The 53,954-nt window shown below is 46.2% G+C and carries 51 protein-coding genes and 1 pseudogene; 36 read left to right on the top strand and 16 right to left on the bottom strand.

The window, feature by feature from the left end; genetic code table 11:
• Positions 1–673: 673 nt before the first annotated feature.
• Positions 674–1,723 carry a ribosome small subunit-dependent GTPase A gene (gene rsgA, locus REC12_RS13755; RefSeq protein ID WP_308895371.1) on the top strand — a complete coding sequence of 350 codons (1,050 nt, stop codon included), beginning with the start codon at positions 674–676 and terminating at the stop codon, positions 1,721–1,723.
• Positions 1,724–1,738: 15 nt separating this feature from the next.
• On the opposite strand, the gene REC12_RS13750 is transcribed toward rsgA, so the two are convergent.
• Both REC12_RS13750 and REC12_RS13745 read right to left on the bottom strand, forming a co-directional pair.
• Positions 1,739–2,383 (bottom strand): VC0807 family protein, encoded by a 645-nt coding sequence (locus tag REC12_RS13750; RefSeq protein WP_308895369.1) that lies wholly within the window; start codon positions 2,381–2,383, stop codon positions 1,739–1,741.
• A 9-nt stretch (positions 2,384–2,392) separates the two neighbouring features.
• Positions 2,393–2,941, bottom strand: a complete 549-nt coding sequence (locus REC12_RS13745; protein ID WP_308895367.1) for a PadR family transcriptional regulator — start codon at positions 2,939–2,941, stop codon at positions 2,393–2,395.
• Positions 2,942–3,331: 390 nt separating this feature from the next.
• Here REC12_RS13745 and REC12_RS13740 point away from each other — a divergent pair, with 390 nt between their 5' ends.
• Both REC12_RS13740 and REC12_RS13735 read left to right on the top strand, forming a co-directional pair.
• Positions 3,332–4,120: an EFR1 family ferrodoxin gene (locus REC12_RS13740; protein ID WP_308895364.1), complete on the top strand. Its 789-nt coding sequence runs from the start codon at positions 3,332–3,334 to the stop codon at positions 4,118–4,120.
• A 46-nt stretch (positions 4,121–4,166) separates the two neighbouring features.
• Complete coding sequence (locus REC12_RS13735; RefSeq protein ID WP_308895362.1) at positions 4,167–4,337, top strand: DUF2935 domain-containing protein; 171 nt, start codon at positions 4,167–4,169, stop codon at positions 4,335–4,337.
• Here REC12_RS13735 and REC12_RS13730 read toward each other — a convergent pair.
• The 4 genes from REC12_RS13730 to REC12_RS13715 all read right to left on the bottom strand — a co-directional run bounded on the left by REC12_RS13730 (position 4,331) and on the right by REC12_RS13715 (position 7,497).
• Positions 4,331–4,465, bottom strand: a complete 135-nt coding sequence (locus REC12_RS13730) for a hypothetical protein (protein ID WP_308895360.1) — start codon at positions 4,463–4,465, stop codon at positions 4,331–4,333. The genes REC12_RS13735 and REC12_RS13730 overlap by 7 nt on opposite strands.
• A 13-nt stretch (positions 4,466–4,478) precedes the next feature.
• The gene (locus tag REC12_RS13725; protein ID WP_308895359.1) at positions 4,479–4,823 is read right to left on the bottom strand and encodes a DsrE family protein; all 345 of its coding nucleotides are present in this window, start codon (positions 4,821–4,823) and stop codon (positions 4,479–4,481) included.
• A 104-nt stretch (positions 4,824–4,927) separates the two neighbouring features.
• Positions 4,928–6,103, bottom strand: coding sequence for a class I SAM-dependent methyltransferase (locus REC12_RS13720; RefSeq protein ID WP_308895357.1), 1,176 nt, complete (start codon positions 6,101–6,103; stop codon positions 4,928–4,930).
• Between the two features lie 293 nt (positions 6,104–6,396).
• On the bottom strand, positions 6,397–7,497 hold the full coding sequence (locus REC12_RS13715) for a TDT family transporter (RefSeq protein ID WP_308895353.1): 1,101 nt from the start codon (positions 7,495–7,497) through the stop codon (positions 6,397–6,399).
• A gap of 166 nt (positions 7,498–7,663) precedes the next feature.
• Here REC12_RS13715 and REC12_RS13710 point away from each other — a divergent pair, with 166 nt between their 5' ends.
• Positions 7,664–8,557 (top strand): LysR substrate-binding domain-containing protein, encoded by an 894-nt coding sequence (locus REC12_RS13710; protein ID WP_308895351.1) that lies wholly within the window; start codon positions 7,664–7,666, stop codon positions 8,555–8,557.
• Between the two features lie 185 nt (positions 8,558–8,742).
• On the opposite strand, the gene REC12_RS13705 is transcribed toward REC12_RS13710, so the two are convergent.
• A complete protein-coding gene (locus tag REC12_RS13705) occupies positions 8,743–9,342 on the bottom strand; it encodes a TetR/AcrR family transcriptional regulator (protein ID WP_308895349.1) in 600 nt (199 codons plus the stop codon).
• Positions 9,343–9,485: 143 nt separating this feature from the next.
• Between REC12_RS13705 and REC12_RS13700 the strand changes: the two genes are divergently transcribed.
• Together REC12_RS13700 and REC12_RS13695 are read left to right on the top strand one after the other, a co-directional pair.
• Positions 9,486–10,883: an MDR family MFS transporter gene (locus tag REC12_RS13700; protein ID WP_308895372.1), complete on the top strand. Its 1,398-nt coding sequence runs from the start codon at positions 9,486–9,488 to the stop codon at positions 10,881–10,883.
• A 321-nt stretch (positions 10,884–11,204) separates the two neighbouring features.
• Positions 11,205–11,765 (top strand): DNA-3-methyladenine glycosylase I, encoded by a 561-nt coding sequence (locus REC12_RS13695; protein ID WP_308895347.1) that lies wholly within the window; start codon positions 11,205–11,207, stop codon positions 11,763–11,765.
• Between the two features lie 96 nt (positions 11,766–11,861).
• Here the strand turns inward: REC12_RS13695 and REC12_RS13690 are convergent, their stop codons facing one another.
• Positions 11,862–11,993, bottom strand: a complete 132-nt coding sequence (locus tag REC12_RS13690; protein ID WP_308895344.1) for a hypothetical protein — start codon at positions 11,991–11,993, stop codon at positions 11,862–11,864.
• 218 nt (positions 11,994–12,211) lie between these two features.
• On the opposite strand from REC12_RS13690, the gene REC12_RS13685 reads away from it, so the two are divergent.
• Together REC12_RS13685 and REC12_RS13680 are read left to right on the top strand one after the other, a co-directional pair.
• Positions 12,212–12,778: a GNAT family N-acetyltransferase gene (locus REC12_RS13685; RefSeq protein ID WP_308895342.1), complete on the top strand. Its 567-nt coding sequence runs from the start codon at positions 12,212–12,214 to the stop codon at positions 12,776–12,778.
• A 55-nt stretch (positions 12,779–12,833) separates the two neighbouring features.
• Positions 12,834–13,040, top strand: a complete 207-nt coding sequence (locus tag REC12_RS13680) for a hypothetical protein (RefSeq protein WP_308895340.1) — start codon at positions 12,834–12,836, stop codon at positions 13,038–13,040.
• 28 nt (positions 13,041–13,068) lie between these two features.
• Here REC12_RS13680 and REC12_RS13675 read toward each other — a convergent pair whose 3' ends face one another.
• Positions 13,069–13,617, bottom strand: coding sequence for a TetR/AcrR family transcriptional regulator (locus REC12_RS13675; protein WP_308895339.1), 549 nt, complete (start codon positions 13,615–13,617; stop codon positions 13,069–13,071).
• 340 nt (positions 13,618–13,957) lie between these two features.
• Here REC12_RS13675 and REC12_RS13670 point away from each other — a divergent pair, with 340 nt between their 5' ends.
• Positions 13,958–14,542 carry a flavin reductase family protein gene (locus REC12_RS13670; RefSeq protein WP_308895337.1) on the top strand — a complete coding sequence of 195 codons (585 nt, stop codon included), beginning with the start codon at positions 13,958–13,960 and terminating at the stop codon, positions 14,540–14,542.
• 145 nt (positions 14,543–14,687) lie between these two features.
• On the opposite strand, the gene katG is transcribed toward REC12_RS13670, so the two are convergent.
• Complete coding sequence (gene katG / locus REC12_RS13665; RefSeq protein ID WP_308895335.1) at positions 14,688–16,883, bottom strand: catalase/peroxidase HPI; 2,196 nt, start codon at positions 16,881–16,883, stop codon at positions 14,688–14,690.
• Between the two features lie 1,076 nt (positions 16,884–17,959).
• Between katG and REC12_RS13660 the strand changes: the two genes are divergently transcribed.
• Both REC12_RS13660 and REC12_RS13655 read left to right on the top strand, forming a co-directional pair.
• Positions 17,960–21,049 (top strand): ATP-binding protein, encoded by a 3,090-nt coding sequence (locus tag REC12_RS13660; RefSeq protein WP_308895333.1) that lies wholly within the window; start codon positions 17,960–17,962, stop codon positions 21,047–21,049.
• The gene (locus tag REC12_RS13655) at positions 21,046–22,131 is read left to right on the top strand and encodes a response regulator (protein ID WP_308895331.1); all 1,086 of its coding nucleotides are present in this window, start codon (positions 21,046–21,048) and stop codon (positions 22,129–22,131) included. The genes REC12_RS13660 and REC12_RS13655 overlap by 4 nt, the downstream gene beginning before the upstream one ends.
• Positions 22,132–22,680: 549 nt before the next feature.
• On the opposite strand, the gene REC12_RS13650 is transcribed toward REC12_RS13655, so the two are convergent.
• The gene (locus REC12_RS13650; protein WP_308895329.1) at positions 22,681–23,079 is read right to left on the bottom strand and encodes a hypothetical protein; all 399 of its coding nucleotides are present in this window, start codon (positions 23,077–23,079) and stop codon (positions 22,681–22,683) included.
• A gap of 521 nt (positions 23,080–23,600) precedes the next feature.
• Between REC12_RS13650 and REC12_RS13645 the strand changes: the two genes are divergently transcribed.
• The 18 genes and pseudogenes from REC12_RS13645 (at position 23,601) to REC12_RS13560 (ending at position 42,342) form a co-directional block, all read left to right on the top strand.
• Positions 23,601–24,386 (top strand): MerR family transcriptional regulator, encoded by a 786-nt coding sequence (locus REC12_RS13645; protein ID WP_308895327.1) that lies wholly within the window; start codon positions 23,601–23,603, stop codon positions 24,384–24,386.
• Positions 24,387–24,483: 97 nt separating this feature from the next.
• Entirely contained in the window at positions 24,484–25,239 is a 756-nt protein-coding gene (locus REC12_RS13640) for an SDR family NAD(P)-dependent oxidoreductase (RefSeq protein WP_308895325.1), read from the top strand.
• Between the two features lie 154 nt (positions 25,240–25,393).
• Positions 25,394–28,054 carry an NYN domain-containing protein gene (locus tag REC12_RS13635; protein ID WP_308895323.1) on the top strand — a complete coding sequence of 887 codons (2,661 nt, stop codon included), beginning with the start codon at positions 25,394–25,396 and terminating at the stop codon, positions 28,052–28,054.
• Positions 28,055–28,569: 515 nt separating this feature from the next.
• Positions 28,570–29,238, top strand: coding sequence for a hypothetical protein (locus REC12_RS13630; RefSeq protein ID WP_308895322.1), 669 nt, complete (start codon positions 28,570–28,572; stop codon positions 29,236–29,238).
• 735 nt (positions 29,239–29,973) lie between these two features.
• Positions 29,974–30,573, top strand: a complete 600-nt coding sequence (locus tag REC12_RS13625) for an RNA polymerase sigma factor (RefSeq protein ID WP_308895321.1) — start codon at positions 29,974–29,976, stop codon at positions 30,571–30,573.
• Entirely contained in the window at positions 30,560–31,084 is a 525-nt protein-coding gene (locus REC12_RS13620) for a hypothetical protein (protein ID WP_308895318.1), read from the top strand. Before REC12_RS13625 ends, REC12_RS13620 begins: the two co-directional genes overlap by 14 nt.
• 14 nt (positions 31,085–31,098) lie before the next feature.
• Entirely contained in the window at positions 31,099–32,334 is a 1,236-nt protein-coding gene (gene secD / locus REC12_RS13615; RefSeq protein WP_308895317.1) for a protein translocase subunit SecD, read from the top strand.
• Positions 32,334–33,242, top strand: a complete 909-nt coding sequence (secF, locus tag REC12_RS13610) for a protein translocase subunit SecF (RefSeq protein ID WP_308895315.1) — start codon at positions 32,334–32,336, stop codon at positions 33,240–33,242. The genes secD and secF overlap by 1 nt, the downstream gene beginning before the upstream one ends.
• A gap of 523 nt (positions 33,243–33,765) precedes the next feature.
• Positions 33,766–34,104 carry a hypothetical protein gene (locus REC12_RS13605; protein ID WP_308895313.1) on the top strand — a complete coding sequence of 113 codons (339 nt, stop codon included), beginning with the start codon at positions 33,766–33,768 and terminating at the stop codon, positions 34,102–34,104.
• 441 nt (positions 34,105–34,545) lie between these two features.
• Positions 34,546–36,813, top strand: a complete 2,268-nt coding sequence (locus tag REC12_RS13600; RefSeq protein ID WP_308895311.1) for a HelD family protein — start codon at positions 34,546–34,548, stop codon at positions 36,811–36,813.
• Positions 36,814–36,837: 24 nt separating this feature from the next.
• Complete coding sequence (locus REC12_RS13595) at positions 36,838–37,074, top strand: acyl carrier protein (RefSeq protein ID WP_308895309.1); 237 nt, start codon at positions 36,838–36,840, stop codon at positions 37,072–37,074.
• A gap of 427 nt (positions 37,075–37,501) precedes the next feature.
• On the top strand, positions 37,502–37,954 hold the full coding sequence (locus REC12_RS13590; protein ID WP_308895307.1) for a hypothetical protein: 453 nt from the start codon (positions 37,502–37,504) through the stop codon (positions 37,952–37,954).
• A 265-nt stretch (positions 37,955–38,219) separates the two neighbouring features.
• Positions 38,220–39,116, top strand: coding sequence for a GNAT family N-acetyltransferase (locus tag REC12_RS13585; RefSeq protein ID WP_308895303.1), 897 nt, complete (start codon positions 38,220–38,222; stop codon positions 39,114–39,116).
• Positions 39,117–39,158: 42 nt separating this feature from the next.
• Positions 39,159–39,771: pseudogene (locus REC12_RS13580) on the top strand (DNA-3-methyladenine glycosylase).
• 24 nt (positions 39,772–39,795) lie between these two features.
• A complete protein-coding gene (locus tag REC12_RS13575; RefSeq protein WP_308895302.1) occupies positions 39,796–40,293 on the top strand; it encodes a VOC family protein in 498 nt (165 codons plus the stop codon).
• A 110-nt stretch (positions 40,294–40,403) separates the two neighbouring features.
• A complete protein-coding gene (locus REC12_RS13570; protein ID WP_308895301.1) occupies positions 40,404–40,682 on the top strand; it encodes a type II toxin-antitoxin system Phd/YefM family antitoxin in 279 nt (92 codons plus the stop codon).
• The gene (locus tag REC12_RS13565; RefSeq protein WP_308895300.1) at positions 40,672–40,998 is read left to right on the top strand and encodes a type II toxin-antitoxin system RelE/ParE family toxin; all 327 of its coding nucleotides are present in this window, start codon (positions 40,672–40,674) and stop codon (positions 40,996–40,998) included. Before REC12_RS13570 ends, REC12_RS13565 begins: the two co-directional genes overlap by 11 nt.
• 183 nt (positions 40,999–41,181) lie before the next feature.
• The gene (locus tag REC12_RS13560) at positions 41,182–42,342 is read left to right on the top strand and encodes an iron-containing alcohol dehydrogenase (RefSeq protein WP_308895298.1); all 1,161 of its coding nucleotides are present in this window, start codon (positions 41,182–41,184) and stop codon (positions 42,340–42,342) included.
• Between the two features lie 334 nt (positions 42,343–42,676).
• Here the strand turns inward: REC12_RS13560 and REC12_RS13555 are convergent, their stop codons facing one another.
• Positions 42,677–43,189 carry a hypothetical protein gene (locus REC12_RS13555; RefSeq protein WP_308895297.1) on the bottom strand — a complete coding sequence of 171 codons (513 nt, stop codon included), beginning with the start codon at positions 43,187–43,189 and terminating at the stop codon, positions 42,677–42,679.
• A gap of 241 nt (positions 43,190–43,430) precedes the next feature.
• Between REC12_RS13555 and REC12_RS13550 the strand changes: the two genes are divergently transcribed.
• The 4 genes from REC12_RS13550 (at position 43,431) to REC12_RS13535 (ending at position 46,639) form a co-directional block, all read left to right on the top strand.
• A complete protein-coding gene (locus REC12_RS13550) occupies positions 43,431–44,618 on the top strand; it encodes a sensor histidine kinase (protein ID WP_308895295.1) in 1,188 nt (395 codons plus the stop codon).
• Entirely contained in the window at positions 44,611–45,255 is a 645-nt protein-coding gene (locus REC12_RS13545; protein ID WP_308895293.1) for a response regulator, read from the top strand. The genes REC12_RS13550 and REC12_RS13545 overlap by 8 nt, the downstream gene beginning before the upstream one ends.
• A 215-nt stretch (positions 45,256–45,470) precedes the next feature.
• A complete protein-coding gene (locus REC12_RS13540) occupies positions 45,471–45,611 on the top strand; it encodes a helix-turn-helix domain-containing protein (RefSeq protein WP_308895291.1) in 141 nt (46 codons plus the stop codon).
• A gap of 320 nt (positions 45,612–45,931) precedes the next feature.
• Positions 45,932–46,639: an alpha/beta hydrolase gene (locus REC12_RS13535; protein ID WP_308895289.1), complete on the top strand. Its 708-nt coding sequence runs from the start codon at positions 45,932–45,934 to the stop codon at positions 46,637–46,639.
• Between the two features lie 23 nt (positions 46,640–46,662).
• On the opposite strand, the gene REC12_RS13530 is transcribed toward REC12_RS13535, so the two are convergent.
• Together REC12_RS13530 and REC12_RS13525 are read right to left on the bottom strand one after the other, a co-directional pair.
• The gene (locus REC12_RS13530) at positions 46,663–47,022 is read right to left on the bottom strand and encodes a cupin domain-containing protein (protein ID WP_308895288.1); all 360 of its coding nucleotides are present in this window, start codon (positions 47,020–47,022) and stop codon (positions 46,663–46,665) included.
• Positions 47,023–47,076: 54 nt separating this feature from the next.
• Positions 47,077–47,997 (bottom strand): DMT family transporter, encoded by a 921-nt coding sequence (locus tag REC12_RS13525; protein WP_308895287.1) that lies wholly within the window; start codon positions 47,995–47,997, stop codon positions 47,077–47,079.
• 161 nt (positions 47,998–48,158) lie between these two features.
• Here REC12_RS13525 and REC12_RS13520 point away from each other — a divergent pair, with 161 nt between their 5' ends.
• From REC12_RS13520 to REC12_RS13510, 3 genes are all read left to right on the top strand, one after another.
• A complete protein-coding gene (locus REC12_RS13520) occupies positions 48,159–48,719 on the top strand; it encodes a helix-turn-helix domain-containing protein (protein WP_308895286.1) in 561 nt (186 codons plus the stop codon).
• Positions 48,720–48,931: 212 nt separating this feature from the next.
• Positions 48,932–49,360, top strand: a complete 429-nt coding sequence (locus REC12_RS13515; RefSeq protein ID WP_308895285.1) for a bacteriohemerythrin — start codon at positions 48,932–48,934, stop codon at positions 49,358–49,360.
• Positions 49,350–49,799 (top strand): chemotaxis protein CheX, encoded by a 450-nt coding sequence (locus REC12_RS13510; RefSeq protein ID WP_308895283.1) that lies wholly within the window; start codon positions 49,350–49,352, stop codon positions 49,797–49,799. The genes REC12_RS13515 and REC12_RS13510 overlap by 11 nt, the downstream gene beginning before the upstream one ends.
• A 359-nt stretch (positions 49,800–50,158) precedes the next feature.
• On the opposite strand, the gene REC12_RS13505 is transcribed toward REC12_RS13510, so the two are convergent.
• Both REC12_RS13505 and REC12_RS13500 read right to left on the bottom strand, forming a co-directional pair.
• Positions 50,159–51,031 carry a DegV family protein gene (locus REC12_RS13505; protein ID WP_308895279.1) on the bottom strand — a complete coding sequence of 291 codons (873 nt, stop codon included), beginning with the start codon at positions 51,029–51,031 and terminating at the stop codon, positions 50,159–50,161.
• Positions 51,032–51,485: 454 nt separating this feature from the next.
• Complete coding sequence (locus tag REC12_RS13500; RefSeq protein WP_374214210.1) at positions 51,486–53,531, bottom strand: catalase; 2,046 nt, start codon at positions 53,529–53,531, stop codon at positions 51,486–51,488.
• Between the last annotated feature and the right edge of the window lie 423 nt (positions 53,532–53,954).

Genomic DNA, 53,954 nt, shown 5'->3' with positions numbered 1-53,954 from the left:
AAGACGGTATCCTACCTTAAATAAAATTCCCTGGCGAAAGGAGTTGTCGTTAATGTCTGTAAAAAATGCCGAGGTGGTTTTTATCTAACTGAATATTGCACGGGTACACGGTAATGCCTTAGAACAAGGCTTTGTTTGTGTTACCTGGGCAGCTTCTGTCGAGCAACCTGAATCGGGGATATAAAGTCATTTATTGGCACGCCTTGGTAGCGTGTTTTTTTAGTGCTTTCAGAATTTAGGGGATAAAGAAGACGTGATGCAGGTGGAGTTTTAACTCCATCTGAAGCCTAGTCGCCCTTATCCAGGGACTTAGCCGCTCTTAACTCACCGCTTGCCGAAGCGGGAGTCTTAGAGCGGATTAGTCAGCGGATAAACTTGGCAAACAAGATGCCTTCCTGGAGAGTTAAGGAAGGCCCCCTGAAGTAAACCCGAAAACCCGCAGGTGGTCGTTGCCTGCGGGCTTTTTATCGGCTTTTTTAGGTTGCGGAAGGCTAAGAATTGGAAAGCGGAGAGTGATGATGATGCTGAAAAAACAAAGCACTTTGGCCTGTATTCAAGGAATCCGCGGCAGTTGGGTGATCAACCCGCGAACCAGGATACAGGAAAATGAACTAAAGAATACCAAGAAACGCAGGCAGAAGGATAAAAAAGCAATAAAGGATGGATTAGTATCATGGATATAAAAAATTATGGCTGGGATGAACACTTTGCTAAGGAATGGCGGGAAAACTCCACTGAAGGGATGTATCCCGCGAGAATCATTGCCGACTATGGTCAAAAGCTGCGGGTGATGACTGAAACAGGGGAGCTTCTGATCAGCAGACCGCTGAAGAAGCTGGATGAGAGTGGGCAACTGGCGGTTGGGGATTGGCTGGCCTTGGAGCATTCTCCGGAAACTCAAGCAGCTTGTGTGCGTCTGGTTCTCGCCAGGAAAACGAAATTTTCCAGAGCCGCCGCCGGAATAGAAGTCAAAGAGCAAATTGTGGCCGCCAATATCGATACGGTGTTCCTTGTCCAGTCCCTGAACAGGGATTTTAACCTGAAAAGGCTGGAAAGATACCTGATTGCGGCCTGGGAAAGCGGCGCGCTGCCGGTTGTGGTGCTGACCAAGGCCGATGGCTGCGCCAATGTGGCCGAGCGGGTGGCAGACGCCCGTGTCGCGTCTCCCGGCGTAGAGGTTCAGGCCGTCAGTTGTGTCAGCGGAGAGGGGATTGCAGAGCTGAGGAAATACTTTGCAACAGGAAAAACGGTAGCCCTGCTCGGTTCGTCCGGCGTGGGCAAATCGACCCTGGTCAATACTCTGGCGGGCAAAGAGCTTTTAAAAACCCAGGCCGTCCGCGAGAATGACAGTCGGGGAAGGCATACCACCACCCACCGGGAACTTGTGCTTTTACCCGCAGGGGGCTTGATTCTGGATACCCCCGGCATGCGCTCCTTAGCCCTGTGGGAAGCGGACGCGGGCATGGAGGTTATGTTCGGGGATGTTGAGGAGCTGACAAAGCAGTGCCGTTTCTCGGATTGCCATCATGGCAATGAACCGGGATGTGCTGTCCGGGAAGCCCTTGCCGGCGGAAAACTGGAAAGGAACCGCTGGGAAAGCTGGTTGAAACTGCAAAAGGAGCGTGCCTTCCTGGAGGCTAAGCAAGAAGGCAAGCTGCGCTTTCAGGAGAAACAGTGGGGCAAGCAGATTGCCAAGTTCCAAAGGCATCTGGGAAAGCATTGAGGAACCTTGAGATGACTAATTGTTCCTTTTCCAGTACCAGCCCGGAAACCAGAAGGAAATCACTAACAGAAGAGGAGTAGATATATTGCCGTAGGTTGTACTGATGCTGAAATAAAGCTCGTTGGAAACAGAGAAAAGCAAGACAATCCTTAATAAGGCCTGGGTTATGCTTAATACACCCCAGGCAACTGTCAGTATGGTCCAAGCTGCTTTATACTTGGGCCTTTTCTTTAATTCCTCCGGAAAAGAGTCTTTGACTGTATATTCGGCGAAAACTTGGATCAAGGGCTTGCCCCAGAGGATGGAGCCCAGGAAAACCAGGGCCAGGATAGAGTCTGTGACAATAGGTGAGGCTAAATAAAACTTAGGGTCCCTGGATATTATGGTTCCGATTAAGCCGATTGCGGATATTCCCGCGGTTATGCCGGCAAATATATTGACCCTTTTACTGCTTAAAAATTGAATTAAGATGACGGCAATGGACCATAGCCCTGCCAGGATGGTGCCCGTAAGCACCCGGTTGAAATGACTGAAAGCGGAAAATAGTATGATAGGAATGATGACACTGAAGGCAAATTCCCAATTGAAGATAGTTTTGAGAATCAGGCCTTTGAGCATTGAATTATGGTTCTCCACCTTTAAATTATCCGCAGAATTCATCGCTACCCCTCATTTCTGAATCGCTTGGATCGTTTCCTCACACCATTTGAGCATGGCTTCCGCGTGATATTTGCCGAAGCTGATGGTGGACAGCCACAAAGGCAAGCCTTTATTGTCCTTTAGGGATTCATCCGCCTTTAACAAGTCCTCTGCTTTTTGATAGTCTTCCAGAAGACTCTCGTGCTTCTTCCGAGCCTCCGTAAGCTTTTCGATGATATTTTCCAAAGGAAGATCAGAAGAAAAAAACAATTTAAGCAAAAGCTCAATGCGGTGAGGGCTGTCTTCCACAGGCAGAATAAGCCATTGATGCAGTTCTTCCCGGCCTTTGTCCGTGATAGAATAAACACTCTTGGGCGGCCTTCCTTCATTCTGCTCGGCGGTTTTGCTGACCAGGCCTTCGGCTTCCAGATCCTTTAACACGGGATAAATATGAGCATAATTTTCATTCCAAAAGTGGGCTATGGTAGAATCGCAAAACTTTTTTATGTCGTAGCCCGAACCCGATGTCAAACTCAGAACCCCTAAAAGAGCATATTTTGTTTTATTAACCTTAGCCATAGTGACCTCCTTGTGGTATTAACCTGTCTAATATTAAATAGTTATATATTATATTGTTGATTATATACTATTTTAATATGATGTCAATTATAACCTGGCTAACTTGCCATAAGAAAAAGCCTGGGCACTCCTTTGTTAAACACAGGAAAGGCCCAGGCTTTTTTGGGAATATAAACTCTAACAATAGCTGGTTGCTTGTTCAATTTGCTCCAGTCTGTCTGGCCTCTATACGGTATTCCGGCCTTAATGCAAAGGCGTTGGGCATTTCATCATACCCTCGTTTGCCTGGAGCAGGTGGGAGTCCCGGGAAGTATTATAGGGGCTGCGCCGGATTTATGTTATAATCCCTATAAACAAAGGAAGTTAGAAAGTATGGGGGAGGAAACTATCATGGACAAACAATTAAGTATAATTTATTTTAGCGCGACGGATACGACAGCTAAGGTTGTTAAAGAAGTGGCAAATTCTCTCACTGATCAATTTAAAGAATACAATATTACCTTTCCCGACCAGAGACAGGAGAGTCTTTGTTTTGGCGGCAATGATTTGGTTATAGTTGGCGTCCCTGTCTATTCCGGCAGGGTTCCGAAATTTCTCCTTGATTATTTTACAAAAGTAAAAGGGGATAAGACGCTTGCAGTGTTTATCGTTGTTTATGGCAACCGGGATTATGACGACGCCCTTTTAGAACTGAAGGATACTTTGGAAGAGAAGGGCTTTATAGGCGTTGCCGCCGGCGCTTTTATAGGTGAACATTCGTATACTGTAAAAGTTGCCACAGGAAGGCCTGATGCCGGGGATTTGCAAATCGCCCAAACCTTTGCCGCTAAAATTAAGGAAAAGCTCAAGGCACTGGGAGACAAGGTCCCGGAAGAAAAACTCACTGTCAAAGGCAAATATCCTTATAAAGAGAGACCCGCTTCACCGTTGATGGCCCCTGTAACCAGTGCTGAATGCCTAAATTGCGGAATTTGCGCGGAATACTGCCCGATGCGCGCTATCAGCTTTGATGATTTCCAAGACGCGGACCCCGGCAAATGTATAAGATGTTGCAGTTGTGTGAAACGATGTCCGGTGCAGGCCAAGACTATGCAGCATGAAGCCGTTGCTAAAATTACGCAAATGTTGCTCAATAACTACACTTCACGCCGCTGTGAGCCTGAGTTTTTCCTGGGCTAGAAAAATGAACCGCCCCTTTAATTAGCAGCGGAAACTGCAGCGGCACATGGCAGTCGATTATGTTAAGGAAGCTATCAAAGAAGAAAAGTTTTGGAACAGGCAAATGGCTGAGCATGCACAATTTATAAAGCAGCCGCTACGGAAGGGCTGCTTTAAAGGGCTGTCCCTTGAGAATCCACATAATTATAAAACGGCGATTCGTGGTCTTGTCTATTGAATGGCAATACCGTATTGGATGGCCCGCAGGATAGCTTCTTGCGGGCTAAAAGTATTTGCTGCCTGAGCTTGGATGTGCCTACTCCCCAAACCGATTTTCATGGTAATACCCTGCTTAATTTCTCCCATTACTATTGCCTGCTTACGGACGAATATATGCCCAACCTACTGTCTGTTTTTTCACTATTTCACCAACACCAGCGGAAACGACAGTCACAAAATCAAGCAATTCATCTTTTTGAATACCTAAATCACGCATAGCATTGGCACATGCGCATAATACAACCTTCTTTTCTGCTAATTCCTTAAGTGTTGCCGCAAATACATTGGTATCCTTCACGAGCATTTTCACGGCTGTGCTATTAGCCACCATTTCAATGCTTAAATTTTCCTCACCAAGATCAGCCATTAAATTGCGAATATTATGGAGCATTAAATCCGCTTTATCCTGCTCATCGATATGAAAGATCACCTTAAACTTATCCATTATTTCCCTCCTGATTTTAAAACGTTTAGCCATTAAACGTTCGTTTTCTGATGATTAAAGTGGCTGTCGAATCCTGTATTTTATACTTACCCGACATATGGAGCCTAGTTATAGATATAATCGCGGGTCCAGGGTAAATCGTTGTTGGGACCTTTGCTGAATAAAAACTGATGCAGGTCCAGGTTCCCACAGTTGAATGAGGCAGCAGATGATTGAAGATAGAGGCGCCACATACGGATAAAGGATTCATCTTTGCTCTCGCGAATCAAAGGCAAGGCCTGTTCAAAGTTCTGGGCCCAATGTTCTAAAGTACGGGTATAGTGACTTCTCAGGCTTTCCGCATCAAGTAAATAAAAATTGTGACTTTCCATCTGCTGAATCAGTTCAGAGACCATAGGGATATAGCCCCCAGGAAAAATGTACTTATTAATCCAGGAATTTGTGCCCCTTCCGTCTCGTCCTGTGATGGAATGAAGCAGAGAAATTCCGCCATCGACCAGTAATTTCCGGACAGTGGCAAAATATTCGCCTAAATGTTCTTTTCCAACATGCTCAAGCATTCCTACGCTAACGACCCGGTCAAAGACCTGGTTTTTAATCTCACGATAATCCAAGAGTTGCACGTCAACCCGATCCTTGAGATGTTCATGCTCAATACGGCTCTTAACATGCTCATACTGCTCCTGGCTGTGCGTGATTCCCAGGGCTTTAACATGGTATTTTTGAGCGGCGGTAAGGATTAATTCGCCCCAACCGCAGCCAATATCCAGCAAACGCTGCTCTTTTTGCAGATTAAGTTTGCGCAGAATATGATCTGCTTTATTTTTCTGAGCCTGAAGCAAATTATTTTCCGGAGATTTAAAATAAGCGCAGGAATAGGTTAACGTGTCGTCAAGCCATAAACGGTAAAAATCATTGCCAATGTCATAATGATATTGAGCATTTTCTTTGCTTTTTCTAACGCCATTGGAAATAAATTTTACCAACTTCAGATAGGATGGGTTTTGATGTAAAAAGCTTTCTTGGTTCTTATAGAGAGATTCGATGACCTCTCGGACACTTCCTTCGATTTCAATTTTATTCTGCATATACGCTTCGCCAAAAGCCAGGGAAGAATCTCCGATGATCTCTGACTTGGCAATAGGTTCACGCAAAATGATTCGGAATTTCGTATCCCCTTCACCAAACTGGTTGATGTCTCCATCCCAGAATTCCACCTGGCAGGGATCAGAAAATAGACCTTCGAAAAGATTTTCGTAAAATAGTTTGTCAACATTCATTAAACTTTCCCCCTTTCTTCTTAAGCATTCCCCATCCTCTAGGATAAATATAGCATCGATGCCATAATTTTAATGGCACCGCTGGCGGAAAAGGGTATAAAGAAGACTTGATTCAGGTGGAGTTTTAATTTCATCTGAAGCTTAGTCGCCCTTATCCAGGGACTTAGCCGCTCTTAACTCAGCGCTTGCCGAAGCGGGAGTCTTGGAGCGGATTAGTCGGCGGATAAACTCTTGGCTAAAGGCCTTACTTACCTATGATTAAAGGCATTGCAGCGAGGGAAGGTACCCTGGAATCATTTGTGTATTAAAGATAAATGGCGTGTCCCGGAAAGCGGGATTCTGTTTTTCAAAAGTTTTCCGCTGACAATTCCTGAAGCGGTATTCCAAATGACAATGATAAAGCAGATCCATAAAATACTTAATTGTACGGTATTGGCAATTGCAAAAAAATTGCTGCCAGTAAGTTTTTCCAAAGCGTAAGTTCCATTAGTAAAGCTTCCAATAGGAAACACATAACTCCACCAACCTAAATCAAAAGGAATTCCTTCGCCGGACTTGCGTAAGTGAAGCATGGTGTGTAAGGCAGAGATTATGATCCACCACCAGCCCACTCCCCATAAAGATCCGGCAAAAAGCAGTGCCACAGGGCGCAGGAGAGGAGCTAACTGTCCCAAACTCCCGGTCTGAAAGGTTAAACCACAAACGGTAGACATGGCCATACCGATCGGGCCGATTTCTACCCATAAACTCGGTACTTTTTGCCCAGATAAGCGGCTATGATAGACCAGACGGAAGTAGACCAGACCGCTCACCATAATAAATAAAAAGAAGGTAACTCCAAACAGGGCAATAATGAAAAAAGTCATGGCTGTTTGCAGTGAACCGGCATAGGGCAGTAAATTCACACCACAGGCGGCAGCGACAATGGGAGGAACAACGGGAATCAACCAACTGGCTAAAGCATCCTCCGGTTTTACTTCGTGCTTAACAAATAACAAAAAGGGAATCGTAATGACCGAAAAACAAGAAAGGGCAACGCCAATTAACCAGAGGAATTTACTGATGGCTAAAGCTTGGTTTAAAGGCAAGAGATGGGTCCCAATAAGAAAATAAGCGTTCCCGACAACATTAATTGCCATTGCCAGAGCACCATAAAAGATGGCTCGTGATGGATGGCGAAAATCATCCAGCGCACAATCCGTATGCCAAATCCAGCGCACGGACCAAAGTAACAGAGAAATGAGGAAAACAACATTAAGCAGGATAAAGAGAAGACTGCCAATTTGATGTTGCCCTGGTAAGGCCAGAGGGAACGTGTAAGTTAAAACCGAAACAATTCCAATTCCCATAACCGTCGTAAACCAGTTAGTACCGAAGCTTCTTGTAAAAGACACGATTAAATCACCTCTATAGTTATTTGACTATCTATAGATTATGCCTTAAACTTTAATAAGTAAAATCGTTAGTTATTATCCGATTAATAAGGATAGCTTATTAATGTTGGCAACGTGAACTATTCAGGAAATCAAAGGGTTGCCGTTTTGAAAGAAGGTAATAGATTTGGACCAGCGTCTTCTTACGTTTGTGACGGTGGTGGAAGAAAAAAGCTTTACTCGGGCTGCCGCTGTCTTGCATATTACTCAACCGGCAGTTACCCAGCATATTCAGAATTTGGAGTCCGAGTATCAGGTCACTTTATTGGAACGGGACAAACGTTCGGTTAGCCTTACAAAAGCAGGTAAACTAGTGTTTCACCAGGCCAAGCAAATTCTGGCTCACGATAAAGAGACGAGGCGCTTGGTTGATGAATTGCTTTACGGTGAATGTGGCAGTATCGTTATCAGTGCCAGTTTTACTTTTGGTGAATATATTTTGCCGTACGTTCTGCGGCGATTTCAAAAATTATATCCGCAAATAGCCTTTACGGTTAATATCGTAAATAGTGATGAAGTAATTCATCAAGTACGGAATCGTGAGGCCGATATTGGTATTATTGAAACCGAATTTTCCAGCGAGAGTTTAAAGGTGGTTCCTTTTGCTCAAGATACGGTTAGCTTTATAGCTGCTTCAAATCATGATTTTAATCTTGGCGAGGTACCTACGGTAGAAGGACTGGCAAGGCAAACCTGGATTCTGCGTGAAAAAGGGTCGGGAACCAGACATATAGCAGAAAAGGCCCTTGAAGAACTTAAGATTACCCCTGCCCATGTTCTGGAATTGGGGAGTATTCAAATTATTAAAGGAACTGTTGAAGCCGGCTTAGGCGTTTCAGTTCTTTCCAATTGGACGGTTCGTAAAGAACTTTCTTTGAACACTTTAAAGATAATCAATCCGGAAGGTGTGGTCTTGACAAGATCGTTTTCATACATTTATTTGCCCACAGAATGGCAGACTAAAACGATCCAATTATTTGCCGGTTGCTTAACGGAAATCTCGAATTTCCAGCCCAAATAAAGCAGACTTGATTCAGGTGGAGTTTTAACTCTATCTGAATCTTAGTCGCCCTTATCCAGGGACTTAGCTGCTCTTAACTCAGCGCTTGCCGAAGCGGGAGTCTTAGAGCGGATTAGGCATTGGATAAATTTGGCTTGGGCATGGCGGAGACAAAAATTGGACATGATTAACATCAAAACGGCAGTTCAGGCCCTGAATACCGGCAGCAATATTTCCTCAACCAATAATCCCAACTGATTTTCGTCGAGGGTACCTTGGCGCAGGATATGTTCTATACGAATCAAATCAAAAGGTAAGGTCAGTGTAATAGCGCTGACCTCTTTTAGTTTCTCGCCGCGGGCTTGGGCGAAGCTCAGCAATTTTCTCATGGTCAGGATGTTTTTCTCGGTCGCCTTTCTTTTAATCTCCGCTATGCCCGCACTGTTTTGGCCCAACTCAAAAAAGAAAGCGTTCATGATTTCCGGACCGACTTCGAAAAAGAATCGTTGATAGAGGGTGAGCAGCAGCAAGAAGTCCCCGCGCAGGCTCCCCGTATTCTCCAGCTTGTCTGTTAGATCGCCGCCCAGGGCCTCCGTCGTTTTATAGGCCATGATTTCGTGAATTAAATCCAAGGTTGTTGTCCAGCGGCGATAGAGCACCGTGCGGCTGGTTTTCGCGGCCCGCGCGATTAATTGAAATGTGAGATTGGCGTAACCGACTTCTTTGATGACCTCTACGGTAGCGTCGTAAATACTTTCAATCAGCGCATCTCCGCGCCTGCGCCGATTTCTGTCGGCTTCCTTCATCTCCGTACATCTCCTATCTCTAAAATGTTTAAAAGCATTATAGCATGTTTTGGAAAAATAAGATACATATTGAACTTTATTTTTAAAAGGTGTATGATAATCGAGTCGATAAGATACAATATGTACCGAAAGGGGTTGGAGTTATGACCAAAGAAAAGCTTCCGCAGGGTATCGTCGGCATCTCGCTGATCTTGGTGTTGGGAGCATTTCCTTCCATGCTGGATGCCACTATTGTCAATATAGCGGTTAATGATTTAGCCAAACTATTCTCAACAACGTTTGCAGTCATGCAATGGGTCGTGACCGGCTACACCCTGGCTTTGGGTATTGCCGTCCCATTTTCCGGATGGCTGATCCAAAAGTTTGACGGCAAGAAGGTATTTATGAATGCCTTGGGGCTCTTCCTGCTGTCCTCGCTGCTTTCCGGCCTCGCCTGGAATATCCAAAGCTTAATTGCCTTTCGCGTTCTGCAGGGCTTCGCTTCCGGGCTGCTGATTCCCACCCTGACCACCATGATCGTGCAGCTTGCGGGGCCAAGCAACCTTGGCCGCTTAATGTCCATTGTGGGAATCCCCGTTGTTTTCGGCCCCATTGTCGGTCCCATCATCGGCGGCTTAATTTTACAGCACCTCAGCTGGCACTGGCTGTTTTTTGTCAACCTTCCGCTGGGGATCATCGCCCTGCTCTTGATGCAGTGGAAGCTGCCAAAATTTGCAGCGACAAATACCAAGGCGAAAATGGATTGGCTGGGAGTTCTGCTGCTGGCCTTGATATCGGGCATGTTTATCTTTGGCGTGACGGAAATTAAAGGATCGGGCAATCAGATAACCGGCATTTTAAGTCTGGCCATCGGCGCTCTTTCCTTGCTCGCTTATGTCTTCTACGCCTGGAAAAGAAAAGAGCGGGCCTTGATTCCGCTGAATTTGTTTGGCTCCAAAAACTTCAGCGCTGCCTTTATCGCCTTGTTCCTGGCCGGATTTGCCACCAACGGACCCATGCTTCTGTTTCCGATGTTTTTTCAGAATGTGCGCGGACTGAACGTCATCACCTCGGCACTTTGGCTGATTCCCCAGGGTGTAGGGATGCTGGTGACAAGACCTCTGGTCGGAAAGCTGACGGATAAGATAGGCGCCCGGTTTGTCGTCCTTCCCTCGATTGCGGTAACAATCCTTGGCACGCTGCCCTTCGTCTTCTTTAATGTCGGGACCGGGCAATGGCTGATCTGGCTCGTTCTGTTCGTACGCGGCATGGGTGTTGGCGGGGTGACCATTCCAGTCATGAGCGATTCTTATGTAGGGCTTGAAAAACCGCAAGTTCCGCAAGCCAGCATCGCCACCCGCATTATCCAAAACGTCGGCGCCGCCTTTGGCTCCGCGATTCTGGCGACGGTGGTAAGCAGTGCCCTGAGCGGGAAGATGGACACAGCCGCCAACATTACCGGCGCCTATCACGCGGGATTTCTGGCGAGCTTAATCTTCATGGTGATTGGCATCATTCCGGCCTTGTTCCTGACGAATAAGCTGCGCTCAACCGCCCCCTGATAAAGGCACTGCTCCTGCCCGGCAGTGGCTTGGAACCGGCGGGCAGGAGCAAAAAGCAGGATTTTCGTTGCAGAGGATGATGGCAGTAAGTAATTTGCTCTGGAGCATGCCCTTGTCATTGTCTTGCTTTTGTAAAGGCACAAGCCTATACTGACTATAGAAAAAGATGCAGCCGCGGAATTTGAAAAGTTGAGGAAAAGTATTTATATTGAAGATATCTATAGTGATGATATCTATAGTGGTGATATCTATAGTGGTGATGTCGATAGCAATGATATCTATATTATTGCTATCGATGTGTAATGATGGGGGGGGTTCTTCATGGGTGCCTGTCTCTGGCCCGGAAATAATGAATTGATGAAACGTTACCATGACAATGAGTGGTGTGTGCCAAGCCATGAGGATGCCTATATTTTTGAAATGCTTACTTTAGAAGGTGCTCAAGCCGGATTGTCGTGGAAGACAGTACTTGGCAAACGAGAAGATTATCAAAGCGCTTTTCACCATTTTGACATTGCCTATTGCTCAACTCTGACGGATGAAGCCTTGGAAACCATCGCGGAGCGCTGCAATGTTATCAAAAACCGCTCTAAACTGAAGTCCGTCAGAAGCAATGCCCTGGCCGTCCTCAATATACAAAAGGAATTTGGCAGCTTGGCAAATTTTCTCTGGAATTATGTCGGCGGGAATCCGCTGATAAACTCTTGGGAATCCGAAGGGCAAGTGCCTGCGCAGACTCCCTTGTCGGAACAGATTAGTAAAGATCTGAAGAAACGAGGCTTTAAATTTGTTGGTCCTGTCATCGTTTATTCCTTTTTGCAGGCCATCGGCCTGGTAGACGATCATATAAAGACATGCCCTTGCCATTCCCTGAACCGCTGAGGCAGTATGGGCTCTAGCTTTTCAGTCTCATTCCTTAAGTTACAGGGGCGGAAGCTAAAGAAAATAAGGCGTCCAGTCTAAAAATTCCTTCTTAAATTAAATAGCGATTATATAGGGCAATATTTCAAGCAGGCCGTCGGCCTGCTTTCTGTTATCGGCTTTAGCCTGTTGAACGCAAGGAACTAAAAAAACACCTGCCGCCTGTCGTCGAAGCTCACCTTTTCCCATGTGTCCAGATACCCGCTGATCCTGATTGGATAGCGGCAGCGGAGCAGACCATGAAAAGATTTCGCGGGGAAGCAAAGCAGCGCAAGGTGTTGTGGTAGAATGCAATCGTAACAGTAAAAGTAAAAGTCACTCGGGCGAGGTTGACCCGGAGAACAGGAAATTGCATAGCAGCTTGGAACTGCTGATAATTTATAATAAGAATGAACGAGAGGGAAATTATGGGTAGTGTTCGGTTTTGGCCTTTTCCGGAATTAAAAACGAAGCGTCTTACACTTAAAAAATTAGTTCAAGCGGATGCTGACGGAATATTTGCGCTTCGCTCTAATTGTGATGTGATTAAATATACAGGAATCAAACAGTATACTACAGTTAATGAGGCCAAAAGTTATATTCAAAGAATAGAGCATGACTTAGAAGGCGGCCAGTGTATTATGTGGTCAATTTCGCTAACTTCAACAGAAGAATTTATAGGCAGCATCTGTTTGTGGAATATCTCAGAAGATGGAAGTTGCGCAGAAATCGGATACGATCTTTTACCATTCTTCCAGGGAAAAGGGTTCATGCAGGAGGCCGTACATTCAGTAATTAGGTATGGTTTTGGGGGCATGAAATTAGGTAAAATTGTAGCGGATTTGCGTACCGAAAATATCAGGTCAGTAAAGTTACTTGAGAAGAACGGTTTCCAAAAAAGTAAAATTCACACGCTTGCCAATGAAAATGGCGATAAGGTCGAAATGGCTCTGTATTTTCTTGAAAGAACAGATTTCGAGTATAATATACAATAGTCAAATTCCAATTTGTCAGCGGACACATAGCTGTTTAAAAGGGAAAAGCGCACTAATGATCTTCGACAAACATGTCAAGAAAATAATCTGGCTGAGGGCAGAATTGTTTGCTAAAATTGGAGCCAAGGGCTTACCGGCTTTTAAGAGAAGCAGCGGAAAGATGGCGCGAACCTCTGCCGCTTTGGCAAGCGGTGAGTCAAGAGCGGCTGAGGAATCTTCGAAGTTCCGAAGGAGAGCAGAAGGGAAAATAGCCTTGTATTAAGGGCTTTGGGGCATGTTGCCCCTCTTTTTTATTGGTGGCAGGCAAATCCGTTTTGGACTTTATCAGCCAGGGCTAAAATGGCTTGCTGTTTAATTTCAGCAAATTCATGTTGTTCAAGGACACCTATAATGCCACTTATAACAAAAGAAACAGTGCAGCGGCATATTTCGTTACTACGGTCGTTATCATCCACTCTGGCCAAGACCTTCTCCAAGATCAACTGTTTTATTTTACATAAACTGGATGAGAGGCTTGGGGATTTAAGATAGGGCATATAAAGTTCTCTGTTCTTTTCGAAAATGTCCATAATAGTTTCCAGGATAAGCGAAAAATTAGCGATTATCTCAGCAAAGTTATACGGTGCAAAGACTGCGCTTAATTCATCGACGATGGCATCCCGCAGACAATCGGCACAATCATAAATATCTTTATAATGCAGGTAAAAGGTACTTTTATTAATGTCGGCTGTTTCACATAAATGTTTTACCGTGATATTCTCCATGCTCTTTTCGGATAACAGCTTGGCAAAAGCGGCTTGAATCGCTTGTTCTGTTTTTCTTACACGCCGGTCTTTCATCTGAATTCTCCTTGTCTATAGACATGGTTGTCTGGTTCGTTGCATAACAGACTTTAGTCTCATGATTGCTGGTTGCTGGGATAAGAGCTTATCAATATAATAAACTCGTGTCTAGGAATAGATTGTAGTCTATTAAAGGACTGGTGTCAAGAAACGTAAGCCTATCACAAGGAGGGTTGAGATTGAAAGACCTATTTTCCGAAGCTCAAATTGCCGGAGTCAGACTGAGAAATAAAATTATTCGCGCTGCAATCCCTGAGACTCCGGCAGATGCTTGGGGAAACCTACCGAGGTATTAATCAAGTGTTTAATTCCCATAAATTAAAAGGGAGTGGATAGTATGAGTAAAAAAATCATCAACAAAATCAATGTTTCACCCTTACCGGAGCCGGCTGTACTGGTAACAGTAAAAGCGGAAGATCAACGTCCCAATATTATTACAATAGCCTGGACGGGTGTTTTTAGTCACAGTCCTGCTACAGTATACATTGCCGTACATCCGGCAAGATATTCTCATTCGCTCTTAAAAGAGTCGCTGGAGTATGTCATCAATATACCTTCGGAGAATTTAGCCAAGATCACAGATTATTGTGGAATTGTCTCGGGAAGAAATGTCGATAAATTTCAGGAAACCGGTCTGACGCCGATAGCGGCAAGTGTTGTAAAAGCTCCTTTAATCAAGGAATGTTTTGTTAATATAGAATGCAAAGTGAAGGACATTTTAAATTTTGGCAGCCACGATATCTTTGTGGCAGAAATTGTGGCCACCCATTATGATGAGGAAGTGCTTAAAGAAAATGGGGTTCCTGATGTGGAAAGAATAAGACCTTATGGATATACTTTCGGGGAATATCGTTCTCTGGGAGAAAGATTGGGATCGGCGGGGTATAGCAAAACCGCAATAAAAGAGGAAATTGATTTGTAAAGGGTTAAGGGTATTGGAGTGACAAAAAAATCCCCCGCTGATCGGGGGATTTTTTGCAGAAAAGATTATTTGACTTATTAGTAGAGGAGTATCCGTTGCAGCCGGCAATTCCTGGGCAGGACAGCAGCGCCTTTTAGACTGGGTTTCAGGCCAGGTCGAAGCGGTCTGCGTTCATCACTTTGTTCCAGGCGGACACGAAGTCCTGGAAGAACTTATCCTGGGAGTCGTCAGAGGCGTAGACTTCCGCGATGGCCCGGAGCTGAGAGTTAGAACCGAAGAGGAGATCGACACGGGTGCCGGTCCATTTGAGTTCGCCCGTCTTGCGGTCGCGGCCTTCGAAGACACTGTTATCGTCAGACGTGGCCTTCCAGGCTGTACTCATGTCCAGGAGATTGACGAAAAAGTCATTGCTCAGGGCCTCAGGTCTCTTAGTGAAGACACCGTGGGGAGACTGGCCGTAATTGACATTCAGGACGCGCAGGCCGCCGAGCAGAACCGTCATTTCCGGGGCGGTCAAGGTCAGCAGTTGGGCGCGGTCCAGGAGAAGTTCCTCCGCGGATACAGAGGATTTGCTTTTCAGGTAGTTGCGGAACCCGTCCGCAGTGGGTTCGAGCACGGAGAAAGAGTTGACGTCGGTTTGCTCCTGCTTGGCGTCCGTGCGTCCCGGACTAAAGGAGACGGCCAGACTGCGGCCGGCGTTCCGCGCAGCCTGCTCGATAGCCGCACAGCCGCCGAGAACGATCAGGTCGGCGAGAGAAACCCTCTTTGGACCGGATTGGGCGGCGTTAAACTCTGTTTGGATTTTTTCCAGGACCTGCAGTACGGCCTGCAGCTGAGCCGGCTGGTTGACTTCCCAATCCTTCTGCGGTGCCAGGCGGAGGCGTGCCCCGTTGGCCCCGCCGCGTTTATCGGAGCCGCGGAAGGTAGAGGCCGAGGCCCAGGCTGTTGTGACAAGCTGAGAGACGGACAGGCCGGAGGCCAGGATTTTTGCCTTGAGATCCGCGCTGTCCCGTTCGTCAATCAATTCATGATCGACGGCAGGCACCGGGTCCTGCCAAAGCAGTTCCTCGGCGGGAACATCGGGGCCGAGATAGCGCGAGCGCGGACCCATATCGCGGTGGGTCAGTTTGAACCAGGCCCGGGCGAAAGCGTCGGCAAATTCCGTGGGATTTTGCTGATAGTGCCGGGCAATAGGTGCGAAGATCGGGTCGTAGCGCAGGGAGAGGTCGGCCGTGGTCATCATCGGCCGGTGTTTCTTGGCCGGGTCGTGAGCGTCAACCACCATGTCTTCCTCGGCTACATCCTTGGCCAGCCACTGATGCGCGCCGGCCGGGCTTTTGACCAGTTCCCACTCGTATTTGAACAGCACCTTCAAATAGCCCATGTCCCATTTAGTCGGGTTCGGTTTCCAGGCACCTTCGATGCCGCTGCCGATGGTGTCGCCGCCTTTGCCGCTGCCGAAGCTGCTCTTCCAGCCCAGGCCCTGTTCCTCCAGGCCGGCGGCCTCAGGTTCCGGACCGACAAAGGCCGGGTCTCCCGCGCCGTGACACTTGCCAAAGGTATGCCCGCCGGCAACAAGGGCGACAGTCTCTTCATCATTCATAGCCATCCGGGCGAAGGTTTCCCGCACATCGCGGCCGGAGGCCACAGGGTCCGGGTTGCCGTTCGGTCCTTCCGGGTTGACGTAGATCAGGCCCATTTGGACGGCGGCGAGGGGATTCTCCAGATCCCGGTCGCCGGAGTAGCGCTTGTCGCCAAGCCACTCGGCCTCAGAGCCCCAATAAATATCCTCTTCCGGTTCCCAGACATCCTCGCGTCCGCCGGCGAAGCCGAAGGTTTTAAGTCCCATGGATTCGAGAGCGCAAGTGCCGGCCAGGATCATTAAGTCGGCCCAGGAAATTTTTCGGCCGTATTTTTGTTTGATGGGCCAGAGCAGACGGCGCGCTTTGTCCAGGTTCACGTTGTCGGGCCAGCTGTTGAGAGGCGCCAAGCGCTGATTGCCCGATCCCGCGCCGCCGCGGCCGTCGTTGGTGCGGTAGGTACCGGCGCTGTGCCAGGCCATCCGGATAAAAAATGGCCCATAGTGGCCGTAATCGGCAGGCCACCAATCCTGGGAGTCGGTCATCAAGGCATATAAGTCCTTTTTCACAGCTGCCAGGTCGAGCTGCTTGAATGCTTCGGCATAATTGAACTCCGGAGCCATAGGATTGCTCAAGTTGGAGTTCTGATGAAGGATCTTGAGGTTCAACTGATTTGGCCACCAGTCCTTGTTAGAAGTGCCTCCGCCTGCGGTGGCGTTTTTCATTCGGCCTGTTATTGGGCATTTGCTGTTGTCATCCATAAAGTTCCTCCTCATCTCATTAAAGTTGCTGAATAAGTATTTGCATATCTGGATTATCAAGGGCGGGAGAGGGATTTCCAAAAGCGGGAGAAATCTTATCCTACCTTGATAACGATGCCGGAAAGGTGATGGTGCAAAGAATTTTGCCCCTAGCGGTGTTAAAGCTACTTATGATGGTATCCTTTTCACGTCTTTTACGTCATTTTCCAATTTGGTCATGCTGCTGAAGATGTCCCTCTGTGCACTTGTGCGCATAAATGAAAAAAGTAATTTGCTTGCGGTTTGGCTTCCGGAGTTCTCGTAAAATGGTTAACAGCCATTTTCTGTTCGCCAGCTAACCGGACTGTTTTCCTAAAGAACTTGTTGGGCCAGCCTTACCCCTCAGCGTTAGCCGTGGCTGCCAGGCAGCCGGGACAAATGCCTTTAAAATAGACGTTCTTGTCAAGAATCTTAGTCAAGGGTGATAAATTGTAATGATTACAATTCTTATTATATAGGATTTTGATCAAGTTGACAATAAAAATGAGAAGAGTGTGAAATCTAAAACTCCTCTGTATTCACAGCAAGGCATAGGCCTCGCCTATGCTCTTCGAAATACAAATCCTAGACCTCCTGTGAAAAAAGGCGTTTTCTATCCGGTTTTCTCCTCCGGGATAATTAAAGAGGCTTAAATTCTTAGAGTTTAAGTTTTTTTACATTTTGATATAATTTTAGAAAGATAATATCGGAAACGTACCAGTGGTGAATTTAACAGCAACAATTCCCGTCGGCATGGCTTCGCAACTGATGGAGGGTTAGGAAGCCGATCTGGTACTGGAGAAGACCTGCTCAGCTTTGGGAAAGAATTAAAAAAAGCTTTGCTTTGCCGCCTGAAGCTGTTCAGTGATGGTTAAGTGGCGCTCTATACAATAAAAGGAAGATGTTGTTTTGTATCAGACCGGGTAAGGCTGATTAGCAGCCCAAATCCCCAACCGGGAAAATCAGGCTTGATCGGACTGGGTAAAGAAAATGGGACAGATGATTGATTGAGAAACATCATTAGCTCATAGCCGGAAAACGACAAAGAAGGTGTTGCAGTGAGGGAGAAAACAAATAGGAAGCAGATGATCATACTGTTAGTCTGCATACTTCTGTGCACGACAGCCCTTGTCGGCATCTTTGCCTTTTTTGTGAAAAATACCGGTCGGCTGCGTCCGGAAAAAGGCGTGCTGGATCTGCAAAGCTGGCGGCCGGAGCAGGACGGAGTTCTCAGTCTCAGCGGCGAATGGGACTTTTACTGGGAACGTTTTCCGACCTTTCAGGAGATAAACGCTAAGGCCCCGGCTCCCGATGTGACGGCGGATATCCCTAATGTCTGGAACCGTTATAAAATTGACGGCAAAAACCCGCCGGGCTACGGGTACGCAACCTATGTTCTGCAGGTTGTCAACGCACCTCAGGGTCAGTCTCTGGCGCTGCGGATTCCCACCTTTTCCACCGCTTATGAATTATACATAGACAACAGGCTGATTTCAGGGAACGGGAGGGTCGGCAGGGATGTGAAACAATCCGTGCCCTGGTACAGACCCCTTACTGCGACCTTTACGCCGGAGCATGCCGACTTTTATATCATCGTTCATGTTTCCAACTACATTTATTCCCGCGGCGGCATGTGGTATCCTCTCATCCTGGGCACACCGGGGCAAATTCAGAGCGCCGACCGAGCCGTTATCAATAAGGACCTGTTTTTGATGGGCGCTCTCGCGGTAATGGCCTTTTATTACCTGAATATCTTTCTGCTGCGCCGGGAAGACAAAAGCAGTTTGTATTACGTTTTCATGTGCCTCACCCTGGCTTTAAGGACGCTGGTGTACGGGGATTACATGATTTACAAGGTTGTCCCTTTTATCACCTTTCACGCCATCATCGTCATTGAATATTTGACGGTACTCTGGTTTCCCATCTTTGCCGCCTCTATGATCGGGGAGTTGTTTCCTGAGGAACGCTCTCTGAAGGTTCTGCGGGTCTTTCTTTTCTACGCCCTTGTTATGACCCTGGTTTTCCTGGGCACTCCCATCGTCTTTTTTACGCAGCTGGTGTATGTGCTGGATATCGTTGCTTTGATTATAGGCGCTTATCCTATCCTTTGTGCCGCCCGGGCCTTCCTGAAAGAGAAAAAATATGCTCTGACTGTGCTGCTGGGCACGCTGCCTGTGATTGAGAGCGCAGCCTATGACATGCTCTATCAGAACAATCGTATCTACAGCAGCGTAGGCGAATTGATGCCGGTCGGCTTGTTCCTCCTGCTGCTGATGCAATCTTTTGTCCTGGCCAGGCGTTCCGCGGAGGCCTTCAGAAGTGTCAAGGCCCTCTCCCAAAAGCTTCTCAAGCTGGACAAAATCAAGGATGAATTCCTCGCCAATACCTCTCACGAGCTGCGCACGCCCCTCAGCGGTATTCTTGGTATTACCGAGGCTATGCTTAAAGGCAGTGACGGAGAATTGAACAGCCGCCAGCAGCAAAACCTGGCCACCATCGCCGGCAGCAGCCGGAGGCTGGCTAACTTGGTGAATGATATTCTGGACTACTCCAAAATGAAAAACGGGGACATTTTGCTGCATATTCGGCCGATCCAAATCGAAGGACTGATTCATACCCTTGTGGGCGTTTTTCAGCAGCTCAGCCGCTCCAAAGAGTACGAGGTCATTTCCGATATTCCGGATGGACTGCCTCCTGTGCTGGCGGATGAAAACCGGGTGGTGCAAATCCTTTACAACCTGGTAGGCAACGCGGCAAAATTTACCGTCCAGGGGTGTATCAAGATTTCCGTCAGAAAAATGAGCAATATGCTGGAGGTATGCGTCAGTGACACGGGAGAAGGGATTCCGGCAGATAAGCTTACGGATATTTTCAAATCCTTTGAACAGGTGGACAATTCTCTGACACGCAGGCATGGGGGGACGGGACTGGGCCTTCCCATCACGAAGCAGCTTGTGGAACTGCAGGGCGGCGCCATTCGGGTGGAGTCTCATCCGGGGGCAGGCTCCCGCTTCTATTTTACGCTGCCGGTGGTTGATCCGGCCGCGGTGCCGGTGGAACCTATCCGTGCTGAAAGGGAGCCGGATCACCTGGCCCTGGAACTGGCGGCAGCGATCGGGGAGCCGCCTGCCGTGAAGAAAGAAACGGCGGGCAGCGTTCAGATCCTGCTGGTCGATGACGACCCGGTCAATTTGCAGGCGGCATCTTCCATCCTGCGGCTGGGCGGCTATGGCGTAACAGCGGCGGTGAGCGGCAAAGCCGCCCTGGCGGAGCTGGTCGGCCGCAGAGATTTCTCAGTGGTCGTACTGGACGTTATGATGCCGGAAATCTCCGGTTATGAGGTATGCCGAAAGATCCGTGAGGACAGACCGGGTTTTGAGCTGCCTGTGCTGGTGCTTACCGCCAAAGCTGCCACCGAGGATGTTGTGCTGGGATTTGAGGCCGGGGCCAACGATTACCTTCCTAAGCCCTATGAACCGGAAGAACTGCTGGCCAGGGTCAAGACGCTGGCGGAATTGAAGGCCTCCGTGGATAAGGCCATGGCGGCGGAGACTGCTCTTATGCAGGCCCAGATCAAGCCCCACTTCCTGTTTAACACCTTAAACGCCATCTCTTCCTTCTGCGACAGCGACCCGGCCCGCGCCCAGCAGCTGATTGACGATTTTTCCAGTTATCTGCGCCGGAGCTTTGATTTTAAAAGCCTGGAATCCTATGAAACTCTGGATCGGGAGCTGGCCCTTGTCAACTCCTATGTGCAAATCCAAAAGGCCAGGTTTGGGGAGGGACTGCGGGTGCAATTTGATATTGATGAAACGGTCAATAGCAAGCTGCCGGTGCTTTCCCTACAGCCTTTGGTAGAAAACGCCATTTCTCACGGACTGCGGAAGAAGGGCCGCAGCGGCAGTGTTGTTATCTCGGTTAAAAGGACTGCCGCAGGAGTTCTGGTGGCTGTAGAGGATGACGGACAGGGCATACCGGCAGATAAGCTGAAAACCTTGTTGACAAGTGAATCCGGCCGCGGCCTCGGTTTATGGAATATCGACAGAAGGCTGAAAAAATTCTACGGGAGAGGACTGACTATCGCCAGCGTGCCGGGCCGGGGCACAAGGGTATCCTATATCATTCCGGCGGAAGGTGAAGTAAATTGATCAAAGTCATTATTGTGGATGACGAACCGCCTTCACTCGACAGGTTGGAGAAACTAATCAACAACAGCGGGCAGGCGCTGGTGGCAGGAAAGTTCACCGAGTCTTTAAGCGCCTTGAGATTTTTGCAGGAAAACCGGATCAATACCGTATTTCTGGATATTGAAATGCCGGATATGAACGGCATCGAACTAGCTACCCGTATTCTTGACCTGCAGGACCATATTGACGTGGTGTTTGTAACAGCCTACAACCAATATGCGGTGGAAGCCTTTCGTTTGCATGCTCTGGATTATCTGATGAAGCCGGTAGCGGCGGACAGGCTGAGGGAAACTCTTTGCAGGATTATCGAAAAGAAAGGTTCGGCGCCTTCCGGTGAGCTGTCCGTCCGCTGCTTTGGCAGATTCAGTGTCTGCGTGGGCTCGGAAGAAGTACGGTTCCGCACTGAAAAGGCGGAGGAGTTGCTGGCCTATCTAATCAATAACAGGGGAAGTTTCGTCAGCCGCAGTAAAATCCTGGACAGCCTCTGGGAGGACTTTGAAGGCGACCGGGCCATCACCCATTTCAATACGACGCTGCATTATGTCAAGAAGGCTCTGCTTCGCTATGGAGTCCAGCTGCCCGTTCAATATGACAGGGGTAGTTACAGGCTGGGTACGGATGGCCTCCGCTGCGATTACCTGGCATTTTGCTGCGCCGCGGAAAAGCATGAAATTATTAACGCAGAGAACCTTTGCCGTTTTGAGGAAGCGGCGGACGTTTATGCCGGGGAATACCTGCTGGGTTGGGAGTACAGCTGGGCGGCCGCTAAGCGGGTGATACTGGAAGAACAATATATCCGGCTGCTGCTGGACCTGGCAAGCTGCTACCAAAAAGCCGGCAATTACCAGAGAGCGGTGCAGTGGCTGGAGAAAGGGCTGCTTTATGAGCCGCTGCACCGGGAACTGAACTACCGGCTTGTGGAAGTCCTGCTGCTGGCCCATAACCGGGCTGTTGCAGTAAAATATTATGAGCTTTACCGGCAGGGACTGATGAAAAGGCTGGGCACGGAACCGGACGAAGAGTTTAGAAAGCTGTTAAAATAGACGGCGTCTGAAACCGGCAGGGGAGGGGGGCGGCAGCTGCCCGCTCCCCACTGTTGACGTGCCTAAAGCAGACTGATTCAGGTGGAGCTTTAACTCCATCTGAATCTTAGGCTTCCTTAGCCAGGGACTTAGCCGCTCTTAACTTACCGCTTGCCGAAGCGGGAGTCTTAGAGCGGATTAGTCAGCGGATAAATGTTGAAGATTGGCAATGCCGCCGATAAGTAAAGAAAAACCTGTACCTTTCTCCTGGTTGAACAAAGAAATGTAGAGGTCTTTTCTTATGACGAATTTATTGCCGGGGCGCCTCAGTTTAGTACGAGGGTTTGCGGGTCAGGCTCCGGGCGGCGATAGATAAAGCCACTTTTTTGCAGCGGCCAAGACGCCCGGCGCCATTGTTCCTCTTGCTTAATGAATAATCCGGCCGGTTATGTGAAAGATTGCCGGCCTGTCTGCGATATAAGGACCCTTCGCTTGCCGGAACTGCAATGGAAGGGCCCTTTGTCAATCAGGTTAAGTGAAGTTGCGGAGGTGGGCGCAGCTTGGAGCAGGTCACTGGCTTAAAGCGACAACAATGACGGAGAAAAGGAAGAAGGTGACGATGATGCTCGCCGAAATAACCGCTTTTTTTCCATCTTCCCGAGGCTTAACAAGGGCTTTTCGGAAATGGGACAGATGCAGGACATTATTATGGGCAAAGCCGGAGCTATAAGTTTTAGCTGCCGCCTTAAAATTCTCTTCGTACTTGTGGTTTGGTCTGAAGGGATAGACGTTATGGGGCAAGCCCCTCGGCTCTTCTAGTTTGGCGGCAGTACTATCCTTTGATGGTTTTAAATAGGCAAGGGTACTTCTTCTTGCAGTGGATAGGCAGTTCTCGTTTGTTTTTTTGTCTTGCTTCGGGTTATCAACCGTATAGCAAACTGTAGGCTTTATCGAATGTCTTTTTCTCATAAGCCAGCCTCCTTTTTAGGCTCTCAGTCCGGCCCGATAGGCACCGCCGGATTGAGCAAAGCCCGGCATTTGTCTGGGTTTCCGCAGGATACGGCAACTTGAGGTCAGGTGACACTAAGCCGCTAAGTGTATGTAGAGGTTAATTAAAACTATTGATTATAATCGAAACTATTTATTATATTTTAAATGTTTAGACAGATAAAATCAAATCCCTGCTTTTCGACATTCTTAGATGGATTGCGACTTATCTGGAAAAAAGTAACGCCCTGAGGGGCAGACCAAGCCAACGGGCATTTAAGCGTTAACAAGCGGACAGACTTATAATGCCCGGGAGAAAACTTGCTCAGTCTTTGTATTTACCGCGGACTATTTGCCGTAAAAAGCAGCGCTATCGATTGCCTGACCTGGGAGCAGCGGGAGAGCCGCTAAATTACAGGCCAAACATTGCGGGCAGATTAAATATTTTGCTTGACTCTCACGTAACGTGCGCCTTTACAATAAGGCAAAGGGGGATCGTCATTATGAAAACGGTACATGAAATTGCGCGGCTTTCCGGAGTGAGCCGCCGGACCCTGCAATATTATGATGAAATCGGCCTGCTTACCCCCTGCTCCCTGACGGAGGCCGGATATCGCCAATACGACGAGGAAAATCTTTTACGCCTGTGGCAGATCCTGTTCTATAAAGAACTCGGTCTGTCCTTAAGCGATATTAAAAAGGCCCTTGACGGCTCCAAAGCCTCGGTAAACAGCCTGCTTAACCGGCAAAACCAAGTTCTGCTGGCTAAGCAGGCCCAATTGGCGCAGATTATGAAATCCATCGACAAGATTTTAGAGGGACATTTCGAAATCATGATGCTCAGGGATTTTGACAATAGCCCCGGAGAAACCGCAGAAACGCCCTATGCGGAAGCAGCGGAACAGAGCAGGCCCAACGGCGGCCTATTTAACGAGTTTTTCCACCCTCTGGCGCATTATAAAATGCAGAAAGAGGGGGAATTCAGGATGTCTGCAATCATGGACAAATATTCGGATCTTCGGAAAACGGACTGGGAGAGCATTTGCCGTCAGGCGGAAGAGGTTGGAGAGATGTTTTATAGGGCTATGCCGGAAGGGCCTGACAGTGCGGCAGCTGAAGCTGCGGTGGCGGCATTCGCAAAATTTGTCTTGCCTTTAATGGGCTGCGGGTCAGGGGAGCTTTCGGAAATAGGGCAAGCCTACCTCAGGGATAAAACCAACGTCAATCAAAAACTTCCCGGGCTTGCCGAATTTGTCAACGCCGCCTTTGTGCATTATGTAAGAAAATAATGGCCGCCCGACAGAGGCGGGCAGTCAGGCCCTAATACCGCCGCAGGAATAAGAGCTGCCCGGAAAATGAAAGGATAATTTAAAGGAGGTTGGGGAAATGAGCGAGAGGAAGTTAGTGAACAAAGTAGCAGTGATTACCGGAGGCAACAGCGGCATTGGTCTCGCCACTGCCCGGCTGTTTAACGAAAACGGGGCGAAGGTCGTGGTCATCGGCCAAAATGACCGATCGCTGCAGGCCGTTGAAAAAGAACTTGGAGGGAATACCCTGGCCTTGAAAGCGGATGTTGCCAAGGTGGAGGAAATCGCTCAGGCCATGGCCCGTGTGCAGGAAACCTTTGGCAGAATCGATATCTTGTTCGCCAATGCGGGCATATCCGAATGCCCGCCCATCCAGGAAACTGACGAAGAGTTTTTCGATCATATAATGGGGATTAACGTGAAAGGTGTGTTCTTTGCCTTTACAAAAGCGCTGCCTTATTTAAGTCAGGGTGCTTCCGTGATCATGACAAGCTCCGTATCCCATAAAAAAGGCCGGCCCGGTGATCCGCTCTATGCGGCAAGCAAGGCGGCAGTCCGCAGCTTGGTCAGAACCCTGGCCCTTGATCCTGAGGTTCTCGCAAGGAACATCCGTGTTAACGCAGTGAGTCCGGGTGCGATTAAGACTCCCCTTACCTCCCAGGAAACTCCCGAACTGGAGAAAGCAATTAATGATTATATTGCCTCGACGGTGCCCATGAAGCGCTGGGGCCGGCCGGAGGAAGTGGCTGAAGCGGTTCTTTATTTGGCGTCTGCCGAGGCCGCTTATTTGACGGGAAGTGAAATTTCAGTAGACGGCGGATTGGGAGAGAGCTGATCACCTTGCGATTCTTTGCTTTGATTCGGATATAACAGGCAGGAAATAGCGGATAATAGAAGAATTAAGACAAGACAGACCCTTGAAGACCGCTACTGGCTGAAGGGGCTGTAATTTTTGGCAGCAGGCAAGCACGAAGGACTGGAAATAGATTATGAACAAACTAGTCGTTGGCATATTGGCCCATGTGGATGCGGGCAAGACGACGCTATCGGAGAGCATGCTTTATCTGAGCGGCAAAATCGGCAAATTGGGCCGGGTGGACAATAAGACCGCTTATTTAGATACTTATGAACTGGAGAAGGCCAGGGGAATCACTATTTTCTCCAAGCAGGCCGTGTTGCAAATAGGCGGGGTCCAGGTTACCTTGCTGGATACCCCGGGACACGTGGATTTTTCGGCTGAGATGGAGAGGACCCTCCAGGTGCTGGATTATGCCATTTTAGTGATCAGCGGTGCGGACGGGGTGCAGGGACATACCCGCACACTGTGGCGGCTGCTTGGCCTGTACGGGATACCTGTTTTTTTATTCGTCAATAAGATGGATCAGAAGGGGACGGATAAGGAGCGGTTAATGAAAGACCTGAAAAAGCAGTTGGATGAGGGCTGTATTGAGTTTGGGCAGGTTCAGACGGAGGATTTTTACGACCAGCTGGCCCTGTGTAATGAAAGAATGCTGGAAACCTACCTGGAAACAGGCCGGGTCGAAACCGGACAGATTAAAAACGCCGTCAGGGAACGCCAAGTATTTCCCTGCTTTTTCGGCTCCGCTTTAAAATTAGAAGGTGTCGAGCAATTTATGCAGGGCCTGGTGCAGTATGCCCTGATTCCTGCCTACCCCGCTGAATTCGGGGCTAAACTCTTCAAGATTTCCAGAGACGAGCAGGGGAACCGCCTCACTTATCTGAAGCTTACGGGCGGAAGGCTGAAGGTGAAAGATGTCTTAAGAAGCGGTACCTGGGAAGAGAAAGTCAATCAAATCCGCATTTATTCCGGACAGAAATTCGAGGCGGTCAGCGAGGTGGAGGCAGGCACCGTCTGCGCGGTAACGGGGCTCAGCCAAACCAGAGCGGGAGAAGGGTTAGGGCTGGAAGAGGCTGCCGCGGCTCCTGTCTTGGAGCCTGTGCTCTCCTATCAAATTATCCTGCCGGAAGGCTGCGACCCCAGAGTCATGCTGCCCAAGCTGCGCCAGCTGGAAGAGGAGGAACCGGAGCTGCAGATTGTCTGGGATGAGCAGCTGCAGGAAATTCAGGCCCAGATCATGGGAGAGGTGCAGATTGAAATTCTGCAAAGTCTGATCCAAAGCCGTTTTGGCGTTGCGGTGGCTTTCGATGCCGGAAGGATTGTCTATAAAGAGACGATTGCCGATATAGTCGAAGGGGTGGGACATTTTGAACCGTTGCGGCATTACGCCGAGGTCCACCTGTTGTTGGAGCCGGGTGAGCCGGGAAGCGGCCTGCAGTTTGCAACAGAATGCAGCGAAGATGTACTGGGCAGGAGCTGGCAAAGACTAGTTTTAAGCCACCTGGAAGAAAAAGTTCATAAGGGAGTTCTGACAGGCTCGGCGCTTACGGATATGAAAATTACCTTAGTCTCAGGCCGGGCCCACAATAAGCATACCGAAGGCGGCGATTTCAGGGAGGCTACTTACCGTGCGGTGCGCCAGGGCTTAAAAGAAGCGGAGTCCATATTGCTGGAGCCTTATTATGCCTTCCAACTGGAAATGCCGGCCAAAATGGTGGGAAGAGCCCTGAGCGACTTGGAGAGAATGCACGGCAGCTGTGAAATAACCCAGACCGACGGCGAGACGGCGCTTCTGGCGGGGAGCGCCCCGGTTGCTGCCCTGCGGAATTATCAGCAAGAGGTTGTTGCTTACAGCAAAGGACTCGGCAAGTTGTTTTGCAGCCTCAAAGGGTATGAACCCTGCCATAATGCGGAGGAGGTCATAGCCGCTATGGGCTATGATTCGGAAAGAGACCTGGAAAATCCGACCGGTTCGGTCTTCTGTGCTCACGGCTCCGGTTTTGGGGTGGAGTGGTATGCCGTTAAGGACTACATGCATGTGGAGAGCTATTTTCAGAGCAAAGATCCGACGGGGGAAAGCGTTCCCAGCCGGACCTCCCGCAGGGAAGAGAGGTCGATCAGCTTAGAGGAGATCGACCAGATTATCAATAGCACTTTTTATGCCAACCAGGGGAAGAAGTCCGCCTGGAAAGGCCGCAAAACGGCCCGCGAAAGTCATTATGAATCCATTGCCTATATCAGGGAGAAGGAATCCAAAGAAGAGTATCTCCTGGTGGACGGCTATAATATTATTCACGCCTGGCCCGAGCTGGAAGAGCTGGCTGCTGAGACTATGGACGGCGCCAGGATGAAACTGCTTGATGCTCTAAGCAATTATCAGGGAATCAGAAAATGCCAGGTTATTGTGGTGTTTGATGCCTACCGTGTCCAGGGGCATCCCGAAGAAGTCATCGACTATTATAATATCCATCTGGTCTATACCAAGGAAGCGCAAACGGCGGACCAGTATATCGAAAAATTTGCCCATGACAATCAGAAAAAATATGATATAACCGTTGCCACCTCGGACGGATTGCAGCAGCTTATTATAAGAGGGGCAGGGTCTGCTTTGCTATCCGCCAGGGAACTGAAAATTGAGATCACTAGAGCTAATGAAAGATTAAAGCAGGAATATCAGGCAATACAGGGAAAAGGGCGCAATCATCTGATGGATGTCTTGTCTCCGGCGGCGAAACGGCAGCTGGAGGAATTGGGGAAACAGGAAAAGGGTGAAAAAGAAAGTGATCCGTGAACGGGTAGGTTCCTATCTGTTTCCGGGTCACTTTTTTAGCATCTCAATGCTTGAGATAGCTCAGCCCAAGCGGTGACAGTTTATAGCGGGATATTCTCCGCCAATTAAGGGGGCATCGCGTGGACTTAGCAGTGGCAATTCCCTTACAGTTTTAGCCGGCAGTCCTTCAGAAAGAGGATCTGAATTATATAACAATTCAATTAGGACTCTCCTTGTGATTGTTATGAAATTAGAAAACAGTAAGGGCGAGGAATCGCCAGATTGTTTCATAGTTTAGGAGCGGTCTTTTTAAAAAAAGTTTTCCCGACTATTTCCATGATCTTGGAAGGTGGAAGAGGAACGATGTGGAATACATATTAAATGGCAGTTATTAACGCTTGGATCATATTATCCCAAGCTCAACCGAAGTGAATATAAGAGATTTGAACCTTGCCCGCAGAATTAAATGGGGATATATGATAGCACATGTTCAATATGGAAAAAGCAGTATGCTTTTGAGTTGGGGAGGTTTCAAAATGAAATATATCAATAAGCCGTTAAGCATAATTAGTATTGTTATTGTATCTCTAATAATTGTTGGCTGTTTGAGCCAAAGCACTATTCATAATCAAAGTTTAAAACGCGAAAATCAAGCCTTAAAAGATCAAGTTGTCGGATTAGAAAAAAATGTGGAAGATTATAAAACAAAGGAACTTAAAGAACGTCAAAAGCAATTGACCATAGATTTTGGCACTATGCCTGATTATAAAGTGAGGTTTATTGAAAACGAAAATAAACTTTTAGCATTACCGGATGATGATTCTCAGGTATTTAGATATATTCAAAAAAATACACTTGCTGAGGTTATAGATATAGGCAGAGTTGAAGATGTATCTTGGCTTTATATCCGAATTCCGACCTATGATTCCCTTGCTAATAACAAAGGCTGGATAAGAGAAAATGATACTGTCCCCTATGCTAAAGACAAAGTAACGTTAGTTCAAAGCGATGTAACAATTAAAGCAGGGGCGGAGGTTTATAAAACGTTTAACTTTGACGATATCAAGAAAACAACCCCTGTAAAATTAGTCGCTGAAGATGGTGGCCGTCTTGAAGAAAAGGTTAATGGTTACTGTAGAATTTCTGAAGCAGGCGGAGTAAGTGTGTGGGTTAAAGAAAGTTCAGTAATGTATCCTGAAATATAAAGGAGACTTGATTCAGGTGGAGTTTTAACTCTATCTGAATCTTAGTCGCACTTATCCAGGGACTTAGCCGCTCTTAACTTACCGCTTGCCGAAGCGGGAGTCTTAGAGCGAATTAGTCAGCGGATAATAAATATTTGACTTAAAATTAAGAAACCGGGCGACCATAATTGCCCAGGCTAATGAATAACTTATTAGGTTACCGTTTATTAAACCTAAACGCGTATTTCCGATTTGTTATTCGTATGCTTGGGCTTTTTTGTCACAAAGATAGTATTTTAAGGGTGTGTGTTAGACTGGAGAAACCTAAACCCCTGAAGTTAGATAGAGATGTTCAGGTACTGAAAAACTTTTAAAAAATTCATTAAAAAGTGAACCATTTACGCTCTTTCATACACTCTTATTATAGGAGTGACAATTCTAATGGTAACTTGCGGTGAATCATGCTACGTCTCGGAAACCAGCCAAACTTCATGTTGGTCATACATTCTAAGAGTCTTCGTTAAATAAGCAGAGTACCTCTGGCAGAAGGCAGTTAGCTTTGCAAAGATCTGCAGGTAAGGCTTGGCAGTGATCCCGCGTCGTGATGATTAAATGTGGCTGTCTCAATGACACATTCTCCAGGATAAAGTCATTGATGTCAGCTGTCGTTTAAAGGCCGGAATAGCCTCTGTAACTGTGATTTGTCAATAGTAAAATTATCGCCAGATAGCGCGAAAGTAGGGAAGAAGGGCTGATGTGGGGAATACCGATTTAATAATAAAATGTCAGTCGGGTGATTTGAATAGCTTTAGTGAGATTTACAACCTGTACAAAAAGAAGGCTTTAGGAACTGCCTATCTTATATCCAACCAAAAAGGAATCGCCGAGGATATCGTACAAGAATCTTTTATTGAATGCTTCCGAAAAATCCAGACCATAAAAAATCCGGAAGCCTTTGAGGCATGGTTTTATAAGATTCTGGTGAGAACAGGTTGGAGGATGGTAAAAAAACAAAACTTCTTTCTCCTCATGGATGAGCAAAAGATAGAAGGATTAAGCACAACAATAGATTTCAATTCCGAATTGGATAACTTTGAGACCAACTTGATGGTACATGAAGCCTTAACACAATTAAGTTTACCGTTGAAAACTGTCGTCATACTATATTACTTCAACGATATGACCATTGAGGAAATTTCAAAGGTTTTGGGCTGCTTTCCGGGAACTGTAAAATCCAGGCTTCATAAAGCCAGGTTATTGCTTCATGGCATATTTAAGGAAAAAGAATTTAATGAACCGTCTGTAAGCATTTTTTTTAGTAAGAGAAAGGAGTATGGACTTGATGGCAATGTCTGAACTTGACAATAAAATCAAGAATGCACTTTTGTGTAAAACAAAGGAAATAGAACCGTCGGAAGAAACTTTCACCTTAATACTTGCCGCCCTGGAAAAGAGGCCAATGCGCAAAACAAGCTATAAACGCTACTTTATAGCCTTTATATGCGCATTATCCGTGATATTTGGATCGACATTAATCTTCACAGTGTGTGCAAAGTCTTCGGCTCTGGAATTAATAAGCACTGTTAAAACAATGTTCATTTTAGATAAGAGTAATAAATTTACTGAAAAGAAGCCTGATGAAGTAAATTATGCCCCTAATAGTGCTAATACCCAATTAGTTAATACAGATAGTTCTCCAAAAGCCGGTACAAGCGTTCTCCTTTGGCAAACTTTAGCGGGATGCTTTTTGTTGAATCAAGGAAACGATTTAGAATTATATCTAAAGCTCTTGAACATTGGACGAATGACACTTGCCCAAACATGGCAGGATAATAAATTTTGGATTAGGCAAGCTCCATCATATTAAAAGGAGAAACGCAGATGAGGCGGGGAAACATAATCAAATTGGTAGCTCTGGTGTTATTGCTTGCAGCATCAGTAGTGCTATCGATTAAACCCTTACTGGACTCTGTAAGAGGTATTCCCTTGGGACTTGACCTTCGCGGTGGAGTTCACTTGGTATTACAAGCCGAACTTAATAAAAACGGCACACCTATTACTAATGATGATCTAGACAAAGCAAAAGCGATCATTGCGAAGCGGGTCAATGATCTGGGGGTATCTGAACCAACGGTCCAGGCAGATTATAATAAGAAACGGATAGTTATTGATTTGGCGGGTATTACCGATCCGGATAAAGCTGTGGATATTCTGAAAACTACGGCAAAGTTAACGTTTAGGAATCCTCAGGGAAAGGTTGTGCTGCAAGGAGATGAACTGTCTGATGCTAAGGCCGGGCAGGACCCAACCAAAGTTGACTTTGTTGTTAACTTAACATTCTCCTCTGAGGGGGCCCAAAGGTTTGCTGATTTAACGACAAAGTATCTGGGACAACAAATAGGTATATATCTGGATGATAAACTTTTAGCAAACCCGAGAGTTGATACGCCAATTCTTAATGGACAAGGATTTATCAACGGTTATGCAACCTTGGAGTCTGCAGCGAAGGATGCTGTTCTCATGCGCTCGGGTTCATTGCCAGTGAGCATGACTATTTCTGAAAAGCACCAGGTGGGAGCCTCTTTGGGGACTGACTCGTTACATAAAAGTATTCAGGCAGGACTTTATGGTTTAATCGTTATCTTCCTGTTCATGCTTATTTTTTATCGCTTACCCGGAGTTGTCGCCGATTTTTCCCTGGTTGTATATGGACTCATAGTGCTGTGGGTTTTTTGGACGTTCCGTGTTGTCCTTACCCTTCCGGGCATAGCGGGATTTATACTTTCTATAGGGATGGCTGTAGATTTTAATATTATTATTTACGAAAGAGTCAAGGAAGAGGTTCGTGCGGGTAAATCTTTGCGCACAGGAGTTGAATCAGGCTTTAGCCGTGCCTTCATCACGGTTATTGATGCCCATGTAACGACATTCATTGCCGCTATGACCTTGTATTATTTGGGGAGTGGTTCTATTCGCGGATTTGCCTTGACATTAGGAGTTGGAATTATTGCGAGCTTGTTCACTGCGATTACTTTCACGCGTCTGGTTTTGCGTTTAGTGGTAGGCATAAGCCCAAAATTGAATACGGCATGGTTCGGTGTTAGGAGGGGTGTATAATGGAAAAAGGACATCCAGCGACTTGCGAAGAGGTTCAAACAATACATCCGCTCTATTTCAACATCGTTAAGAAACGTTTTTGGTGGTTCGTCCTTTCGCTGTTGGTGATTATTCCGGGCGTAATATCTATTTTCCTGCAGGGGCTGAATTTGGGAATTGATTTCAAGGGCGGAACGATGATTGAGCTGACATGCGTAAAACCAGTCACGCAAACTGCTGTAACGGATACGTTGAAATCAGTCGGGCTTGACGGGCAGGTGCAGTTATCTAATGGAAAATCCATTTTGATCAGAACCGATGCACTTCCAACAGATAAGCAAAAGGAATTACTGAAAGCCTTGCAAACTAAGGTGGCGGATTACGACCCAAAAACTCTGCAAGTGGATGAAGTGGGTCCGTCAATGGGGCAAGAACTTACACGTAAGGCCTTTTGGTCTCTAATCATTGCGACGGGGCTTATGATTGCCTATATATCCTTTAGATTTCAATTTGTGTTTGCGATATCGGGGATCATTGCCTTATTGCACGATCTTTTAGTTGTCGTTGGTCTGTTTTCGCTATTTCAGTGGCCAATTGATTCCTCGTTCATAGCCGCGGCTTTAACGATCTTTGGATACTCTATTAATGATACTGTGGTTATCTTTGACCGAATTCGTGAGAACGAGGGCAAAATGAAGCGTGGAGACACTTATGAGGAGATGGTGGATAAATCCGTTTGGCAGACTATGCGCAGATCTGTCAATACCGTCGTTACCGTATTAATCGCTTTATTTTCGGTTTTTATCCTCGGCGGGGAATCGACAAAAGTTTTCTCTTTGGCGATGTTAATAGGGGTGTTCAGTGGCGCCTATTCCTCAATCTTCAACGCCAGTCAAGCCTTAGTTGAAATTAAGACACGTCTCAGGTAAGAAGCTAATTATAAAAACCGTTAACATTGCCTAAGTCGGGAGGCTACAAATGAAGAAACGACTTATTCCCTCAATGCTGGCAATAATTTAAGAGAAACTAGCAGTTATTACCCTCTACCTATATTATATGGCCGCAATGACAAAGGGGCCAGGCCAAATACTTGGTGTGGAATTTTATGAGGATGCTGTTGTGTTCGCTGGAGCGTGATAAATGGAGGTAATAAAAATGAGTTATACAGAATCATATTCCAGATGATGAACTAGAAACTTTGAGCTAATGATGAGAACTAATAAAGGCGTGAGGACAGAATAAAAAGCAGCCGGTGTCTTTATCGTCGATGATTGCTTTTACCTTAATGATTCAGCTTAGTCCGAAAAGCGGCATTGAGACATGCGGGAAGTAAGGCTACGAATCTACTAAAAGGTGAAGGCTGAACTTATGCGTCAGTTTCGGGGATTGTTTATTCACATTGCCAGGAGTGCGAGAGTTGAGTTATTAATCTGACAGTTTGGAGATGGGGATATGCCCGTTATAATCGTGTTGGCAGGGATGTTTTTTGTTGGCTTATTTTTAACACTTTTTAATCAATTCTATTCTGAAGCGCGTAAGAAGGAATTTTATGATTTACTTCTAAAATTAGAGGAAAATCCAGATGATGAGGATTTAAAGGCCAAAGCTATTGAGGCCGGAAGAACTTATAACCGAAAGCAAACAATTTTTACATCACGTTTTTCGTCAATATCATATGGGCAGACATCTTTTTCTGAAAATATGATTGATACTATTATTGAAAATACCCTTAGTAAAGGTAAATATAAGCAGATTAATGAAATTGGTCAAAAGCAAGAAAAAACACATTAAACTGAGTACAAAATAATATGGTCATTATCGTGGGAAACAGGGGAACAAAACTTTCTTTCCCCAAAAGGCAATAGAAAAACCAATGTTCCAAGTTGTTTTTTAAACCCGGCGGGGCAGAGAAGAGATGAGTGAATTGGGAAGTTCCTTCGTCAAAAACGGCCTGAAAAAATCGGATTTTTAAAGAAGCGCCTAACTTAAAGGCTTATTTGTTATGCCCAAATTTATAGGGGGCAAAGTGAAATACATGGATATAGGAGCAGGCATGAAATAATGTTGAGATAAATGAAGGGAGCATCACTAACCACTTTAAAAAGTAGTTTTGTGAAGCTCCCTACTTATATTATACCATAAATATTTTTTGAATATTAGTCTTATAATTAGCCTCTTTAGTGTGTATTATATCATTTACAGCCAAAACATGAATACCGGGGGGGTTGAACATTGGAGCAGCAGTTGGATCGGGACTTTGAAGTGAAGCGTCTGGAACAAACGGTATCCCTAGCCCAAAAGCAGCTATTTGAGGCCAGAACGAAAAACGACGCCAATAGGGCTGCCATTATCGCTGCCAAGAAAGAAATGCGGGAGGATACTCCTCATTTTATCGCCGCCAACCTTTGGTCGCCGGAAAACTTTCAAGAGCTTGCCGCCTTAAACCAATACGCCAACCCGGTGTCGGACAAGATCTCCGAGTATGAGCAGGAAGCCAGGAGGATACTGGCCCTGGAGCGGTTGATCGAGGCACCGTATTTCGCGCGCATCGATTTTAAGTTCGAGGGCGAAGCTGAATTTGACAAAATCTATATCGGACTGTCCTCACTGATGGATGAGCAAACCCGTGAACTATATGTATACGACTGGAGATCGCCCATAGCCAGTGTCTTTTACCGTTTTGGCACCGGGCAGGCATTTTATGAATCCCCTGGCGGAAAAATAAACGGCGAGGTCAATTTAAAACGCCAATATGAAATACACCAGGGGAAACTGGACTTTTTCTTTGAGGCCGACGTGCAGATCGTAGATGAATTTCTGAGAAAACTGCTTTCTCAGAATGCTTCCGCGCAGATGAAAACCATCGTCGAGACAATCCAGAAAGAACAGGATATGATTATCCGCGATATGGAAATGGATTTAATGATGGTCCAGGGAGCTGCGGGCAGCGGCAAAACCTCCGTCGCCCTGCACCGGGCGGCCTACCTTATGTACCAGGGACTGTCCGACAAGTTGACCCATAACAATATCGTCGTGATCTCGCCCAACACTCTTTTTGAACGCTATATTTCCCATGTTTTGCCGGAGCTGGGGGAAAACAATGTCAACTCCCTTCTCTTTGATGAACTAGTGCGCACCCTTTTGCAGAGACAGTCTATCCAAACCAGGAATCAATTTTTAGAATGTGTACTTTCCTCCGGCGGTCAGGAGGACCAGACTATCGTCCAAAAGAGCATGAAGTTTAAAGGGTCCGGCCAGTTTGTGGAAATATTAAAGCGCTTTATCGCTGACTTGCCCAAGCGCTGGATCGAGTTCAGCGATATCTATTATGACGGAAACTATATTGCCGACCGCCAATTATTAAAAACCAGGCTTTTAAAAAGCAACCAGGAAGCTCTGCTGAGTTTCCGTTTGCGGCGGCTGGAAAAATCAGTGTTGGAGGCTGTCCATGAACAGCGCAAACATCGCCTGCAAAAATTAAGAAACTATGTAGCCCAACAGCCGGAGCATGAATTTGAGGTGGAGGAAATCGCCCGCATGCTGTCCATTCAGGAAAGCACGGTTTTACTGCGGAACCTGCGCAAGTTTACCGAATTAGACGGTTTGGAGCTCTATCGCAAACTCTTCAGCAATAAAGACTACTTTTACAGTTTGGCCCGAGGGATCGAATTGCCGGATTGCCTTGAGGATATCATCGACTTTACCCGTGAAAACCTGGCCAAAGATCATTTGCGGCATGATGATGCCCTGGCCCTGGCTTTTCTGCACCTGAAAACCCAAGGCTGCGCCGATTTCAAAGGCATAAAGCAGGTTGTCGTAGACGAAGCGCAGGACTACTATCCCATCCATTTCGAAATCCTGAAGGCGCTCTTTCCCAAAGCCCGCTACACTATTTTAGGAGACGTCAGGCAAACCATCGGCAAGCTGGAGGATCTCTCGCTTTATGACCAGGTCAGCCGGATCTTAGATAAGAAAAAATCCGCGCTGGTTACCTTGGACAAAAGTTTTCGCTGCACCCAGGAAATATTAGAGTACAGCGCTCAGTTTCTTGAGCCGGATTTTAAACTCAACAGTTTCAGCAGAAAAGGAGATGCCCCGGCCCTCTTGACAGCCCCCAGCCGGTCCGCTCTCGATCAGCTGATGATCAAGGAAATCAAAACCTGCCGGGAAAAAGCTTATCAATCCATCGGCTTAATCTGTAAAACGGAACAAGACGTTCTGGCCTTATACGACCGCCTTAAAGATAAACTTCCTGTTCAAGTGATCACAAGCGACCTGGAAGTAGATTTGACCGGAGTGTTCATCATTCCCGTCTACCTGTCGAAAGGCCTGGAGTTTGATGCCGTACTGATCTGTGATGTGGATAAGGAGCACTTTAACAGTGAAGATGACAAAAATCTCTTATATATTGCCTGTACCAGGGCCTTGCATAGACTCCGTCTCTTTTACAGCGGAGATGTCAGCCCTTTGTTGTCGCCACAGGAATCGCAGCGGTTATAAAATTGGCGTTAAGGAGTGAGGGAATTGGTCTTTCAGAAGGTGGCGGAAATTCTGGCGGAAATTTTAGGGCTTGACGATGCAGATATTGCGCCGGAAACGGAATTGACGGGGGACTCCGGAATCAAGGCAGTCGACCTTGCCAAGCTGGTCATCGAATGCGAGCAGGCTTTCAATATCGTTATTCATGATGAGGATGTCCATAACTTTAACTGTGTCAATAAGCTTGTAGAATATATCGAGCGCGCTCAGTCGGATGTCTAAGTGCTAACTTTCAGGATAAAGGTACAAATAGCAAAGAGCTTGAACTATGATGGTTCAGGCTCTTTGCTAATTTATTGGGCGGTAATATATTGATAATGGTATGCTTGGCCCTTGAGGTGCGAAGGGGTAAGGATTAATTCAATTAATTTTAAAAGTATTATATTAGCAATGCTCTCAATAGGATTATTTTTATCCGCTGACTAAGCCGCTCTAAGACTCCCGCTTCGGCAAGCGGTGAGTTAAGAGCGGGCTAAGTCCCTGGATAAGTGCGGCTAAGATTCAGATGGAGTTAAAACTCCAATCAAGTCTTTTTTATTCATGAGATCTGCCGGGGGTATTTTCCTTGAGCAGGCATCTTTTTCATGACAATGTAATTTTCCCTAAATATACTATAATGTGTTAAACTCATAAAGGGGGTTATTATGGTTTGAAGAAACAAGTGTCAGAAACAGTTCGGCTGGGAGATGCTGATTATATTTTAATCGGAATATTTGAAATAAAAAAAGAAAGACGCAAACCCATATATCTATACAAAGGGGGAGGGGGAAAAAGGCCTATTACTACGTTTGATGAGAATCCAGAACAATATACAGAGCATTATGGGGCAACGTCTGAAATAAGGCTTTTAAACGAAAATTACAAAATACATAGTATAACCAGTGACATTGTTTACAACGACGGATCAATTTTACCCGAATATGAGGGTGTGTATATTTTAAAAGAAGATTTTTTAAATAATAAAAACACTCTTAAAAACCTAAAAGTAAAGTATGTAGATAAAACTATTGGCATTATTAATAATGACCCCCAGTTTTACACAACACTGTTTTGCTTATTGGGGATAGTTATTGTTTTCTTGTTAATCTGTTTTTCTCATTAATTTTTTGTTTGATTTTAACTTTGGTTAGCGACTAGTGGAACGTCGACAGAAAATATTTAATCACTTGCACATCTCTCCCAAGAAATGAAGGAATACCTTGCAACAATGCCGGGACGTTTAAAGTTTGCGTCCCTCCCAAGCATGGTTCATAATTCGGCTTGCTTGAAAGTTTTTTGGGAAAAATGACAAGGTAATTTTACAGGGCAGCCTTTATTGTGGAAATCATAAATCAACGACAGTATAAAAAAGTCAAACGAGGTGAAACATGAAAGAACTAAAAAACGACGTTGATGTGGAAATCAAAGGAGTAAACTATAGGTTTTCTAACCAAATAGGCAAGGACAGCAATCTCTTTACAAGCTTTAACCAATTATCCCAGAGTACTTTTGGCATATCCTTTGAGAATGTCGGAGGGCAATACGAACCTCATGTTCTGGCTCTGGAGGGGAGGGTTTGCGCCAATGTTGCGGTAAATCAGATTCCCTTTTATTATCGGGGCGAGAGAAAATTTTACATTCAGCTGGGGACAGTTATGACCGCTCCGGAATTTCGCGCTCAAGGATTAAGCCGCTGGTTAATCGAGAATATTATTGACAGATGGCAAGGTTGTTGTGATGGTATTTACCTCTTTGCCAATAATTCTGTTCTCGATTTTTATCCCAAGTTCGGTTTTGTAAAAATGCCGGAATATGCCTATAAACGATCCGGGATAACTCCCAATAACAGCAAAGCAGTGAAACTGCAAATGCATGCTGAAGAGAGTATTCGCCTCGTTTCTGAAAAGTATGAGCAGGGGAATCCTTTCTCAGCCTTCTATATGACAGAAAATCAAGGCTTATTATCCTTTTATTGCCAGGTGATTATGAAAGAAAATGTATTTTATTCCCCGCAATATGACGTGGTTATTATTGCCGAAAACAACGATGGCCAAATCAGGTGCTGCGATATTTTTGGTGAAACCGACGCCGAATTGAGCGATGTTTTGGGCGAGATTTCTTTAGGCCCGGAAAAGGAAATATTATTGGGCTTTACACCTTTAAATACTTCCGGTTTTACAGCTCAAATGCAGCGTGAAGGAGATACCACCCTGTTTGTACACTGCTCCGGCGATAATCTTTTTGCCGGTGAACCGTTGATGTTTCCTGTTATTTCTCACGCCTAAAGCTTTGCAGTACCAATGGTCGGAAAAGGAGCAGTAAATAAAATGAAACGATTAAGCAGGGAATTTTATAATCGAGATTCTTTAATAGTTGCTAAAGAACTTTTGGGAAAGGTACTTGTACGCGAAAGAGACGGGCAAAAAATTTGCGCAAAAATTGTGGAATCTGAAGCCTACATGGGCATCGAAGATAAAGCCGCCCATTCCTATGGCGGAAGGAGAACGCCGCGGGTAGAGGTTATGTACGGAGGACCGGGATTTTCCTATGTGTTTATGGTTTACGGCATGCACTATTGCTTTAACATAGTGACCAGGGAAGAAGGAACCCCCCAGGCTGTTTTGCTAAGAGCGGTTGAGCCCATAGGCGGACTGGACTTGATGGCACAAAACAGATTTAAAAAGACATATGATCAGTTAACCAAGAGTCAAATGAAGGCCTTAACGAATGGGCCGGGAAAATTATGCAAGGCATTATTCATTGACAAAGGTTCCAATGGAGAGGATTTGTGCGGCAGCAAGCTCTATATAGAAGAAGGAGGAAATGAACGGTTCAAGATAGTAGTGACGAAACGGGTGGGGATTGATTATGCCGGGGAAGCCAAAGATTATCTGTGGAGATTTTATTATAGAAGATAACCCGTACGTGTCCGTAAAATAGATCGGCTTTGGAGGGGTGGGCTGAATGAAATATACTTGCACCTTGCTTGCGGTAAAGGATATGGAAAAGGCCAAGGAGTTTTATCACAACGTTTTGGGACTTGAAGTTATTTCTGATTTTGGCGCCAATGTTACCCTGACAGGCGGCATAGCATTGCAGACCGCCGCTACTTGGCAAGATTTTATCCGTAAGGATAAAGAAATTGTTTTCCAAAACAATGCCTGGGAATTATATTTTGAAGAAGATGACATAGCTGCCTTTGTCAGCAAACTAAGCCGTATGAAAACGATAGAGTACGTTCATCCGCTCTTTGAACATGCCTGGGGACAAAGAGTTATCCGCTTCTATGACCTGGATAAACATATCATCGAAGTCGGAGAAAGCCTGAATATGGTTGTTAAGAGGTTCATAGATATGGGACTTTCGGTTGCGGAAACCGCCCTGCGCATGGATGTGCCGCTTGATTATGTGAAATCGTGCCAAGAATACTTAGGTATATCCGCTCACTTTTCACGGGCCTAGCAGGTCAGTTCATAAAAACAGCTTGCGAGGCCGCAACAAATTGTTGATTGCTTTCATAGCATAAAAAGACTATGCTATGGTTAGAATGTTGCTACGAGGGAGTTGACACCATGCAGATTAAACCGTCGGCAAGCATCAGGCAAAATTACAATGAAATTGCGGCTTTGTGTAAATCTACCGGTGAGCCTGTATATCTTACGAAAAACGGCGAGGGCGATCTTGTAGTTATGGATATAGAAGCATTTACCCGCCGCGAAAAAATGCTCAAGCTGCGCGAAGAGCTGCTAGCCGTTGAGGAAGACCGTTTGAGCGGACGTACCGGAGTGACACCCGATGAACTGGAAAGCTGTCTGGACGGCATTATTGATGAGGTGGAACATGGAAAATAAGTCTCAATATACGGTGATTGTTTCCGACCGCGCCCGTCAGATGCTGACGGGCCATATCCGTTTTTGGGTACAAAAAAGCCCACCCGCTGCCCGCGAGGTAAAAAACAGCTTGATGGATGCTATCCGCTCCCTATATCAAATGCCCGAGCGCTATCCGTTTCTGAATGCTGAGTTTATTCCGCCCAACAAATATCACAAGATGTTTGTTGAGAAATGGTATTTGCTCCTGTACCAGATCAAAGATCGGATGGTGTATGTTGACTATATCATAGATTGCAGACAGGATTATGGCTGGCTGATACAGCAGACGTTTTAAAGAGAAGGGGAGCGGGAAGTACCTATGGTTTATTTTCCCCTTAACGGGGTTGTAAAGGCGGGCTGAGGCCGCGATGGACTATACCTGTGATTTGCTGAAATTGAAAAGATATCGAGGAAAAGAGACGGGGGATATTGCGAACCCTTCACCGAAATTAGCGGAAAAGGAGAGATTTTATAAATCATGAACAATTTTTATTATCAAATTCCCACGGAAATTTTTTTCGGCAAAGGCCAAATTGAACAACTGGAAAAGGAGATTCCCAAATACGGAAATAAGGTATTGCTGGTTTACGGGGGCGGAAGCATCAAGCGCATGGGTCTCTATCAGGCAATCTATGCCATTTTCGCAAGAATTGGAGTTGAAGTTACAGAGCTGCCGGGAGTAGAGCCCAATCCCAGAATTGAAACCGTGCGTGCCGGCGTGGAACTGTGCCGAAAAAATGCTATTGAGGTTATCATCGCGGCAGGCGGCGGGAGTACCATTGATTGCGCTAAAGTAATTTCCGCGGGGGCCAACTACGCGGGGGATTCCTGGGATATCGTGACCGGAGCTGCGCCCGTCACGGAGACTCTTCCCGTGCTGGCAATTCTTACCCTTGCCGCTACCGGTTCGGAGATGGACCGCTTTGCCGTCATCTCCAATATGAAAACCAATGATAAACTTGGCGCCTTCAGTCCCTTGTTTTATCCCAAAGTGTCTATTTTAGATCCGGAGTACACCTTTACCGTACCTAAAAATCAAACGGCAGCGGGAACGGCAGACATCATGTCCCATATTTTCGAGCATTACTTCAACAATGTCCAAGGAGCCTATGTGCAGAACCGCCTTGCCGAAGGGCTGCTGAAAACCTGCATTCACTATGGGCCTATCGCCTATAACGAGCCGGAGAATTATGAAGCCCGGGCCAACCTCATGTGGGTATCCAGTCTGGCCATCGACGGCATCACCTGGCGGGGAAATGACGTTGCGACTTCGGTGCATCCCATGGAGCACGAACTTAGTGCCTACTATGATATTACGCATGGCGTAGGTCTGGCTATTCTGACTCCCCACTGGATGAAGTATGTTCTAAACGACAAAACGCTAGACCGTTTTGTCGAGTATGGCGTTAACGTATGGGGAATCGACCCTGCCTTAGACAAGTTTGCTATTGCCGGTAAAGCCATTGAAAAAACGGCAGATTTCTTCAGAGCCTTGGAAATACCTGCTACCCTGAGAGAAGTCGGTATTGATGATGCCCATCTGGAGATCATGGCAGAAAAAGCAGCCAAAGGGATGAAGAAAGCTTTTTACCCGCTGACAAGCCATGATGTTTTGAACATATTCAGAGCAGCGCTATAAAGAGTTTAAGCCCTCACAAATCCGGCAGCAGTACCCATATCTCACCGGTATAAGAGTGCACAGCTGGTCGGATATAAACCGCAGTGAAATTATAAGTTAAAAAACCCACACAGCCAGACCGCTCTTTTGGAACGGTTTGGCTGTTATTAATGATAGGTAAAATCTGCGTTAATAAACAGACCTTCCCGATGGTATTGCGGATTTTCAGTCACATTTTGTTCTTGCAAACAGGGCATAATATCCATTTGATTTCTGCCATACTGTTCTCCCTGTCATAATTTTATAATTCGTACTTCCGAAACAGAAGTGCCTATAATATTGGCAAAATAGCACTTCATCGCCGTTCATTTTTTTTCGCCTCTATGGCTAAGTTAGCCTTGATTTCATTTGGGTATTTTTGTTTTGCTCTGTTAAAGACTAATTTGCGCTGGATTAGCAGTGTAAGGCCCATATAAAATGCCATGAGAATTTCGCTTCCAGGTACAATATAGTTGCCCCATGCATGAATCGCGACTGAAATCACCCACAGAATGAGTGTAATAGCGGTGCCCTTACGCATTACTAAACCGTCATTACCAACCCAGAGGCGATAACTCTTAGCACGCAGAACGGCGAAAAGTACCGCTGAAACAGGATAAGCCATAATCAAGAAAATGATGTCGCCTATCGACCAAAAAACGATGCCCTTAGAAATGTGCATAGCCGCAACGACAATTCCGACTATCATAATGCCGAGCCAAAGTGTCGGCTTTTTTAACACTATCCTTGTGGACATCTGTCGCCAGATTACCCAAATCATAACCAATACTACGAAGATGCCGGCTGCTATAGTTATTATTGTGTTCATTGAAACAACTTCCTTTCAAATTTATTATTATTGCCTGAAACCGGAAATTCTGCGACCACGCCTCTCATTGCAAGATTGTTGAAATTGGTTGCGATGTGATTATTCTAACGCGGTTGCCTTATGCTTTATAGTCACTTAAGTACGGATTTTACGTATGACCAAAGTAATATAGTCAATCATCTTGACCATGATATAATAATGATTATTTTCATAATAATGTCAGTTAAAGGATGTTAGACTTATGATGAAAATCAAGAATTTTACAAAAGCCCACAAATTTGCAGCTATCAGAGCTTTTGTGGCTTTCTGGATTTTTTATGGTATTTTTCGCATGAATAGGGGCAATGCCCAGATCACAGCGTTGCTTTTTCTGTCCGGGCTGCTTTTGTTTTCGACGGCTTTCTTAGGAAGCAAAAAGGATATCGGCAAACTGAGAGTATTTCATCTTATACTGATGGTGCTATCTTTGACCGCGGCCGCTGTGATCAAACTTACTGCTAAGGGAGTTGGAACGGACATCTATCTGATTTTTATAATTACCGAAGTTCTGACTCTCAAGGACCGGATGATGAAACCTTTTCTCATTCTTTACGCGCTGCTTTATCTGGCTGTTACAGTCCTTTATACAATATTGGAACATGGCAGTATATCCGCCATGCTCTCTAATATCATTTTCTATTCTGCTCTGATTTTCATTCTCTTTCTAATGAGGAATCGGCGGTTGGAAAGGGAAGAAATCAGGAAACTCAACGTCGATTTGCAGGCCTCTAATACAAAACTGCGAGAATATTCAATGAAGGTTGAAGAATTGACGATTGAACGGGAGCGAGCCAAAATGGCCCAGGAACTCCACGACAGCCTTGGGCATTCTTTGATGGCTCTGACCATGCATCTTGATTTTGCCCAGAAGGCCTTTGCGACGAAACCGGAAAAGGTGAAAGAAATTCTCGCCAAGGCAGATGAGATAGCGAAAACTGCTATCCAAGAGCTCCGTTCTGCGGTTTCCGTACTAAAAGAAGAACGCAATATCAACGATTTGAGCGAATCCGTAAGAGAACTTGCCGATAATTTTAAAATGCTTGGCAATATTAAAATCAATGTGGACCAGGATCAAGAGTTGGAAGCGCTCAATCCCGAACTGAAAAATTGTATTTATAAAACGATTCGGGAAGGGCTGACAAACGGTATCCGGCATGGGGGGGCAACTGATTTCCAGATAGCGGTGAAAGCCGAAAACGATAACGTCACGATCACGGTTCAGGATAATGGCCGCGGCAGCGCGGCGATTATCGAATCCAATGGGCTCAGAGGTATTCGCGCTCGTATTGAGGCGCTGGGAGGGACTGTACATTTTATTTCCGCCCCTGAACCGGGTTTTGCGATTCAGACAATGATTCCACTGAGCGGGAGGGAGACTGAGATTGATTAACGTTATTCTGACCGACGACCAAGAGATTGTACGTGAAGGCCTAAAAATGATGCTGAGTCTTGACGAAGAGATTCGGATAATTGGCGAAGCCAGCAACGGAAGAGAATTGCTTCTTCTGTTGGAAAAACAGCTGCCGGATGTTATTTTGATGGATATTCGGATGCCGGGCCTTGATGGAGTGGAAACCACGGAAATTATCAAGCGCGAGCATCCTGAAATCCGGGTGATTATTCTAACGACTTTTAACGAGGACGAGTATATATTCCGGGGATTGAAGAACGGAGCCGACGGCTATATCCTCAAGGATTCAGGCTCTGACGATATTATCAAAGCTATTAAAACTGCCTATAGCGGAAATATCCTGCTCAATCCCGAAGTGGCGGCTAAAGTGGTCAAGGCGCTCAACACTACGGACTATAATTCAAAATCAGATAATGAAGCTACAAACCTTACCCTTCTCACTCCGCGGGAGCTTGAGGTCGCGAGACTTGTCGCCGAAGGAAAGAACAACCGGGAAATAGGCAATAGTCTCTTTCTCACTGAGGGCACGGTAAAAAACTATGTAACACGGATCTTGGAAAAGCTGGAGCTTAACAGCAGAACCGAACTCGCTTTATATATTCATGATACGCATTGATCAACGTTTTGTGTGAACATGAATCTTACGGTCCCGCCCGCCCCTATGAAAATCGAGGTTCTATCTGGCTCAGGAGGATTCCGGATGAGCAGATAAAAAATAACCTTCCTGCTTAAGGGAAGGCTTATTTTTCACATAGGCTATTCAGGGTTTACGTGAACTTGGAGGTGAACCTCTCATTCTAAGATTTTCAACGCAGAACTGGGGACGGAACTATGGGGTTTAGATTTTGGTGGCATGAACGTATTTTGGATGTTCATGTCTGGCGGCTGCGCGATCAATTTCCGCCCGAACAATGCGGATTTCAAATTCTCACCATCCGTAGCTTGGGTTATCGTCTGGATGTAATTTCTTGAAAAAGCGGAGTTGGTTGAACATTTACTCTGGGAACAGTTACGGCAAGATTATTGAAGAGGAGAGCAAGAGATTGCCCAAGCTGTCAAGCAATGATGTTTTGAATATATTTAAAGCATCGTTATAAAGAGTTTAAGCCGTCACAAATCCGGTAGTACTAGGTGTATAATGGTCAGTAGAGGGAGCCTGGGCGGAGAAAAGCTGATTTCAGTCCTATCATGACTGTGTTCTACTTTGCAACGCTCTCTGTTAAAAGAACAAGCAAGCTGAAGACCCATCGAGTGAAAATTGCTCCGCCGGGAGCGCTGGGAGGCAGCAATAAATGAACTCAATAGGCGACAAGAAAATAAAATGTTTAATCATCCACGGATTTGGCGGCGGACCCCATGAAGTGAAGCCCTTGGCTGACTACCTTGCCGGCCTTGCTTACGATGTCGTCTGTCCGGTATTAAAGGGCCATTCGGCGACCAGAAAAGAAATGAGCAAAGCAACTTATCAGGACTGGATAGATTCCGCAGAGCGGGAACTCCTTAAAATCAAAGAAAATGGCGATGAAATCTTCCTGATTGGCTTCTCCATGGGGGGCCTCATTGCCTTTAATCTTGCCTGCAAACATAAGGTCAAACTCCTTGTAACCATCAATACCCCCATCTTCATTTGGAATATACGCCGGGTCATACTTAATCTCGCGGCAGACCTAAAAAACAGGAATTACAAGAATTTCAGCAGGTATTTACAGGCCGGGAATATATCGCCTTTGGCGGCGATGATTCAATTTCTATTGTTATTGCGCCAGACAAAGCCCAAGTTAGAGAAGGTAAATTGTCCTATTCTTATAACTCAGGCTGAAGATGATGACACGGTAAGAATCAGGAGCGTGAGTTACCTGGAAAAACATCTATCCTCGGATAGGAAAGCAATAAGACTTTTTCCTGAAGGCGGGCATTTAATCCTTCTGAGCCCAATGGCTGAACAGGTCATGCTCTGTGTGGGAGATTACCTGCGGGATCAATTGGCAACGCCGCTTTAATATTTACTTTCCAGATCCAATACCTAAATCTTTTCCAGGTTTGCGACGGTTCTTTCATTGACCACATTGCCGGTATTCAAAGTAGTCTTCGCTTCAATAAGCATTACCTGAACCTCTTCTTCAGCGGCAGGCATATGCTCGATGCCTCTGGGGATTACGATACACTCCCCTTCTTGGAGCAGTACGTCTTTTTCTCTAAACTTAAGGGTCAATGCTCCCTTAAGTACGTAAAACATTTCATCCTCGTTTTCATGAATGTGCCAGATAAAATCCCCTTTGAATTTGGCCAGCTTCACATAGGAATCATTGACTTCCCCGATAATTCTGGGACTCCAGTATTCCGTGAAAAGGCTAAGTTTTTCCTGGATATTAATCTTCTCCATAGTAGATACCTCCAATTTTTGTATAACCTGTGAGCGATGCTCAACAATTTAGGTTCATGCAGAGCAGTCGGATTGCCCTGTGTGGGCCTTGTTTTCTGATGTTCTGTTTTTATGAACTGAAAATAAGGCCAGGCCGGCTAAGGTGAGGGCGATGCCCACTCCCTGCCGCCAAGAGATAACCTCTCCCAAAATGAAATAAGCAAGAAGGCAGGTGCCGATTATTTCTCCCAGAATACTCATGGAGATAACCGTTGCACTCAGCCATTTCAGCAGCCAGTTAAAAACCATTTGTCCTAAAATCGTCGCAATTAGGGCTAAACCGATAAAGTCTTTCCAGGTCTGCAAAGGATAAACCGTGAAAGACACCTGCTGGCTTAGCGCATAGATTGCCAGGAAAAATGCGCCGCCTGTATAGCCTAAAATTGAATAAGGAACAACCGGCAATTGTTTGCGCATATGCTGTCCGATAAAAAAATAGGCGGTGATAATCCCAGCGGCTATAAAGGCCAGAAAATCTCCGCCTAAAGCCTGATCATTGATTTGCACGTCTCCCCAACCAATAATAACGCAGCCGGCCATGGCAACCAAAGAGCTGGCGATGACGCCCTTACCGACTCGTTCCTTAAACAGGAAGTGTCCCCCGGCAAAGGAAAACAGGGGCTGTAAAGTGACGATAACCGTTGAACTTGCCACGGAGGTGTAGTTCAGGGATTCAAACCACAACACATAATGGATTGCCAAAAACAAGCCTGACAGGAGCCCTAATCCCCATTCTTGCTTAGACAAAGAGCAAAGAGCCTGCCGGTTCTCTTTATGGAAGAATAAAAGCGGCAGGAGTATCAGCACTGCAAAGAAAAGGCGGTAGAAAGCAGTGATTGAGGCGGGAGCAGCGGCCAATTTGACGAAAATGGCTGAAGTAGAGAGGGCAAATACTCCTAAAATTAAAGAGCCATAACGGATAATTCCTGCTTGCATCAGATCCTCCCAAGTTTTGTGCTCTATAAAATACATGGTATAATATAATGTACAAGACCTATTATAGTATAGTTTAATAATTAATGACAGTTTTCTCTTGGCAGTACATTATATCAGTACAACTTGAGGAAAAAACGCTTTATTGTGGAAAGGGAGATAGTATGAGCTGTCATCGCCTGGGACAAACGGTTATGAGTTACCGGAAGAAAAAAGGAATGACAATTCGTGAATTTGCGGATTATGCCGGCATCAGTACATCCCTGATCAGTCAGATTGAGCGGGGACAGGCCAATCCATCCCTTAATGTCCTGGAGCTTATTGCCCGGGCCTTGAATGTGCCTCTTTATACCCTGTTCATCAACGAGATTGACCCGCAAGCATTAATTTCCAAAAAGCGGGACCGCCAGAAAGTTTACCGCGAAAACAGTGATCATATTGTCTACGATATCTTGACTCCGGATTTCCTGAAGGCTCATATTGAACTTTTGATGATGGATTTAAACGCCCATGCCAGCACTACGGAAGGGCACTATTCCCATACGAATAAAGAAGAAATTGCCGTGGTCATGAAGGGGGAGGCCTATGTTGAATTAGAGGGAGTTGAATACTTCCTGGATGAGGGAGATGTTGTCCGGATTCCCCCGAATGTCAACCATCGCTTTATCAACAAAGGAAATCAGGCCAATCATATATTATTTGTCCTGACCCCGGCATTATTTTAAGCGGCGGTGAGCGAATAAAATGTTTAAACCGTAGCAGCGCGATGCCAAGTCCGGTAAACCGAAAGCAAGAAGAATTGCAATATTCGTAAGAACGGCTCCGACACCTGCGTTCCGTGGGCGGCTAAAGTTGCTCTTGAAATCTCTTAAATGAAACTGATATAATTATAATATAGTAAAAATAATTATTTGGGGGAGAAAGGACAGGAAGAATCATGCTTTGGAAGGATAAGTATGAACTGGGTGTTCCGGTGGTAGACAACCAGCACAAGGAATTATTCAGACGGGTTGAAGCATTTATGCAGACACTCCGGTCCTCTGTATCTTGGGAAGAAAAAGTGCAGCATGTGAACGAAACTCTTGAATTTATGAAAGGATATGTTGTAGATCACTTCCGCGACGAGGAAAGATACCAGCAAGGTATCGGTTATCCGGGTTATGAGGCGCATAAGCAGATACATACTAATATGGTGAATTATGTCCTGCAGGTTTCTGCCGAATATGAGCGCAGAGGCTTTGACGAGCAGTTGATGCAGCAATTTGCCGGCAAACTTCTGGCCTGGCTGATTAACCATGTCGCCGCAGAGGATCAGCGCATAGCCGACTATGCCCAAGAAAAGGGGGTGGCCGGTCGTGAATGCTAATCTCTACGCTCCTTTTTTAGAGGCGACCCGCAATGTCTTTAAGCTGATGCTGGATCTTTCGGACATCTCCGATCAGCCGGCAGAGACCTTTGCCTGTGATGATGAACTGGATATTTCGATTGGTGTTGTCGGTGATCTTAAGGGAGAAGTTGTTTACCGCTTTCCCCGGGCGACATCGCTCAGCATGGTGAATATCATGAGCGGCATGGAGATGGAGTCGGTAGACGATTTTGTGACTTCTGCCATTGCTGAGATTGCCAACATTATCAGCGGCAATGTGCTCATGATGCTTGCCGGAAACAATCTTAACTGCGACATCTTGCCTCCGGTGCTGCTCAAGCCTGACGACAGCAAGGACTATGATCTGCGCACAGCCTGCTGCCTTGTGACCTCGGTGGGTAACGTTTGTCTGGATTTGAGATTGAATCCCGCCGGATAGAGGATTGGGAACATCCCTAAACTTAGGGTCTAAAAGGGCTGTTCTGAAAACTCAGTCCCTAAATTCAAAGTGGTTACAACGTTCAAAAAGCGTCCTCCTTTCACTGTCAAAGTGGAGTGAGGGCGCTTTTTCATCGCTGACTATAGAGGCAAAGGCGGGGATGTGAAAACAACATAAACAAGTTTTAGCACAGCCTCTTCTTTATCCGCTGACTAAGCCGCTCTAAGACTCCCGCTTTTGCAAGTGGTGAGTTAAGAGCGGCTAAGTCCCTGGATAAGTGCGACTAAGATTCAGATGGAGTAAAACTCCAGCCTTAAAAGGAAGGGTCTCTGTCGAGCAATCTTGCCGGAGACGACGGATTACAAAGGAAAATACGGCGCCGGCTTCTGGTTGAAAAAGAACAAGCCCAGCCCGCCAATACCCAAATGGCTGCCCAGCACAGACCCTATTTTGCTGATGATGAAGTTTTGAGTGCCGGTCCTTTCCGCCAGCAGATTCTTCAGCTCCTCCGCGCCCGGCAAATTGTCCGAGTGAGCGATCCCGATGATTTGTCCGGGAAAGGCTTCGATTCTCTCCACTAAGGTGTCAGCCACCATGTTAAGCGCTTTTTGACTGCCTCTGGCTTTCTTCATGAGGTGCAGCAAACCGTTTTTCACGTCCAGAATAGGTCTGATATCCAGCAGGGAGCCCAGCATCCCCTGTAGCTTGGTGATTCGTCCCCCTTTGACCAGCCAGCCGATATCCGCGATGGTAAAGACGTGCTCTATGTGCTCCGTCAGGTAAGCGATGTGCCGGCTGACCGCTGCGAAGTCATAGCCGGCTTCAGCCATTTTTACAGCTTGTAAAGCCATAAGCCCAATGGCCACGGAGCCTGACTTGGAATCAATAATCCGCATCTTCCGGTCCGGATAGTTTGGCTGAAATTTTGCTAAGACAGTCTCCGCCAACTGATATGTTCCCGAAAGTGCTGCGGAAAAGGCCAGATAGATAAAGTCCTCTCCGCGCTCACAACAGCCCTGGAAGGTCTGATAAACATCAGCGGGGCTGACCTGGGAGGTTTTGGGCAGAATCCCTGAATGCATAGCGGAAAAAACCTCATCGGTAGTGATTTCCACCTTATCCCGATAATCACGGCCCTTGAGTATCACATGCAGGGGCATCATGAGAATCCCATACTTTTCCATGATCTCCTCCGGCAAGTCGCAGGTGCTGTCGACAATAAATCTAATCACGTTTTTCACCTCGGTTATTTCATACAGCCGTTTTTTGAAAACCTGTCCTCAAGCCTTTAGTTCTGCTGCTCTTAAGCTTAAACTCCGGATTCCCGGAGAGAAGATTTTCACAAAACAACTGTGCCAACTGTATTGATTGAGATTATCGTTTCCTTTGTATGTTTTTTGAGCAAAACTTATCTATTATTCTACATGTTTCGCAAGAAGAGTAAAACTATGGCCAAGAAATAAATTGATTTGCTTAAAGAGCCTGCATTAAAACTAAAGGACTTTCTGCGGACGACGCTTACAGGCATTGACTCCAGGCCGATCTGGGCTAATGCTCGGATGAAGAAAGCTAACTATAGCAGAGCTCGCCTATGCTTCCGCCGCCAGGCTTGGCATCTGTCCGAAAGAAACGACCGTTCCCCGGTGGAATACCGAGAAACGGTCGCAGCAAGTGGTCTCATCTGAATCAAACCATGGCAGGATAAAGAAAACTTGGGCGGTTCCAGAATCTCTGCTTGGCCATGGCCTTGATAAACCTGCCGGCAAAGTCCGAACCTGAATCCGTGACAATCCCCTCATCAGCCAATAAGCCCAGCGGTTCCAGTACAGCATCAGCATTTTGCATGATGCCGATGGGTTTGAAATGGTTGTAGATATCCGTGGTGAATTTCTGCGCTGTATACCTGAAATAGGGGGTGATATTGCCGCTTCCCACAATAAGTATACCGTCATAGACAAGGGGGGAACCCGTTAAAAAGCTGTCATGGACTTCATAGGTTACCCCCTCGCTTCCACTGACCGTCCCTAATGTATCGTGGACAATGACCACTCTTAATTTGGCACCCGCCAAATCCGCCAATAATTTACTTACGCCGGGACCATCGAAGCCTTGAGCGAGGAAAACCGCGACGCGCAAGGTATCCGGCACAAAAATCGTATTATGCAGGCTAAGGGCCGGCGAAGACTTCGTCACAGGGGATTCCTCGACAGCCGGCACAGTCGTGCCTAATTCCTTGGCAACACTCTTGGCCAGTTCTGTGCTGATATGAGCAAGCACATCTACCCATTCCTGCCGTACAAAGGGTCCGCATTTGCCAAGTTCAAAGCAGTAAGCGCCGATAATTTGACGCTTTTCAACCTCAGTCATACTATTCCAGAACATTTTTGCCTGAGAGTAATGATCCTTAAAGGAAGGAGCTGTTGATCTTACCTTATGTCCTTCTACGGTCGAGGGATAGGTCACAAACCCTCCTTGCGTACCTGGTACCGTATTCGGTGTATTATTCGCCAGCCCGTTGCGGTGATAAGCAACTTTTCCGCGATCAATAACCAGCCTTGAAGCGCCGTCACGCTGATTATTGGCAAATGGACATACCGGACGATTGATAGGCAGTTGTTGATGATTTGGACCAAGTCGTGCCTGCTGGGCATCGGTATAGGAGAATAATCTCCCTTGCAGGAGCGGATCATTGGAAAAGTCAATCCCTCTCACAATATTCCCAGGGTGAAAGGCACTTTGTTCGGTTTCAGCAAAAACATTTTCCACATTGCGGTTAAGAATTAACTTGCCAATTCTGCGTAAAGGAATCTCTTCTTCCGGCCATAATTTCGTCGGATCCAACAGATCAAAATCATAGGCAAACTCATCCTCCTCTTTGATGACCTGAATAGCCATCTCATACTCCGGATAGTTGCCAATATCTATATTTTCCCATAAGTCCCTGCGGTGAAAGTCAGCAACAGAACCAAGACGCTGCGCTTCATCCCAGATTAATGAATGGACGCCCAGCAAGGGTTTGATATGAAATTTAACAAAGTGGGATTTTCCCTCCTTATTCACCAAACGGAAGGTATGGACCCCAAAGCCCTCCATGGTTCTAAAGCTTTTGGGAAAGGCACGATTCGAGGCAATCCATAAGGACATATGGGCAGTTTCTTTGTTGTTCGCCATAAAGTCCCAGAAGGTGTTGTGGTCTGTTTGACCTTGCGGATATTCAGTGTCCGGCTCGGGTTTCACCGCATGGATTAAATCAGGGAACTTAATTGCATCTTGAATAAAAAACACCGGCATGTTAATGGCAATCAAATCGAAATTGCCCTCATCGGTATAAAACTTAATGGAAAAACCCCGAACATCCCGATTGGTCTCATTACAGCCTTTAGAGCCAACGACTTGTGAGAAGCGGACAAACAAGGGCGTTTTTTTATTGGGGTCTTGCAAAAAATCAGCCATCGTTAAATCTGCTAACGATTCATAGGGCTGGAACTCTCCATGTGCCCCATACCCTCTGGCATGGACGACACGTTCAGGAATACGTTCACGATCGAAGTGAGCTAGTTTTTCGCGCGAAAGAAAATCTTCAATCAGTGTTGGTCCGCGCTCGCCGGCGGTTAAGGTATTTTCATCATCAGAAATCGTGATTCCTTCATTCGATGTCATGTTCTTGCCTTCTGATTCGTGAATAAACGGCTCTAATTGCTCATGCTTTTTATTTGACCTGTTATCCTTCAATCTGACTCACCTCAAATTAATTATGTAGGTTCTCGGAATTAAAATTCCGGCTCTCCTTGCTTTAGGCGATTCTCAACGGTTAGTTCTGGAACAGACCCCTGTTTCGATAGTCATTATGCCCGCGCGACAAGTTTATATGCAAGATCAAAGCAGAAGATAGACCCTGCCTGCTTCATCAGCCTTAGTTCTGAATTGTCGCCTGAACCTGCATAAGAAGGTGAACAGCTCTTAAGGAGATCCGGAAGTAAACTCCATCATAACAGCGCATATCATCCGGCAAAAATAAAGAAAAATAATCCCCACTTTGCAATTAAGTGAGGATCAGAGCCTTTCTCAATTTATCCGCTGACTAATCCGCGCTAGGACTCCCGCTTCGGCAAGCGGTGAGTTAAGAGCGGCTAAGTCCCTGGATAAGGGCGACTA

It is taken from the genome of Candidatus Desulfosporosinus nitrosoreducens (genome assembly GCF_030954495.1).
Classification (GTDB): domain Bacteria; phylum Bacillota; class Desulfitobacteriia; order Desulfitobacteriales; family Desulfitobacteriaceae; genus Desulfosporosinus; species Desulfosporosinus nitrosoreducens.
Note: the sequence above shows the minus strand (reverse complement) of the source record. Positions and strands in the feature narration are given on the sequence as shown.

What these genes read in the sequence shown, in the direction of transcription:
- rsgA (WP_308895371.1), top strand. Translation starts at nt 674, where the DNA reads ATGGATATAAAAAATTATGGCTGGGATGAACACTTTGCTAAGGAATGG.
- REC12_RS13750 (WP_308895369.1), bottom strand. Translation starts at nt 2,383, where the DNA reads ATGAATTCTGCGGATAATTTAAAGGTGGAGAACCATAATTCAATGCTC.
- REC12_RS13745 (WP_308895367.1), bottom strand. Translation starts at nt 2,941, where the DNA reads ATGGCTAAGGTTAATAAAACAAAATATGCTCTTTTAGGGGTTCTGAGT.
- REC12_RS13740 (WP_308895364.1), top strand. Translation starts at nt 3,332, where the DNA reads ATGGACAAACAATTAAGTATAATTTATTTTAGCGCGACGGATACGACA.
- REC12_RS13735 (WP_308895362.1), top strand. Translation starts at nt 4,167, where the DNA reads ATGGCAGTCGATTATGTTAAGGAAGCTATCAAAGAAGAAAAGTTTTGG.
- REC12_RS13730 (WP_308895360.1), bottom strand. Translation starts at nt 4,465, where the DNA reads ATGGGAGAAATTAAGCAGGGTATTACCATGAAAATCGGTTTGGGGAGT.
- REC12_RS13725 (WP_308895359.1), bottom strand. Translation starts at nt 4,823, where the DNA reads ATGGATAAGTTTAAGGTGATCTTTCATATCGATGAGCAGGATAAAGCG.
- REC12_RS13720 (WP_308895357.1), bottom strand. Translation starts at nt 6,103, where the DNA reads ATGAATGTTGACAAACTATTTTACGAAAATCTTTTCGAAGGTCTATTT.
- REC12_RS13705 (WP_308895349.1), bottom strand. Translation starts at nt 9,342, where the DNA reads ATGAAGGAAGCCGACAGAAATCGGCGCAGGCGCGGAGATGCGCTGATT.
- REC12_RS13700 (WP_308895372.1), top strand. Translation starts at nt 9,486, where the DNA reads ATGACCAAAGAAAAGCTTCCGCAGGGTATCGTCGGCATCTCGCTGATC.
- REC12_RS13695 (WP_308895347.1), top strand. Translation starts at nt 11,205, where the DNA reads ATGGGTGCCTGTCTCTGGCCCGGAAATAATGAATTGATGAAACGTTAC.
- REC12_RS13690 (WP_308895344.1), bottom strand. Translation starts at nt 11,993, where the DNA reads ATGGGAAAAGGTGAGCTTCGACGACAGGCGGCAGGTGTTTTTTTAGTT.
- REC12_RS13685 (WP_308895342.1), top strand. Translation starts at nt 12,212, where the DNA reads ATGGGTAGTGTTCGGTTTTGGCCTTTTCCGGAATTAAAAACGAAGCGT.
- REC12_RS13680 (WP_308895340.1), top strand. Translation starts at nt 12,834, where the DNA reads ATGATCTTCGACAAACATGTCAAGAAAATAATCTGGCTGAGGGCAGAA.
- REC12_RS13675 (WP_308895339.1), bottom strand. Translation starts at nt 13,617, where the DNA reads ATGAAAGACCGGCGTGTAAGAAAAACAGAACAAGCGATTCAAGCCGCT.
- REC12_RS13670 (WP_308895337.1), top strand. Translation starts at nt 13,958, where the DNA reads ATGAGTAAAAAAATCATCAACAAAATCAATGTTTCACCCTTACCGGAG.
- katG (WP_308895335.1), bottom strand. Translation starts at nt 16,883, where the DNA reads ATGGATGACAACAGCAAATGCCCAATAACAGGCCGAATGAAAAACGCC.
- REC12_RS13650 (WP_308895329.1), bottom strand. Translation starts at nt 23,079, where the DNA reads ATGAGAAAAAGACATTCGATAAAGCCTACAGTTTGCTATACGGTTGAT.
- REC12_RS13645 (WP_308895327.1), top strand. Translation starts at nt 23,601, where the DNA reads ATGAAAACGGTACATGAAATTGCGCGGCTTTCCGGAGTGAGCCGCCGG.
- REC12_RS13640 (WP_308895325.1), top strand. Translation starts at nt 24,484, where the DNA reads ATGAGCGAGAGGAAGTTAGTGAACAAAGTAGCAGTGATTACCGGAGGC.
- REC12_RS13635 (WP_308895323.1), top strand. Translation starts at nt 25,394, where the DNA reads ATGAACAAACTAGTCGTTGGCATATTGGCCCATGTGGATGCGGGCAAG.
- REC12_RS13630 (WP_308895322.1), top strand. Translation starts at nt 28,570, where the DNA reads ATGAAATATATCAATAAGCCGTTAAGCATAATTAGTATTGTTATTGTA.
- REC12_RS13620 (WP_308895318.1), top strand. Translation starts at nt 30,560, where the DNA reads ATGGCAATGTCTGAACTTGACAATAAAATCAAGAATGCACTTTTGTGT.
- secD (WP_308895317.1), top strand. Translation starts at nt 31,099, where the DNA reads ATGAGGCGGGGAAACATAATCAAATTGGTAGCTCTGGTGTTATTGCTT.
- secF (WP_308895315.1), top strand. Translation starts at nt 32,334, where the DNA reads ATGGAAAAAGGACATCCAGCGACTTGCGAAGAGGTTCAAACAATACAT.
- REC12_RS13605 (WP_308895313.1), top strand. Translation starts at nt 33,766, where the DNA reads ATGCCCGTTATAATCGTGTTGGCAGGGATGTTTTTTGTTGGCTTATTT.
- REC12_RS13585 (WP_308895303.1), top strand. Translation starts at nt 38,220, where the DNA reads ATGAAAGAACTAAAAAACGACGTTGATGTGGAAATCAAAGGAGTAAAC.
- REC12_RS13575 (WP_308895302.1), top strand. Translation starts at nt 39,796, where the DNA reads ATGAAATATACTTGCACCTTGCTTGCGGTAAAGGATATGGAAAAGGCC.
- REC12_RS13570 (WP_308895301.1), top strand. Translation starts at nt 40,404, where the DNA reads ATGCAGATTAAACCGTCGGCAAGCATCAGGCAAAATTACAATGAAATT.
- REC12_RS13565 (WP_308895300.1), top strand. Translation starts at nt 40,672, where the DNA reads ATGGAAAATAAGTCTCAATATACGGTGATTGTTTCCGACCGCGCCCGT.
- REC12_RS13560 (WP_308895298.1), top strand. Translation starts at nt 41,182, where the DNA reads ATGAACAATTTTTATTATCAAATTCCCACGGAAATTTTTTTCGGCAAA.
- REC12_RS13555 (WP_308895297.1), bottom strand. Translation starts at nt 43,189, where the DNA reads ATGAACACAATAATAACTATAGCAGCCGGCATCTTCGTAGTATTGGTT.
- REC12_RS13550 (WP_308895295.1), top strand. Translation starts at nt 43,431, where the DNA reads ATGATGAAAATCAAGAATTTTACAAAAGCCCACAAATTTGCAGCTATC.
- REC12_RS13540 (WP_308895291.1), top strand. Translation starts at nt 45,471, where the DNA reads ATGGGGTTTAGATTTTGGTGGCATGAACGTATTTTGGATGTTCATGTC.
- REC12_RS13535 (WP_308895289.1), top strand. Translation starts at nt 45,932, where the DNA reads ATGAACTCAATAGGCGACAAGAAAATAAAATGTTTAATCATCCACGGA.
- REC12_RS13530 (WP_308895288.1), bottom strand. Translation starts at nt 47,022, where the DNA reads ATGGAGAAGATTAATATCCAGGAAAAACTTAGCCTTTTCACGGAATAC.
- REC12_RS13525 (WP_308895287.1), bottom strand. Translation starts at nt 47,997, where the DNA reads ATGCAAGCAGGAATTATCCGTTATGGCTCTTTAATTTTAGGAGTATTT.
- REC12_RS13520 (WP_308895286.1), top strand. Translation starts at nt 48,159, where the DNA reads ATGAGCTGTCATCGCCTGGGACAAACGGTTATGAGTTACCGGAAGAAA.
- REC12_RS13515 (WP_308895285.1), top strand. Translation starts at nt 48,932, where the DNA reads ATGCTTTGGAAGGATAAGTATGAACTGGGTGTTCCGGTGGTAGACAAC.